Source organism: Aureisphaera galaxeae (genome assembly GCF_028561275.1).
GTDB classification, from domain to species: domain Bacteria; phylum Bacteroidota; class Bacteroidia; order Flavobacteriales; family Flavobacteriaceae; genus Aureisphaera; species Aureisphaera galaxeae.
The window spans coordinates 516720-573728 of record NZ_JAQQTF010000004.1 but is presented as its reverse complement, the minus strand read 5'-3'; the positions used below and the strand labels follow the sequence as shown (position 1 = coordinate 573728).

Below are 57009 nucleotides of genomic sequence, written 5' to 3'. Positions count from 1 at the left end.
TTAGCAAATCCTTCCATCTTGGCAATCATTTCCGCTTTTCCTGTGGTGCTTGTGTTTCCATAGTCGGAAGTACTGGCATCTTCGGCAAAGAATTGTTTTACAGCGTCTACGATAGCTCCCTGGCTAACGATGGCATCCATTTTAATTACTTGATCTTTAATATTCATCTTTTTCAGTTTTATTGATTAATACACTGCAAAGATGGAATGAAAGTGCCCCTTGGGGCCTACAAAAAAAGACCTACTTATGGTACTTTTTGGAAAGAAACTCGCTGGGGGTAATTCCTAAATAATGTTTGAAGAAGCTAGAAAAGTGATTGGGTTCTTCAAAGCTCAATCTTTCGGAAACGCTCGTAATACGCTCACCTTCCTGCAATAGCTGCATGGCACTGTAGAGCAATTCAGAACGGATTAATTGCCCCATGGTCGTATTCATTTTGGCCTTTACCTTTTTAGATAAGGTCTTTACCGATACATTCATTTTTTCTGCATAGAAGGCAAGGGCCCGTTCTTCCTGATGATGCTCTTTAAGGAGTTCCAAAACTGTTTGTGCAAAAAGGTCTCGATTTTCGAAATCAAAGTTTTCCCGAAACTCCTTAGGCGTTTGTCCCGTTGCATTTTTGAAAGTCCGATTAAAATAGGACGGATCGTTATAACCCATATCATAGGATACTTCCTGAATGCTCTTATCGGTAAAAGCGATTTCCTTTTTACTCTCCATTAACCGCTTCGCTCCCATCAGGTTTTTTACCGTAATCCCAATTTTGTCTTTAATTAGGGTCTGGGCACCATATCCCCTATCGTTAATGAGTCCTACCAGATCTAAAGAGGTCAAGTTATTGGCAAACTCCTGATCTATAATGTCTTTGGTGTCGAAAATGATCTGATATTCCTCTTTGTTGGCATTGAATGGGTTTTGCCAGTACCATTGCTTAGAGGAAATGTCAATAATATCGGCAGCACCTTCAAAAAGGACAGTTTCCGATAGAAAATTCTGGCATTCCTCGCATTCCATAAGGTCGATATATCCTAATGAAATGAGGTGTTTAAAAAGTACACGAACTTCTTTGTTGTAGAATTTTGTCTCATCGGAAAAGACAATCTTTCGCACTTCGAAATCGTCTGATAAAAACTTAATGTATTGGCCCTTTTCCAAAAAAATGGCTTTCTCTTGCCAATCTGAATAGTTTTTGAAATCTACCTGAATACTCCCTTTCCCCGATAAAATATGAATGAGTGAGTAGCTATCAATAAAGTAGACCTTATTGATTTCGGGAGTGAACTTTTCAATATTCAATTTTTGGTGCATCACTGCAAGCGTAGATAGGTACTGGCGAAGGTAGTCGTAATGGGACAAAAATCAAAAAAGAAGGAACGGAATAGGATTATCCTTTTTTGGAAGCTATAGTAAACGGAAGTCCCGGTGCTTCCCATATTTCATTACCAGCATTATCATTCAAAATAATTTGGGTAGGATAGGTTTCTCTTTTTCTCCCTTGGTTAAATGCCGCCCGTGTATTCGAGTTCATCAACAGTATGAGGCCATATTCATCGCCAACAGCGGTAAATCGTTCCGAACCTCCCTTATATGTATACAATCCGAATTGTTTCGAAATGGCATTATATAGTTTATTTACGTCATCGGTAACCAATCCTATCTCACTTACATACAGGATATCTTTACTTTCAAAACGCTGAGATTTACTTGGATTTTTCAGGTCGTGACGGGCTATGAACTCCACCACATTTCCAGCAGGATCATAGAAAAAGACAGAATGGGCATTCCAATGTCCAAAATGAACAATATTATTGCTGTAATCGGAATCCCTTAGATGGGAAGGAGCTTCTATGATTGGAGTTTTGGGAGCCAACCACTTTTCAACCAACCCAATCATGTTTTCCGGTATATTGAATGCAAAATGGTAAAAAGGAGCGCCAGTAGCATCATTATCTGTTTTTAAGAAGGTAACAAGTGAAAGCCCGGCAATGAAAGAGCAATGGGTTTCGGATTGGGATTTAATGGAGAAGCCCAATAGTGAATGGTAGAACGATCTAATTTCATCCAAGGATGTGGATGTTCGTAATTTTATTTCATGGATACGATGCTCTTTGTTGGTACTAGACGGATCTGTAGCACCACTTAATAGATGTGCCAGTAACAGGGTGCCTATGGCTCCTGCAGAGCCTGTAGCCACAAATTCCCTTCTTGTCCATTTACTCTTCATCCTAATTCACAGTGAGGTACAAAGATATGTCTAGGAATGTAAAGAAAAGTAACAGTAGGGTAAATCGTTAAAAAAAGGGCATAAAAAAACCCTCCTAAGCGGTTAGCGAAGGAGGGCCAAAGTTTAGTTTAGAAGTGCTTCAAACTTCATTTTATTATAATCTATAACACTTAAAGCCTTCGAGTAATCCAGAAGAAATCTTATGGTTTCTTCTTTCGGAGCCAAGTTTTCATTCACGCGCTCCCTGCGTGAAGTTTCAGAGTACAATTTTGCCATAGAACGTTATTTTGAGGTTGCTGTTTCCTAAATAACGCCGGCCATTTTACTTTATTGTATCAATTGGTTAAGATAATATTATGTTTATCAATAACCTTACGTAAATTGATGAGCGCATAACGCATTCTTCCCAATGCGGTATTAATGCTCACTCCTGTTTGTTCGCTAATTTCCTTAAAGCTCATCTCTTTGTACATGCGCATGATGAGCACCTCTTTTTGATCTGCCGGCAATTCCTGAATAAGGCGACGAACGTCGCTCTCCACCTGCTCTTTCACCAATTGTTTTTCGGCATTCAAGGCGCCATCGGACAGTACCGAGAAGATGTTAAAATCATCATTGTTCTCGAACTTGGGCATGCGGTTGTTCTTTCGGAAATGGTCGATTACTAGATTGTGGGCAATACGCATTACCCAGGGTAAAAATTTTCCTTCTTCATTGTAGGCCCCGCGTTTCAGGGTCTTAATAACTTTAATAAATGTGTCTTGAAAAATATCTTCAGCAACATCGCGATCAAATACCTTCGAGTAGATGAAACTGTAAATGCGTTGTTTGTGTCGGGTAATTAATTCACAAAGTGCAGATTCGTTACCTTTCATGTACTGGGTTACAAGTAACCCATCAGGGGTTGTACTATTTTTCATACTATTCTTTTTAAAATAAACAACTATTTGGTTGTTCAGTCTTAATGTTTATTTAAAAAAGTAATAATATGCTATAGGCAACGTTTTTGTGTTCTTAGGGGTAAATATAATAACATTCATTTCAGAAATGCAAAAAAAAGACAGATTTTTCCCAAAAAAATTATAATTCCCTCAACGATACGATCTTAAAAAGTAAGTGGTATCTTTGCAAAATTCTAATAAAACCTCTTTTGTAAAATTGCAAGAAGTAGCCGTAGATACCAAGCAGGAAATCCTTATTCAAGGAGCAAAATTACACAACCTTAAAAATGTTACCGTTTCCATACCAAGGAATAAATTGGTAGTGATCACTGGACTCTCAGGGAGCGGAAAATCATCCTTGGCCTTCGACACTTTGTATGCTGAAGGGCAACGCCGATATGTGGAAAGTCTTTCTTCGTATGCACGTCAGTTTTTGGGACGGCTTAATAAACCCAAGGTAGATGCTATTAAAGGAATTGCCCCTGCCATTGCGATAGAACAAAAGGTAAATGCTACCAATCCGCGTTCTACCGTAGGAACCTCAACCGAAATCTACGACTACCTTAAATTATTATATACCCGAATTGGAAAGACTTACTCCCCGATTTCTGGTGAGGAAGTGAAAAAGGATCGGGTAACCGATGTCATTGACCATATAAAAACCTATCCAGAGGGTGAAAAACTGTTGTTGATCTCCCCTATCCTTTTGGAAGAAGGGCGCACTATGGAACATAAGATCCAAGCATTAGCCCAACAGGGATATGCCCGAGTGAAGATGGACGATTCGGTGCTCCGTATTGACGAACTGAAAGGATCACTTCCCAAAAACTTACAGCTGGTGGTAGATCGGGTCATCACCAAAAACGATGAGGACTTCTTCAACCGATTGGCAGATGCCGTTGAAATGGCCTTTTTTGAAGGAAAGGGTACCTTATATATAGAACAATTGTCCGATGGGACCATAAAAGAGTTCAATAACCGCTTCGAAAAGGACGGAATGGTCTTTATGGAGCCCAATGTGCATCTTTTCAGTTTCAACAATCCTTATGGGGCCTGTCCTACTTGCGAAGGCTATGGCGATGTTATTGGTATCGATGAAGACTTGGTCATCCCCAATACTGCCCTTTCCATTTACGAGAATGCCATTTTCCCGTGGAGAGGTGAAAGTATGGGATGGTATCGGGACCAATTAGTAAACAGTGCCTATAAATTCGATTTCCCCATTCATAAACCTTGGTTCGAACTTACCGAAGCGCAAAGACAACTGGTTTGGGAAGGAAATGAACACTTCGAAGGACTGAATGACTTCTTTGCTTTTCTCGAATCCAAAAGCTATAAAATCCAAAATAGAGTAATGCTTTCGCGTTATCGTGGAAAGACTCGTTGCGGAACCTGTTTTGGAAAGCGACTTCGACCTGAAGCCCATTATGTAAAGATTAGTGGTAAGTCACTCCAAGAATTGGTGGAGCGTCCTTTGACCGAAGTAGCGGAGTTCTTCAAAAACATCGAATTGAACGAATACGAGCAACAAGTATCCAAGAGATTGCTCATAGAAATCAATAACCGTCTGCGTTTCCTTATGGACGTAGGATTGGGATACCTTACCCTGAACCGAAAAAGCAATACTCTATCCGGAGGGGAATCACAACGTATCAATTTGGCCACTTCGTTAGGAAGTAGCTTGGTAGGTTCCATGTACATTTTGGATGAACCGAGCATTGGGCTACACCCAAAAGACACCGAACGTTTGGTGGGAGTATTACAATCCCTACGGGACTTGGGGAATACGGTAATCGTGGTAGAACACGATGAAGAAATCATGAAAGCGGCCGATGAGATCATCGATATTGGCCCAGAAGCAGGAACCTTTGGAGGGGAAATTGTGGCGACAGGAACGTTTGATGATATTCTGAAAAGCGATTCCCTAACGGCGCGTTACCTAAATGGCAGCCTAGAGATTGAAGTCCCAGAAAAACGGAGAACCTCTAAAAATGTCATTGAACTTATTGGTGCCCGACATAACAATCTTAAAAATATCGACGTAACCTTTCCGTTAGGAACATTTACCGCCGTAACAGGAGTTTCCGGTAGCGGGAAAAGTACCTTGGTAAAGAAGATCCTCTACCCTGCCCTATTACGCCAGATTGGTGGATATGGAGAAAAGCCGGGACAGTTTACGGAACTGAAAGGAAACTTCGATAGCATTAAAAGCGTGGAATTTATCGATCAGAATCCTATTGGACGTTCCAGTAGATCTAATCCCGTTACGTATATAAAGGCCTACGATGATATCCGAAATCTCTTTGCTTCGCAAAAAGTGAGCGATATCCGCGGATACAAGGCAAAACACTTCAGTTTTAATGTAGATGGAGGGCGCTGTGAAACCTGTAAAGGCGAAGGGGAAGTGACTATAGAAATGCAGTTCATGGCCGATGTGCATTTGGAATGCGACACCTGTAAAGGAAGACGTTTTAAAAAGGAGATTCTCGAGGTTCAGTTTCACGAAAAGAGCATACACGATATTCTTTCCATGACGGTAGACGATGCCATTGCCTTCTTCCAATTGCATGGTGAAAAGAAAATCACCAACAAACTGCAGCCGTTGCAAGACGTGGGATTAGGATATGTACAATTGGGACAGAGCTCTTCTACCCTTTCGGGCGGGGAAGCCCAACGTATTAAACTAGCCTCTTTCCTAGTAAAGGGAAGTTCTCGAGAGAAAGCATTGTTCATTTTCGATGAACCCACTACTGGATTGCATTTCCACGATATTAAAAAGTTACTTACTTCTTTTTATGCCCTTATGGACAATGGCCACACGGTGATCGTCGTGGAACATAATCTGGACTTGGTAAAATGCGCGGACCATATCATTGATCTTGGAAAAGAAGGGGGTGAAAAAGGAGGTGAAGTAGTGGCACAAGGAACTCCGGAAGAGGTTTCCGAAAACAAGGATTCCTTCACGGCAGAGTACCTTCGGGAGAAGCTCTAATTTCACGAAATAAGACCTTGAGTTCATAGCCTTTGCTCATTTCCTTGGGATTTTTTCTTAAATTTAAGTTCATCATCTAACCAACGGCTATGAAAAAGAAACTACTAATGGTGACGTTTTTGGCGTTATCCACTTCCCTATGGTCCCAGGACTACATTCCTATGCTGGATGAAGAGAATACCTGGAGCGTAGACATTTACTATTCCATTTTCGAGCCCCTACCTCCTAATCCGTGTTGCTTTACCATCACGGACCAGCTTACCGTAGGCGGAACGGTAACCCATAATGGAATGGATTATACACAGCTTTATATTGATGGAGCGGTGCGATGCGATCTTCGGGAAGAGAACGGAATTGTGTATAAATATGATGAGAATGAAGAGGCCGACAAGGTATTGATCGATATGAATTTGGAAGTGGGAGAAGTTTTCAATCTACTGGGAAGTGCTTACGATGTATCCTTCCCTATATGCCACACAGCGGGTAATGGGATGACATATACCTCTATGACAGTAGAAACTGTAGAATATCTGGATATAGCAGGAGAAACAAGAAAGGTCATCACTTTCAGCAACTATTCTCAGCCAAGCTTTACTCAAATTAAATGGATTGAAGGAATTGGTAATATTCATGGTTTTGATGGTTTCTGGGAACTGCTGGATATTACGGCAGGACAGGCGTTAGTGTGCTTTACCAACAGCTCCGGAACCTATTACTTCAACGAGGCCACCTCTTGCGACAATACCACTTTGGGTATAGATGATTTTTCTGAAGAAGCAATCGTCCTCTACCCCAATCCGGTCACTTCAAAATCCATTCTTCAGTTTCCCGAAGGAGCCGTAGATCGAATTCAAATCTATAATGTTTCAGGTAAGCTCGTTACCGAAATAAGGCCCTCTTCAAATCACTTTGTACTGGACATGATGCAGTACTCGGCTGGACTGTATTTCTATCAGGTGTTTTCAGAAAAAAAGTTGCTAAAAACCGCTCAATTTATCATTCGCTAGTGTAATCAGCCACTTCACAACTCTCCTTAAATACCTGCTAAACAATACCTTGTGAGTTTGGCACGGCTCTTGGTTTGTCACTAATCAAATAGCGTATGTCACACCGCTTATTGTGTGACTAACCCTAAAAATTAGTGATATGAAAAAAGTACTATTACTTGTAGCCCTATTCCTAGGAGGAATGACTACGCAGCTCACAGCTCAACATCATGGAAATCATGGCGGGCACACTACGATCAAAAAAGGGAAGAAGCATCGCTATTACAATTCGCAATCCGTACGTTTTGTAGAAGATGGTGTTCTCTTCACAGTATACACCGACGGCACCTTCGATTTCGAAGAAGCCGCCATCTGTGGAACACCTTACCAGTACCAGAGACAAAGGCAAAGACAAAACCGCAATGTGGTATACCATGGTAACTCCAATAACAGACGTGGACGAAGAGGTCATATTAACTACAATAGACTTCGAGTAAAAACCGATCTGTATGGAAACATCATCGCCGTTAACAACATCTGTATTGGTTACAAAAGAAATGGAAAAGTAAAACAGATTGGAAGTGTACCAATTTACCACCAAAGAGGGTTTATGGTACAGGTAGGTGGAATGACCATAGAATACAATCGTTTTGGCGAAATTAGAAGAACCTACGGAACCATAAATCGATTCAATAGAAATGTTTGGCACGATGATTGGTATACCTATAATGACTACGACAATGATTGGGATGATGACTGGAATGATTGGGACGATGATGTATGGGAAGGTCGTAGAATCGTAACAAAGTAAGTTAAGTTAATACATAGTTTTTTGGTTGGTTAGTTTTTTTGAATTACCCTCTGGAGGCCCCCCGCGCCGAAGGAGGGTAACTTCTTTTAGAAAAGCCCATAAAATATGGGCTTTTAATTTTTGGCACGGTGGTTGTTATTAGAAAAAGTGTACACGCCCAACCAAAATTAATTGGCAAGTACAACCTATAAAATCTAAGATTATGAAAAAAGTAACAGCACTCATTTTGGGATTGTTTTTAACAAGCTTCGGTTTGAAAGCTTCGGAAAATGCCCCAGTAGAAACTTTCGGAAACTTTTATGATGGAAGTTCGTACATCTTCGTAGAAGGTGGTGTAGAATTCTCTGTCTTTCCCGATGGACAATTCGACTTCGTATACCTAGGAAACCGAGGAAGCAACGTGAACGTTAATGTAAACACCCCAGGGGTAAGCATTTCCTTCAATTCCGGATACGACTACGACGCCTACGTACAGTATGACGACTACGGTGCTGTGATCCAAGTAGAGGATGTTCCTATCTATTATGACCACTTTGGACGTATCGTTCAGGCTGGAGATGTAGAAATTCGGTATACAAACCGCCGTATTGTTCGCGTAGGTGGACTGCGGGTTTTCTACAACAGGTTTGGAGCCTTCGATTATTGTACTGGATTCATAAGTCCATTCTATAGAACCTATGTTTACAGACCATGGCACGTATATTACGCTCGCCCATTGTACACAAGTTGTATAGTATACGACTATCCTTACAGACAATACTATGCTCCTGTACGATACAGTTTTGCGTATCACACAAGATACTATCGTAGCGGACGTAGATCCTATATAAACGGAAGACGTGACTTCTATCGCCCAGGAAGCCGTATTCACTACAGAAATGGTAGAAGCGCTGTTAACAGGGATTACAACCCGAACCGAAGAAATACAGCTGTCGCTAGAAACGGACGAGGAAACACCTCAAGAGGTGATATAAACCGAAGAGGAGATGGTGCTAGACGTGGTGAAGTGGCGCAAAGAAGAGATGGCGCCAGACGAGGAGATGTTACGCGTGGTGGAACACAAAGTCGTTCTGGACGAGATGTTAAAAAGGAAAGATCGACCACACGTCCAACATCCAGAGGAAACCGAGGTACGGTAACCCGTGGTGACAACAGCAAGAAAAGGACAACAACGACTCGCCCCAGCAATCGAAGAGGCGAAGTAGCCAAGAACCGTACACAGACTAGAACCCAACGTTCTGGAAACCGTTCGGGAAGTAATGTGAAAAGATCGGCTACGAAAAGAAAGAACACATCGGTACAGAGAGGGACACCTTCTAACAAAAGAAAGTCTTCTGTACAGAGAGGAGCTCCCTCCAACAAAAGAAAGGCGAATACGTCCCGTGGAGGAAGTTATAAGAAAAGTACACCCAATCGCTCTAGAAGTAATGCAAAGCAAAAAAGCTCATCATCTAGATCGAGAGGTTCCGCTCCAAGAAGAGGACGCGGATTGTAACAATTTTTTGGTTGGTTAGTGAGAAACCCTCGAGACGCTTCGGCAGACCGGGGGTTTCGATTTTTATAAGCTTTTTATAAGATCGGCCATAGTACGGGTAAGTTCCCTCCTGCTATATTGAGAAATATTCTGAGAAGCTACACGTAGCGTACTGTGTTGATAATTATCGAATAATTGTAGTATCTCCTGCTTCAATTCCTGTTCTTCTTCGTACCCAAAATATTGACCCGCTTGCGTATCATCCAGTATGCGTTTTATATCACTCCCTTCAGGCCCTAAGGCAACAATGGGACGTTCCGCTCGTAAGTACTCGAATAATTTTCCTGGAATGATGGCCTTGGTTTCTTCCTTGTCCATTTCAACCAACAGCAATACCTGCGCTTTGTGCTGAAGCTGAAGCGCTTCCGAATGGGACACATAACCTGGAATTTCGGTAAATAATCGTAATCCATGATTTTGAATGGATTCACGGATTTCGTCCCCCACAGCACCTATCAATTTTATTTGCAATGCCTTTTTAAAGTCTTCATTCTCCTGTACCAAATCGGCCAATACCTTCCAAAGTACTTCCGGGTTTCTATTGCTTAACAACGAACCTACATGAACAATACTGAATTTTTTGTCCAAATCTCCCTGTATGGTTTCTTGTGCATCGAAACCATTGGTAACGACAGCTATGGGTTGGTTGGTAATTTCAGAAAACTCCTTTTGGGTATTCCAGCTGGTCACCACTACCCGATCGGCTGTGTTTAAAACCTCGCTTTCCAAACGTTTGTGTTTATTCGCAGACGCCTTCGATAATTGCAGGGATTGATGGTAGTGAATGGTGGTCCAAGGATCCCTAAAATCGGCGATCCATTTTACCTTCATCAGTTGCGAAAGCTTTAACCCTATGAGATGTAAACTGTGAGGTGGTCCCGTGGTTATAATGGTATCGATCTTATTTTCGGGCAGGTGTTTTTTCAGAAATCGAACCGAAGGTTTTACCCATCCCACCCGTGCGTCGGGAATAAAAAGATTGCCTCGAACATAAAGTAAAAACTTTTCCAGTCGAGAAGGATTCCGTTCGGTAATAATTCCACTACTTATCTGTTGGGTCTTCTTCCGAGAAAACCATTTGGCAAAGCGATAGGGCTCTTTAATGGGGAATTTAATGATTTCGATATCCGAGGGAACTTCAGACTCAAAACTCTCGTCTTGCAAGGGATAATGGGCATTTTCGGGTACAAAAACCACAGGATCGATCCCGAATTCTTTAAAATACTTTACGAATTTTAACCAACGTTGTACTCCTGGACCGCCTGCCGGTGGCCAATAATAGCAGATAATGAGTACCCGTTTCATTAGTCTTCCTCCTTAACCTCTTTTTCTTTTCGTTGTTCCCAATACAGGCCTCCCAGAATAATAAGCAAGAATAAAATACTGCTTACCAACGCCATAGTACTTCCCTTTTTTACCACTTTGGGTTCAAATCTAAATTCAATCTGGTGGATACCACTTGGCACCACCATAGCTCGCAAGGTATAGTTAGCCCTAAAGTATTCGGCAGGATTACCATCTATATAAGCATTCCATCCGTGTGGATAGTACATTTCAGAAAAGACAGCCAACTGATCGGTCTTGGTGGCTGTTTCATATACTAATTTGTTGGGAGCAAAGCTCGATAGATCGATGGTAGCCGTACTATCCCTTTGTATGTCTTTTGTTGGAATCTTTGGTAAAAATTCGGTATGAATTACAGCCGTTTTTTTGGTATCCAAACTATCCAATAATTGGATTTCTTCGTTCGCATTATTCGCAGGCAAAACATTTTCTACAAACCAAGCAGGACCATTGGCAAAGGGATTTTGCTGGGCTTTTGCCCCTCCTTCTTCTGTGGGTACAATGATGTACTTTACATTGAGCATGTTCAAGATATCGGGACTGATTTCAGTTAAATAGAAATCTGCAATATCACTCATGCGCCCTGGTTTGGCAGCGTGATATCCCCCTAAGGCATTGTGATAGTAACTCGCCTGACCACTATTGAAAGCATCGTTATAGGCATCATACACTCGATAATGCCCTTCATCCTTTAAAATTTGGGTATCTGCCTCTGTAGGTGCGAAAGGACGCTCCATCACTTTGGCATTTACGAAATTGTCACTGTTGATGTATCGTTGATCTACCCCAACCAGATCGAAAATGATCAATGCGGCCAAAATACCGATGGCATACAGTTCTTTCAACTTTTTGGAATATACCGACCAAAGCACACCAAGGGTGAGTAATATGAGAATGAGTGAACGTAAGGCATCGGTTACCATTACCGACGCACGATCTTCACGAACGGCATCCATAAACGGCACTCCCATCTGCTCGATGATCAGGCTATCATAAGGTCCTACATAACCTATAGCAGAACTGAATACAATTAATAATAAAATAAGTCCCCCTACAATAGATCCAGAATAGATGAGGGCTTTCTTCTTGGTTTTTGCATCCTGAAAATCATTGAAAAACTGATGCAGCCCTACGACGGCCAAGATGGGTAATATCAATTCAATAATCACCTGTATAGAGGAAACCGCTCGGAATTTATCGTAGAGGGGAACATAGTCGATAAAGAATTCTGTGAGGAATGTAAAATTACGCCCCCATGAGAGTAACAAGCTCAATACAAATCCAGCCACAATCCACCATTTTAATCGGCCGCGCACTAAGAACAAGGCCAATACGGCTAAGAAAATAATGATCGCTCCTACATAAGCTGGAGCCGCTACAAACCGTTGATCTCCCCAATAAAAGGGGATTTGTTGGTTCAAAAATTGTTGTGCCTGCGCCCGTGTAGCACCTGTCTCCTTCATTAATTGCTCAGCAGCTTCTGAATCTTCAGGAAAACCATCGCTAGAACCACCGCCCATAAAATTTGGGATAAGCAGGTTGAGGCTTTCCAGTTTCCCATAACTATACTCTGTAATGTACTCATAACTAAGTCCACTAGTACCTTCCTTAGGCGAACCATCGGAGTTAATGGTAATATTACTTTTTCCACGGGTAGATTCTCCGGCATACTCCTGAGTGGCTAGAATATTGGTAGCGTTCAAGCCCAAAGCCAATCCCACAGCAAGTACCATGACACCCACAGCTTTGAAATAGTGCGGAATCATATTCTTTCGATAGGCATCTATGAGGTAAGCAATACCCAAACAAACCACCAGTAATAATAGGTAATAGGTCATTTGGAAGTGATTGGCAACCAATTCCAATCCCATAGCAACTGTAGTAAGCAAGAATCCGTAGAAGTACTTCCCCCTAAAGGTGAGAATGATTCCACTCAGCACCAGTGGCATATAGGCAATGGCGTGTGCTTTTGCATTGTGCCCAACGCCCAAAATGATCATGAGATAGGTGGAGAACCCGAAGGCAATAGCTCCGAGAAATGCCAGTTTGTAATCTACCTTCAGTACCAGAAATAAAATATACATTCCTATGAAATAAAGGAATAGGTAATCTGCAGGTCTGGGTAAGAACCGTAGGGTGAGGTCTAGTTTCTTTATGTAGTTATGTGCATATTTAGCTCCTAATTGATAGGTAGGCATTCCACCAAATGCACTGTTGGTCCAATAGGTCTCTTCCCCTGTTCTCTTTCGGAAATCGTTTTGTTGCTTCGCCATTCCGTTGTACTGCACGATATCGCTCTGATAAATGGCTTTGCCTTGAAGTACCGGATTAAAATAGGCCAAGGAGGCAATGATAAAAAGTACCAATACGATCACATGGGGAATGAGTCGCTTAAAATTGAACTGCATATGTGTGGAATTAAGATCGAGGGAAATTATAAAAAATATGCAAGATAGCTGCTATAGTATCACGGTAATTGAAAGCATCCATCCACTTAGGAAGGGATATTAGTCAATCTCTTCAAAATCAATATACTCTCCTACCACTTTGCCGTTAGATTTTGGGATATCATCCGCCGATTTGGACGGATTGGGTTGTGTATAGGTCGCACCAGCATCATTAAAGGGTGCCTGTCCAAAAGCATTTTCAAATCGCTGGGCAGCCTTCTTTGCAATATAGCGCATGGCATAGGGAGCCAATAAGCGAAATAAAAACTTAAGGCCAAAATATACCAAGAGGATGATTAAGATCGTTTTCAAAAAGGAAATCATAGTATTCGTTATGATTTTCAAAGGTACAGAAAGCCTTCTAAAAAGAAGAAAACTAGCTATTAAATAAATGATAAAATCTTATATCTTTGGCCTAAACCAATCTGCGATGCGCATCCTACGAAACTTATTATTTATCGCGCTTTTATGCCCTATAAGTGCGGTGGCCCAATACACGGAAATGATCAATACCAATCGGCCCGGAGTCTCTCAAGGAGCCTTCTCGGTAGGAAAGAATGTGCTTCAGTTTGAGACGGGTTTTTCTTTGGGCAAGGAAAAACACAACTTACTGGAAACCGAAACTAATGCCTTTGCTTGGGATTACAGCGTTCGTTATGGGTTTTTTAAGGAAGAGCTGGAAATAAGTCTTATTGGACTTTTTCAGAGCAATAAGGTAACCGATAGTAGGGGCGTAAATCCGTTTGAGTTTACGGAAAGTAATTTCAGGAGCAACACTATTGGAGCCAAGTACCTTGTGTACGACCCGTACCGAAAGAAAGTATTGGAAGGCCCTAATTTGCTGAGCTGGAAGAAGAACAATAAGTTTCAGTGGTCCGATCTTATTCCAGCGGTATCGGTCTATGCGGGAGCCAATTTCGATTTTGCCGATAATCCCTTCACACCAGAGCAAGAAAGTAGTATAAGCCCTAAGGTTGTGGTTTCTACCCAGAATAATCTAATTGGCGGATTTGTGATTGTTACCAATATCATTGCCGATCGCATCACCACCGATTTTCCGTCGTATGGATATATCGTTACAGTAACACATGCTACCAACGATTACTTTTCGGTGTTTGTGGAGAATCAAGGCTTTAAAAGCGATTTCTATGCCGATAATATCCTGAGAGGAGGTGCTGCGGCCCTTATTAATGAAGATTTTCATGTAGATCTCTCACTTTCCATTAACTTTAAGGATACTCCTTCCCTATTCTATGGACGCGTCGGGCTTGCTTACCGCTTCGATATGCACAAAGAAGACGAGTTTATTGAAGAAAAAGGAAAGGCTGCAAGAGAAGCAAAACGAGCCGAAAAAGAGAAAAACAGAGCCCTGAAAAAGAAAAAGAAGGAAACGAAGAAGAATAAAAAGCGAAAGGACAGTTTCGAGTTGGAAGATGACGGCGGCGCTGGAGGACTGAACTAGAGAAGAATGCCTATGATTGAAATTAAACAAGTAACCACACCAAAACAACTAAAGCAATTTGTTACTTTCCCCTTTGCCCTGTACAAAGATTGCGAGTATTGGGTTCCTCCCCTAATTAAGGAAGAACTGGAAACCATGGATGCTTCCAAGAATCCAGTGTTTAAGAATGCCGAAGCTACCTATTATATCGCCTACAAAGATGGTAAGGCGGCTGGAAGAATTGCTGCCATTGTAAACCATTTGGAAATCGAAGAGCAACAAAAGAAAAAGATGCGCTTCGGATGGTTCGATGTTATCGACGATATAGAAGTGACCAAAGCCTTATTGGAAAAGGTCTATGAGAAAGGACGCGAGCACAATTTGGAATACGTAGAAGGTCCTGTAGGCTTCTCCAATATGGAAAAAGCCGGTATTCTCACCCGTGGATATGATGAAATGAATACTATGATCACTTGGTATCACTATCCTTACTATGCGCAACATTTTGAGCAATTGGGTTTTGAAAAGCAAGCTACTTGGGTAGAGTTTAAGATGAGTATTCCTCCGTCTATTAAAGAAAAAGTTGCCAAGTTTTCTGGACTTGTGAAGAAGAGGTACAACCTGTCCGTGATTCGATTTAAAAACAAAAAGGAAATCCTGCCCTACGTAGATAGTATGTTCGATTTGTTGAACAAAACCTACAATACGTTACAAACTTTCGTTCCTATTCAGCAGTACCAGATAGACTATTATAAGGAAAAATATTTCGGGTTCATCCATCCCGATTATATCACCTGTATTAAGGATGAAAATGGGAAGCTCATTGCCTTCTCGGTAGTGATGCCTTCCTTTAGCAAAGCTTTGAAGAAAGCCAACGGAAAGTTATTCCCCATAGGATGGTACCACATACTGCAAGCACAGAAGAAAAATGATTTAGCAGCCTTTTATCTTATTGGGATCGATCCCGAATACCAAGGTAAAGGCGTCACTGCTATCATTTTCGAGGAAATGCAACATCTATTTAATGCCAAAGGCATAGAAACGGTAGAAACCAATCCGGAATTGATCGAGAATACGGCTGTACAATTGCTATGGAAGGATTATGATCCACAACAGCATAAGGAACGGAGTACGTTTAGAAAGGGATTGTAAAAATCCTCTGGTCATTTATCGCAGCAAACCATTTCTTTACTATTAGATTCTTTGATAAAAGAAGCATAAAAAGTTTGGTGTTGTATCTATGGGGCCATCCTTCTCGTAAATATTCACAAAAATTTGGAAAGCAAAAACTGATGAGAATCATTGGCAATCACTACAAGGAGTGCCATAAGCCAAATTACAGCCTTCAGGGTTTGTACGAGACCCATCATGACAACATTGCAAATCACCTACATCTGGATTATCTGGGTAACGGTTGTAAAGTGCTCCACAGCAGGTATACCCTTCTACCCTATCGTATTCTCGGGAATGCCCTTGAGATGAGGTACATATTACTTTACCGTCGTCTCTCCCAATGGACCCAAACCAATCTTCAAAGAAATATCCTCCTATAAAACCAACAGTGACAAAAATCAATGGAGGCCCAATATATCTAATTATTCGCAGCATGATACCTAAGATTTATGATTACTAATGCTTCAAAAGTAGCTAAGCACTTCCCCTAAAAGAATAGTGAATCGATGACGTAGCCAATAGAAAGGATCAAAAGACGACTGGAATCTATAAACGGTTGGCTACTTTAAATTCGATGGTAGCCAAGATCGTTACGATCGCAACTTCAACCAAAATGTAGAGCCAACCTAAAAGAGTGATTTCTGAAAGATGGTAAAACGCAAACCCAATAGATAAGCAGCAATACAGAAGGTTCATAAGAGCGATCCCTTTCAAGAATGTCTTTGCGTTTTCCTTTTTTGTGAAATAAGCATACAAATCGTATACGGCAAAGAAACACGGTATGGCAGCCAATATGTACAATGTAGATGCCGGGATTCCGAAGATGTTTTGAAACCGAACCAGTACCACTCCCAATAGAAAAGCGGAAAGCAAAGCCCCTGCACCATCTATAATGAAAAGCTTCTTTGGGTTCGAAATCAACGTATTCATTATTCTTGTGAAACTAATTAAGCGGTGAAGATAATAATTACTGCTTTGTCAAAATTTCCTGCAGTTAGGGTACCTCTTGATTCAGCAGCGACCATTTGGCTTCTATGGGTTGATGTGTTTCTGCAAATTTGGCCGGATCCATTAAGAAAAAAGAATCGTCATATTTAAACTTGAAGGAATAGGTAGCCATGTCTATGACTCCGCTGGACCAGGTAGCATCGCACAAATACCACTTCCCATTCAGCTTTACGGCATTCCATGTATGGTTTGGGGCATCTAGATCGTCTAGTTTTGTCTTATTGGTTTGACCAAAACCATAGATCATTTCGCATTCCAAACCGACTCTATTGGCCAGCTCTTTGATTAAATAAGCATACCCCGTGCAAAGGGTCTTTTTCTCCATGAGTAGTTTTGCGAAGACTTCTTTTTTAAATTGGTTATTCCACCGTTGCAAGGCTTCTGGGTCATCTCGTAACCTTCTTCTTTCATCGTCGTTTTCTGTAGTTAAATAATAATCGCCCCGAATGTTATGGCATACCCAGTAGTAAACCGCCCTAAAACGTTCTACCTCGGTGGTGAGCTGAGACTTGATTCCATGGGTAATCTCATACATTTGCTGTAGTTCTTCACCTTTATAACCTTGCGCGATATACTCCGCCCTCCAAAAGTCGACTTCATTAAAATCGTCTCGCTGAGCATGGGATACCCCTATAAAGGTGAAGATGTATACTACAACAATTAAAAATCTCATTCCACGAAGACTAATTCCTAGTTTCACTGGAAGTCGTCTCGGGATGTTCCATCCGTAGGGCAGCCACTACAATTACAGGATCGTCTTCCAAAAAAGGTTCTACATAAGTGGTCGCATTTGTAATGGTAATCTCTTTCTTTTTGTACCCTAGGTAGCTCACTACCAATACGTCGTTTTGCTTTAGTTCTTGCGGAAAGGTGAATTCTCCATTTTCATTGGAGACCACACCAACGTTCGTTCCTTTTAGCACTATAGTCGCTCCTAACAGAGGACCATCATTGCTTTTTACAACGCCCGTCACGGTTTGTCCATCGCTTTGTGCGAATGATGGATTGCCCATAAGGCATAGGCTCATGAATAAGGCTAAAAACCCAAAATATCTAAGGGTTTCCTTCGTTGTGGTAAGTCGTGTGTTCATACTGTGTTATTTAATATTCACCCCTAACTTAGGCCTTCATTTAAGTAGTATAAAACACGAGTGAGTTAAAGCATCCGGTCTATGAGTCAAAACGGCATTTGAATGAGCATTTAAGAACCACGACTTGGTCTTAATGTATGGTATTGGGGTAAAACTTCTTCGGATAGATGTTTAATGGATTTACTTGGGATCAGTTTTGAAATCCCTTTGCAATAATTGACTCCGCGGGTTTCCCTTGGGGTGTAAAATCCTTGTTTTGCTTTTCCGGATCCAGCTGAAAGTCGCTTCGCAATTGCCAAATATGAACCCCGGCAAACCATTCTTTATTCCAGATCGTATTGAAGAACGCTAGATAGCTATTAGCCTGTGTTTCGAGCGAATAATGGTATTCGGGATGATAGGGATTATCCATCCATTCCCAAGGTTTCATAGCTCCATCTGAGGTACTTTTATAGCCCATTTCAGTAAAAAGTATAGGACGGTCAAATTTCTTATGAAGAGAATCCAAGGTCGGCAAATAGGTGTTCCAACCTTCAGAGATGGCAATAGCACTAGGATATTCATGATCCGTTAGCGGGAAGTAGGCCTGAATGCCTATATAATCCAAAGCATCCCAAAATGGGATTGTTTCGTATTCTTCATACCAATTGGCTCCATAGGTAAGCTTTCCTGAATACACTTCTCGAATTTCTGCAATGAGTTCGCGCCAGAAATCGGGTTTTTCTAACGCCAACCGCGTAAACTCAACCCCAACACAAAACATCTCAGCTTGGGCTTGTTCTGCGACCTGAGCGTATCGGAGTATGAAATTACGATAGGTTTCTTGCCACTGTTCCCAGTCGGCGTCATTCTTCGGAAAAATATCCGATCGCCATTTACCATCTGCAGGTCTGTCAATCCAAACATGGGGTTTAAAAAAGACTTTGAAACCCGCTTCCCGGGCCTCGGTTATTTTTCGAACCCAATGTTCGTTATGCTGTTTTATGTAGGTACTGTCTCCATTGTGATGGGTCACTTCGGGGCTATCGATTTGATCCTGAAATCCCCAAGGCACAAAAGCCACCCATTCCAAATTCATCTTGCGAAACATATGGGCATTCGTCGTATCTACCGTGCTAAACACATGCGCTCCTCGTTGTTTTTCCTGGATGTTCGTAATACCACCAATAGACTTAGGGTCCGCAACATCCACAGGGTCTTGTGAATACACCAAAAGGACAATCAGTAGCCCAATGAATAGAAAAATGGAGAGTAAGCCTTTCTTCATTTTTTGTTTTTTTCATAGACGGTTAGGCACTCGTCCAAATTTCCGGCATGGGTGTGAATGCATTCACAGAAGGTCGATCCTACGGCTTCATTTTCCGTCCCGACAAACTGCTTCTTACATTCTGAGAGGGAATTTCTGGGCATTACCTCATGGCCATAGATAAAGAAAAGAATGATCATTCCCATAGACGCCATAGCACCCGTAAAGAAAAGGAAGGGAAATTTGTTACTGTATTTATCAGGTTTCGGAACGAGGGTGTACTCTGTGCTTACTTTAAGAGGCAGGATAAAACGTATGCGATCGTAATTCCAAAATAATATGTACAAATTGGCCAACAACATAAGCGGAGCCGAAACGAAGGAGCCATCGAAACGAACGGTATAGGATAGAATACAGATATTGAGAATAATGGGTAAGTACAATAAAGCCCCTAGGGTTACGGTACGAGGGATCAACAAAAGAATCGCAGCCAGCACCTGTGCAATTCCGATGGAGGTATAATAGTAACCTGTGTGATGCAAGGCTTCTAAATATTGCCCCATGGGATGGCTAACGGACAAACCACTGGCAAAACGTTCGCCCATGATTTTGGTAAGTCCAGCAGGAATGAATCCGGCAGCCAATGCCAATCGACAAAAGATGGAAAAGTACCAAAGCCATCGATTCTGTCTCGTTTTAAAGTGGATTTGATCTAGTTTTGAAGGTGTCTTCAAAATTTTCAGGTCGTTTTTAGTTTAGTTTATTGAGTTCGGCTTCCAATTGATCGAGGGTAAATTCCTTAAAACCGGTGAGTTCAAAATCTTTAGCATCCGTAGTGGTTTCAACGATGGTCATGGTTGGTTTGCCATTGGCATGACTTATACCTATTACCTGTATGGATTTACCCTTAGGGACACTACCAAAAAGTATATTTCCATTCTCCAATCTTCCATTCATGATACTTTTTATATCCTTAAAGACTATTTGGACTTTCGTATCCTTGGGATGGGCTGTATTAACTATAAAATCGGTTTTTTCGGTATCATCCAGATCCAAAAATCTATCGCAGTTTATCCAACCCAGTTCTGTCGCCGAAAACACAAAATATTGTAGCGTATTGGCATCCATTTTTTCAACGGCCTTATCTGTATAATCGGAATACTTATTTCTAAATTTTTGTTTAAATCGAGACCAATTTATAGAGCGCCCTCCCATAATCCCCAACGCATAATCCCATCCTTCCGTTAAATCCCTTTCATAGGCATCCACATCGAATGCAGGAACAGACTCAAATAGTTCCTTTGCTATTTTTATAGCCTCTTCGTCATATTCCAAACCAATGTCCTTGTTAGGCCTAAAATTGAACATATTGCCTTTTTCATCGATGTGAAGGTCAAAATCGGCCCTCCAATTATTTGTGTAAAAGGAATAGGCTGTGGCGCTATCGATATTTTCTGGATTCCGCAAATAATCTATAATGGTTTCATCCCTTCCCAATAGCTTTATTTCATCAAAAGTTGCCGTTCTTAAGGAAACCCAAAAATGGTAATCGTAGAGATCATCGGTCATTTCGATGGGGTATGTTACCTGAAATGCTTCATCTCCCCCTTCCGATAGCGTATCGGTCTCACGAATTGATTCTGCTAGGGCATTTGCCTCGAACAATTGATAATCGGGAATCCAAGTTTGTGTGCTATCATTTATTTGAAAATCATAGAATAGGTCCATCTCTTCTTCTGAACCATTTTTAGGAAACCCAATCACTATCGCACTACCCTCCCTTACAGAAAGTTGTTGCCCGTCCGCCTCTGCTGTAACGTATATCATCCCATTGGTTTCGAGAATCCTATCTCCGGAAAGTGTATGTAGGTTTTCGAAAATCATTTCACTCAGGCTATAGCTTTCTTTAAGCGTTATCTTTATCGGAGTTACGGGCGCTGTTCCATCAACAAATTGAAAAGTGTTTTCTGGGATATAAATTGTGGTCCCTTTTGCACCCTTTACAATAGCTTCTTTGTCTGCCTTAATTTCAAAAAATTGCCTTGACGGAGATAGAACAGAATCAATTTCCTTGATTGAATTAACCGTGATGTTCCTGTTGTCTGATGAACAATTAGCGAATAATACAAGGGTGAAGGAAATTCCGAAAATGAAGGTGATAATTCTTATCATGGATCTAAGGATACATAGGTTCTTATGATACCAAATATAAGCAATATGCATTTTGCAACTGGGTTTGCAAAAAGGCTGTAACCCTAACTTTCTTTTCATTGAGATTGTGATAAAATTCTATATTTGCACTTCCCCCTATTGGCTGTAGAATGCCTCACATGGTTATGCCACTCCACCGCGGAGAACCAGTGAACCCTTTCATTTATTAACATCAAAAAAACGAATACACATGGGAAAAGTATTTGAACGTGTCGTTGTGGTCTTTTTAGAAAACACCATGCGAAGTTCTGCGCTAGCCAATCCGTACTTGAATGGATTGCGAAAAAAAGGGGTATTTATGACCAATGCACAAGGGGTAACCCATCCTTCACAACCCAATTACATTGCTACCATTGCAGGGGATACTATGGGAATTGCCGATGACAATGCGCATTATATGGATTGGTATTGGGTGCAACCAAATTCCGAACAAGGCCGTGAAACGGGGAGCTATCGCTATCATGAAGAAGGCTATAGCCCCGCTACTATTGTGGACCTATTAGAAGCCAACAACCTAAGTTGGAAGTGCTATGCGGAAAATTTGCCGCCAGATGCCGATTACAAGGACAAACTGCAGTACGACCTGAGCAAATCGCCAACGGAGAATCTAGCCAATGTTCCCCCAGATAGTGAACTGTTTCCCTATGCCAGAAAACACGTTCCATTTCTCTCGTTTCCAAGCATTGTTTCCAACCCAAATCGACTAGCTCGTATTGTAAATGCCACAGAATTTGAAAAAGATCTGAAATGCGAAACCCTACCCCATCGTTTGCCTCATTTTAGCTTTTACGTGCCCAATTTGCTTAATGATGGCCATAACGTAAGTGAAGAAGAATTTCGTCCCGCTGCCAACAATATCGACCTTGGGCCGGATACAGCGAATCTTGATAATATGGAGAAATTCCTAAAGTCCTTTTTAGGGGATGATCCTTTAAGCAAATTCCCGCCAGAAACACTGATTGTACTCACCTTCGATGAGGCTTACCCATACCCGTTCGATTATGGGATTTACACCTTACTTTTAGGCGATTTCTTGGAGGCAGGTACCATCAATACCGATCCAGTGAATCACTACAGTTTACTACGTACGATTGAAGACAATTTCGGAATAGGCTCCCTTAAACGTCATGATGCCATGGCTCGGCCCTATTGGTTTTTGAGTGATTAAAGGTACTGCTTCAGATCTGATTTGAAATAAGCCGCACTGGAGGCAGCACTTTTCATCGAGCTTTCGGTGAAATTGCCTCCTTGTTCGATGTAGTAATATTCCAATCCCGAAACTTTTGGATCGGGAAGGATTTTGTGGTAATCGATAGAACCATTGCCTAATTCGGTATAGTCTCTGGTGACTTTATCCATGTCCTTGATATGCCACATGACATAGCGACCCGGATATTTGGCAATTAACTCTGCAGGTGTGTTTTTGGAAGAATGCATCACCCAATACAGATCGAGCTGAATTTTCACCAAAGCTGGATCGGTTTCATTAATAATTATATCGAAGCCAGACTTACCGTCAAATTCTTGAAACTCGTATCCATGATTATGGTAGGCAAATCCCAAACCTGCTTGGGCAATACGTTCGCCTATAAGGTTCATTTGCTTTGCTATGGACTTATAGCCATCTAAGGTTCGCTGCACTTCGTTTATCCATGGCCAGGTAATGTATCGGCTTCCAATGGCTTCGGCGCCTTCTATGCATTGATCTACAAATTCATTTAGTTTATCATCGGGTTGGGTGGCGAGTTCTGAAAATCCGTAATGGCCACTGCTTACACTGAGGTCCAAATCGTCCAAGATGGTTTTGAATTCATTCGCCTTAAAGCCGTAAAAGGTTCTCTTTTCTGCATCGTAGCCATAGGTTTCGAAATCTTCGTAACCCATATCTTTTAGGGCTTTTAAGGTCGCAACAGGGTCTTTTTCCATTTCATCCCGAATGGAATAAAGTTGATATCCCATTTTATACTTGGGCGATGATGCGGATAGACATGAGATGGGTAAGAGTGACATAACCCCAAGTGCACTACTTATTTCTAGGAATTTTCTTCGGTCCATATAGTTAACCCAATAAAGATTATTACCCTTCAGCCTTACGAAGAATCTTCTCCATCTTTCTTCCCTTAGCCAATTCGTCGATCAACTTATCCAGGTACCGTGCCTTTTGAGTTAATGGGTTTTCGATTTCTTCTACTCTATAGCCACAAATAACGCCTTTAATAAGGTGGGCATTGGGATGTAAGGAGGCTTGATCAAAGAAAGCTCTAAAATCGGCTTTCTCATCAATCAAAGTCTGTAGTTTGCCGTCGTCAAAACCTGTGAGCCATTCGATCACTTGATGCAATTCTTCTTTGGTTCGGCCTTTCTTTTCGACTTTGCTTACGTAATGCGGATATACGGAGGCAAAAGTCATTTGTGCTATGCGTTCGTCGTGATGGGCAGTACTTTTCATTGTTGTTGTATTATACCTCTAAAGTTATTGAAATTATTGCATTCTTTTCACGATTGGGTGATCGGCATTTAATTGTAACAAGTCCCATAAATTGCCATATAGATCTTTAAATACGGCCACGGTTCCGTAATCTGCTTCCTTGGGTTCCCTTACAAATTCAATTCCTTTTGAGCGCATTTCATTGTAATCCCTCCAGAAATCATCGGTATTCAAAAACAAAAATACCCTTCCACCCGATTGATTGCCAATAAATGCTTCCTGCTCAGGTTTGGAGGCCCTTGCCAACAATATGGTAGTCCCATTCGAATTGGGTGGTGCCACAACTACCCATCGTTTGTCCTGTTCTGGCTGATAGGTATCTTCCAACAATTCGAAATTTAATTTTTGGGTGTAAAATTGGATGGCCTCATCGTAATCTCTTACGACCAAGGCAATATGGACAATGGATTGTTTCATAGGTATTTTTTTCTTCCTTAAGCCTACTTCAAAATATACGTCAGATTCTAGGACGGTCTTCGTCTGATGAAGATATCCCGATGCAGGAATACGATCACTAAAAGGTAAGCAATCATGGCAAAGATTCCGTATTGGGAATCAATATCATAGAAAAATGGTACGAACCAAATCAAACCTGGGCAACCGATCCAATATAAATAATCATCATTCCTATCGCTCAAAATAACATAAACAGCGTTGGAAATTACACTCACAATTCCGAAGATCCAAGCCGCATTAAACAATTGGGTAAAATATGAATCCAATCCATGTAGAGAATAATTATATATGAAAATGGAATATGCTAATACCAAAGAAGCAATTGCGATTACTCTTATTGTTTTTCTTAGCATTTAAATCAATTTAGAATTGGGGTGTCGGAAAATTGATAATCCACATCATTGCCATGCCTATTATTCCTCCTAAAAGCATTAAAGGGTAGAACAACTTAATCTGTTTTGCTGTCATGTACTTATTTCCACTTAGGTTCGATTTTCGAAAAAGACCTGGATGCGTTTCCAAGAAGTTGGCGCCATTTTTAAAATAAATCCATCGCACCCCCAAAAACCAAAGTACCACAATGGAAAAATGAAAAATGAGTACCATAGGGTTCATGGAACGAGGATTAAAATAATCGAATATACCCTGAGTGAGTCCACTAACACTCCCTACCATCATAACTATCCAAGGAATGTTCCCATAAAACAAATATCCCTGGAAAAGTTTGTCGTATCCTTCTTCCAGTTCTGGTCGTTCGGTTATATACTTTTTCGCTCGACTTTTTAGTACAAATGCATTTGCCGTAGTGACTCCAATAAATAATATCCATGCATATTTAAATAGTATTTCCATTCGGCTATATGTGATAGTTTAGATAAGCGTGCTTTGTATTCCCGTTTATTAGAATTTTGATGTTTGGGAGTTACGCTTTGTTTAATTGATCCCGCCAAAGCAATTGAATGGATGTGTGATAGTCGGATTCGAAAGTGATCACTCGAATTTCATCTAGGTTAAATTCGTAATCATAATCGACCTCAACCGATCCATCGGAATGAATCATATCGATAATGAGTGCATTATTTTCGATGCGATTCTTCTTTCCATAAAACAGTTCGGATTCATCATCATCTTGAAATTCGAAAATTCCGTAGTTGGATTCTACCCAATCCAAAAGACCTAGGGTATCGGCAAAGCTGAAATTTGCAGGAGGCGCGTCTTCCACATTCTTCAGTCTTAAAACCTTCTCAATTTGTGCATCCTGAACTGTACTTGATCGCTCTTCCACAAACCCTTTATGGTACAAACGATATCCATCTATTACATAATCCACAGGGATGTGTTTTACAAGAATCCATTGTTCGTTTTCTGCTAGTAAGAGCCCTTGTTCGGAATCTTCCCAGTCCTTTATTTTATAGGTTTCTACTTTCATTGACAATTAAATGCGTTGATTATTAATGTAATCTGTATGTTTCGATCTGAGAGTTTCTGTTGCACCAATGGACCCCCTAAAAAGAAACATATTCTTTAAAATTCAATTTTCAAACTCTGTCGCTCTTATTTGTGTTGTTGCTTAAACTGGCATTGGCATTAGGAAATTTAGTCCATAAAAATAGACAACTCCTACCACCAAAATGAGAAGAATACTCCACTTCCACTCTTTATTCTTTAATTCTACCCAAATTGTTTTAAGTTTTTGCTTTTCTGATCGAACCACTTTAGTATTTGCGATAAAGTCTCCTATTCTACGTGTAGGGTTCATAAATCCGACAATCGCCTCTATGGGCCAAGCGATAGCGACTAAATTCCTAATGAAACATTGTAATTCTGTAGCTGGCTTTTCCGTTTTACGGTCTATTACCCGGTATCCCATGAGTCGCTTGGTCGGACTTTTGCCATTCACAAAATCCTTATTGAAGTATATGAACATAACAACAAAAAAGGGGATTTCTATTACACGGTCACTCAATTGCACAACTCCAGTGGCTCCAAGAATCATTACCAATGCTATGGGCAAAACAATAACATAGGTCATAATAATATGATCCAGCAACATGCTTGAAATGCGGTGAAATCTATGGTTTTTGTTGGCTATCCTACTTATTTCCTCGTAGAAAAACCCCCTATGTTTAGGTTCACTCATTGGGTTGGGTTATTAATGAAAGACGAAGAGGCCTTTATTCTACCACCTCACTAATTTGAACGACAGGCTGAATGTTGGTGTAATTCGGGATATCACCCAGGATTTGTTCAGCATGGGGTCCAAAGGCATTTTCGTATTCCGAAAGTGTATCGAAATACATATAACCGATGGCCAAATATGGAATGGGCTCATCTGGAGTCCTACCTGCGACACCCTTATCGATAGCCAGATGTTTTAAGGCATCACCAAACAAGCTGTCTAGCATTGGCATATGTTTGCTGGCATAATAATCCATATCGAAGGTTTTGCCATCTCCATTGGGATACATGATGGTTATTTTGACCATACCTTCTTTAATTTTGGAAGTCTTGGATGCCCCATCTTGACAACTGGCGAAGCATACCAGGGTGCCTAGGAGTGCTAAGAATATTTTGACTTTCATTCTGTAGAAATATTGATTCGCTACAAGGTACTATTTTTCTAATTGCCCTTTTTCTCCAAAAGGCTTTTCGCCTTTTCATAAAACTCTACGGCCTTTTCATCCTGTTTCATTCCTTTATATGCATCTCCCAAGCCCTGTAGTGTACGTACGGCATTGGGGGATTTTTTCAAAATGTCTGAAAAGAAGTCCCTTGCCTTTTCGAACCGTTCATTTTTTAGATAAAACTCAGCGATAAGACTTGCACGACTCACGCGGAGTCGATCGATAAATCCTGTGGATTGAAATTCGTTAACGAACCTTTCAAATTGTTGAAAATCATCGGCCCGAATGGCATTTCTGGTGATACTGAACATGGTCCAATCGGACAACTCTTCCGGAAATCCATACCTCGAAGCTCTCTTTTCATAGTAATCGTAGACGTATTGCAATCCGCCAGCTTCTAAAAAAGCTTCCAGGTTACTGAACTGCAATTCGGGATAATATTGGAAGTAGTTTCGAAGTCCATGATACAGCGTTGCATAGGGAGTAGATCGGTGTTCCTCTCCTTCGAACTCCCTAAACTTCCAAGGCATGGTTTCTGGAGCCTTTTGCAACAAAAGTTCGTGTAAAAGAGCGGTTCCCTCCTTTACGCTTCCCTCGTTGATGTCTGAAGAAAAATAGAGTAGTTTGTCGAAGCTAGTGTCTTTAGACAAAAGACTATCTACCGCTGCTACCTTCTTTGTTACCGGAAAAGGGCTGGCAGCAATATAGGCATCGAACAACTGAGGTTTATCGACCATACTTTGTATTGTAAATCCACCAGCGAATCCCCAACCAAACAGCAATCGCTCTTGAGAACTTCTGTATCGGGTATCGATATAGGAAATAAGTTCCTTGTCTATAAAACTCAGGAAGTTTTGGGCATTGGAACTGAAGTTCCTGTTGCGCTCCGACGGACTTTTCGAAATCCCTACCACAATAAACTCTGGGGTTTGCCGAAATCCAGTCATGGATTGTTGAAGACTCACCGCATGCAGGAAATAACGTTGTCCGTCCAACACATACAGTACAGGGTATTCACTTTCATTTTCGGAATAACCATTAGGCAAATACACCTGTATTTCCCGTTCTTCGGCTAATACCTCCGATGGTAAGGTGATGGTTCGTCCTACAATATTGTCCCTTTCTTTGGGTTGACATACAGCGGTAAGGGAAAGTAGACTGATAAAAGCTACCATTAGGATTCTTAGCTTCATGTGAGGTTGTTTATGAGCCCAAGGGGTTGGTTACACTCAAAGATAAATCACAACCTTCTTTATAAATTGTTAAAGGCGACCGCCCAAATCACAATTTTTTATTCCACATGAGATAAATCCTCTCCCAGATGTCGGTCTTGATTTAATGAATGGATGATTTCCATCTGATCTGGAGTTAATACAAAATCATATACTTTAGCATTTGCTAAGATTCTTTCAGGATTTACGGATTTAGGGATCACAGACACCCCTCGCTGTATCAACCAACGTAGGGCCACTTGTACGGCCGATTTCCCATGCAACTTTCCAATGTCCACTAACTCTGTAATATCCAGTACTTCCCCCATCATAATGGGGCGCCAAGCTTCGAGTTGAATGTTATTTCGATCCGTGAATTCCTTTAACTTATATTGACTTAGGTGTGGGTGCATTTCCACTTGGTTGAGTGCCGGAACAATATCCGAATGTGCCATTAAATCCTCTAATTGTTCTATACTAAAATTGCAAACACCTATGGCTCTAGCCCTACCTTCGGCATACAATTGTTGCATGGCCTTATAGGTTTCCTTGTATTTGTCTTTTACCGGCCAATGTATTAAGTATAGATCTATATAATCTGTCTGAAGACGCTCCAAACTTTGGTCAAAAGCCCTTAAAGTATTGTCATAGCCTTGTTCACTGTTCCAAACTTTGGTGGTAAGAAAGATATCTTTTCTGTCGATACCACTTTTTGTTATGCCTCTTCCCACTCCTTCTTCGTTCTGATACGCCGAGGCAGTATCAATCTTACGATACCCAGCTTCTAAAGCTGAAATCACTGCATTTTCAACTTCTCCGTCGTTTTGGGCAAAAAGAACTCCAAGGCCCAAAGAAGGCATAATTATACCGTTATTTAAAGTAAAGAGTTGATCTATTGAGTGGTGCATAGTATTATTCTGTTGTGGCTTTTTTTGCGCGTTCAACAATGGGTTCATACTCAAAAGTGGAGCAATTGCCCTCACTCATTACTCTTTCTCCTTCTTTTTCAACTTTACTTTCGTCGTTATCCCAATCGACCACATAAATAACAGCCTTAAAAACCTCGTCCAATACTTTGTAATTAAGGCCATTACTTGTCCTTTCAAAATTCTCTTCTGTTTCGATGATCTTGATAGGTATTCCGTTATCCAAATATATGGTGGTGGCGATTCGGCCGTAAGAAAGACCTATTTCCTCGTATATTTTATACATCTGATCTTCTTCCTTCCAAACCTTCAGAATTCCTCCTCCATCCGTTGCTATGCCCGTAAGCTCAACCCAATCAAATTTCGATTCGGTTAAAGCAACATTGGACTCAATAGATCGAACCTTATGGTCGATGGAGTCAGTTTTATTTTCCTGTCCAAATATTACACATCCAATAAAGAATGATATAATTACAAGTAGTTGTTTCAAATTTACTCCCTTACGATCCTATGAACTTCTTTGCCCATATCGAATGTAATCTCCACAAAATACATTCCACTCTTAAAATGACTTAGATCGATCACATAGGTTAGGTCGTTAATAGTTCCTTCATTAACTAATTTACCGGAAAGGTCATACATACGATAACTGGATAGCTGGGTCATGGCCTCTATAGCCACTCGATCACTGGCTGGGTTTGGTGATAGGGTTGCCGTTTGAAGCATGTTATCTTCCGTCCCCAAAAGAAGTATGGGATATATGGCCTCAATTTGAAGCGTACCCTCTAAAATTTCACCGTCGTATGAAGTGGCATCCAAAGAATGGAATACCTTCACTTCGGTGATTTGAGTGAAATCGAAAGTCCCATCCACATAATAAGGAGGTGCAAAACCGAAAGAATAATACCAAAAATCTGAAAGTGCCGGAACCACAATAGTGTTATCTGGATAGGTTACCCTATTTCCATTGACATCTTTAAATCCTACCACAAGGTGGATGTCGAAACTGTTGATATTGTTTAGATGGAACTCAAAGCCCGCAAAACAATCTATCCCTCCACAGATATTGACACTACCGGGTTCGTCCTGTATCTTAACCACGGCCATTTCGCCAACGGCAGAGGTAGATCCATCGCATATTTTTTGCATCATATATCCGGTCGGATCGGGTGGAAAGGTCTCTGAGGTAAGCAATTCAGTACCTCCATCGGTGTTCGTCCAGCCCTGTAAGTCACCAAAGTAAAATTCGCCCCAGGCATCGATCGTGGTCTGGGCGTTTGCTAGGCTTACCGATAACAATAAGCATAGCAGTAGCATAAAATTTTTCATAGCATTGTGTTTTTTAGTTGGGTAATTAAGGTAAGAAAAAAACAAATACCTAGAAAAAAGACAGCTCTAGAAATCTGAAAAACAAAGTACTAAAATCAAATTAAGACTTGTGCCGCCCGATCAATCGCATACCATTTTGTGCTTTTTTACCGCAATGAGAAGGACTCCATTTCTTCCCGCTTCGCCATAAATATGCAGTGCTCCTTCGTCTTCTTTTTGAAATATTCCCTGAACGGAATCAATGTCCTTTCGAAACAATACAAGGTCGCATTTTTTTAGAGCATCGTAGGTGATCATTTCACCATTCAATACTAATAAAGGCTTACTTCCAATTTTTCCTTCCTTTTTAACTTGATCAATGTAGTTGGCCAAATACTTTTTATCATCGTTGTCATCGCTCAGATAATATGCATCTTGCCATCAGCCCATGAATAAAAGAGGGATGAGGAATAGCGGTAATCTCTTCATTGCTGATTTCAGCTTATTGGGTAGCCTGCTTGTAAGGTTCATGGCTTTCGATCTAGTTTTCATTCTTTACAGGATTTTCCAAGCGATATCGAATAAACAGTTCCTTCCCTACCATTATTTCCTTGTCCTCTTTGAATCCGAGGCGTAGAAAGCCTTTAATCCGTGTTCTGGATGGAGGAAACAACACGGTAACCGAAGGTAGTCCCATTTCTTCGAAGGCCCTCCGAATGATCTCCCTATACAGCATCTTGCCAGTACCCCAATGATCGGGATGCAATACCAAGGCCAAGTCTACTTCCCCATCTTCGGGCTGCAGTCCTCCCCAACCCGCAAATTGATCTTTTATCATAAAAGCCCACGGCCCATAACCATGTTCCGCCCAAAGTTGTTCTTTCGCAGCCACAAACGCCTCGCAATTGTCTTTTGTGAAATCGCCTTGTAGCAACGGCATTTGCCGTCGAACCAAGGGATCGTTCATCAACTCCATGATGTCTGATTTTTCAACTTCCGTAAGTCTTATGAATTCAATGTTCATTTATCTCTTCAATAATTCAAAGGTTCCTTTTCTTAGTCTCTTGTTAAGGTTAAAACTCAAAGAAACCCTGTGATTGCTGACATTGTTTAGGTTTCCGTCGTTAAAAGCGATTCCATATCCATAGGTTAAAAGTCCCCATCCTCCCAAACTAAGACCTATTTCGGGTAGTATTCGGAATTCTGAATTCCCATTTTGAAAGTAATTCAATGCCGACAATCGCAAAGTATAAAGCATGGGAGATATTTCATACCCTATTTTAGGGGCTATGGTAAAGTTTTCATTGTCCCTAAAATTGGACTCCATTCCAATTCTAAACCCTTTAATACCTACTATCGGTATCTTGGAATCCAAATCTACGGTTACCTCTCCAATCAAAATATTTAAATCGGCAAAGAAGTTTCCTTGATAAATAAGACCGGGAGCGAAGGCAACATCCAATTGGGTTTCCGTCTGCTCTTCTGCTTCTTGGGAATAACAAAAAGTTGAAATTAATATCAGAAGAAATAGAATGGACTTTTTGATCATATTTGAGCAACTAAGTGCAGGTGATTAAGTATCGGAATTGTTGTTTAGGTATTTTCCCAGGTTGATTTAAATTCCCAAAGGGATTTCTGAACGGCATCTGGGAATTTTCCATCGTTTCGCACATTATAGGCATTCAAGCCTACATTCCATTGTAAGGTCTGAAGCTCGCAGTACTCGGTTTGGAAGTGTACTTTCGATTCTATCCAAAGCAACCTTGAAAGTAATACTTCAAATTTTTCAACCCACTCATCTAATTCATGCTCGACCGATTTCAAATTTGCACCAAAATGAATAATTCTGCCGGAATACTCCAGATTAGGCCTATACACTTCATCCTTGGAGTTTCTCGTTATGGAAAACATCTCCCTAGATAACGGAGGCCATTCGTCATCTACGTTCAAAGATTCTATCACCCGAGCATTGTGATTCTGTACCTCCGTCTTGATTGGATCTTTCCAAAAATCCATTTCCTCAATGTACCCATAAAGGGTGGTTCTCATTCCCATTTCTATCTATGACATTGCCATTGTTAATTCAATCAAATATAGCTAAAACACATTTCAAGAGCGGCTGGTAAAGACATGGTTACTTGCAATTCTTGAAAAATTGATGATCCTAGGGAAAAACCCTAGGAACAATCCATTGAAAGCCTCTTGCTTTCAGAAGGATAAAGCAACTATCTTGCAAACAACTTAAAAACAAACCATCATGGAAAGAGCTCGATTCTATAAGATTATTTTCCCAATCATTATTATAATTCCCATCGTTATATGGTGGTTGTGCTGCTATATTACTACCGATCCGACCACCGTGTTTCTAGTGCGTCATGCCGATAGAGCAGGAAGTTCTGATGCGATTAACGCAACGGGCGAGATACGAGCCGACGAGCTTAGCCGTATATTGGATGAAGCCGATATCGATATCATCTACGCCTCGCAATTCAATAGAACACAGCAAACTGCCAATCCATTGGCTACGGAACTAGGGCTTACGGTGCTGGAGTATGATGCTTTCGATATTCCGCAACTCGCCGAAGACATCACAACCACCCATAAAGGTAAACGCATTTTGGTCGTGGGACACAGCAATACGGTTCCTCAAACCATTGGTGCGCTCGGGTTCTCCCCACAACCCGCCGATATTCCCGAAGATGAATACGATCATTTGTACATAGCCATTCTTAATGCCAAAATCAATGATCAGCTTATAAAAATGGAATACGGGGCAGATACGCCATGATTCAAAACCTCAAGTAAGCTGATTATCAGTTGAACAATTCGGCTTTCATCGCTTTGTGAAACGCTCCATCCCGAGCGTTTCGAAAGTCATCAAAAGGCATGTCGTATTTAATATCTATGGGTAAGTAGTCCTGATCGCCCAGATCGGGATCGCGTTCTACAAATTGTGTAGAAACGGTTAGCCATATTTTGGTCGATTTTAGGTCGATGTCCCTCCCTTCACTTGGGTTATTTGGTTTGCCCCGAGGAGCTTCCCCAACCGTTCGGGCACCCACTTTGCGTAAATGAACCGCATTGGTCAAAGCCGCAGAAAAAGTGCGTCGGCTTACTAATACGAATACCCTGCCTTCATCCACATAAGCCTTCCGTTCTTTAAGTGCATCAATAAGCGGTTGAGCGATCATAGGTTCCCCACCGGTGTTTTGCCTTAGATCGATAATGAGCCTTTCTGTATTTGTCTCCTCCAGTTCTCTGAACATATTATCCATCATGGTAGCAAATGATGGGCGATCTTTCTGATCCCAGCAAACATTGTATTGAAAAAATATGGCGTTTTCTTCCTCTAGATGTTTATACCAATAATAGCGTGGGCGTTTTTTAAACTTGAGGGAATCTACTATAAGAGGTGTAGCGAACAATGCTTCCACCCTTTGGCTTGGAGATTTCCCATTGGGATACATTGTATTGGCAGTAATATATTCTGCGTTCCTCCATTTCTTGAACGTCAAGGGAAGTAGTGTAGTACTGCCGTTTTCGAAATGGAATTCTGCCTTTTCATGAGAATCTGCGATACCCAGCACATACAGTAATTCTGCCCACGGAATGCCAAAAGGGACACTGTAAACATACTCCATATCATTATCGGCACCTACAATGGTACTAATCTTATCGAATACTTCGTCAATCGGTGTGCGGTCTATTCCCATCAATTTCTTACCCAGAAACTCTTTGTAATCTTCGGTAGTAGAGGTAACGTATATTCCATCGGAAAAGGACCAAAACTTTATGGGATAGACATGAAATTCCTTCTTTTTCTGCCAAGATGGATAGAAAGAAGTATGTCCATCCCCTATCATGGCTACTATTTGCGCTATCCTTACAAGGATTTGACTGGTACTTAATTGAGGAATGTCCTCATATAGTAGATTCACGGCACTGTCTAAAGATTCTTCGGAAACCGTATGATAAATGTCCACATGACGTTCCTTTAACTCGTTATGCATTTTAACAAGGTCACTTCTCCATTTCTTTGCCTGCCCCTCGCTTACTTGGGTGGTTACGTTTACCTGCGCACAGGACATTAAATGAAAGAGTATCACTACAGAAATTAGGATTTTTTTCATGTCTTTGGTTTTTTGATTGTACTAATAAGACAACAAAGGCATCGAAAAACTGACAGCTAAAAGAATTTTTAGTCGAGAGGATGTATGGCTTTGACCTTATGATCAATTTTATTGGGGCCCAAAGACACAGCATTACCGTTTTCATCGACCGTCCAGCTTAGAACTTCTGAAAAGCTGCCCTTTTTGGGAACAGTTATCCAAAGTTGCGAACGCTCTCCGGTACTTTTAATGATCATTACAATATTCAATTCATGGATTTTCCTCCTGTGCCTATCAACCACATAGATATACTCTATGCCCGCCTGCCTTGCCGAATGCGAAATCATGGTTAATTGTCCAGAGGTTGATTTTTCCGAAAGATTAAAGGTAACCGGTCCATATTCGCTGGAGACCACTAGGCCCTTCTGTTTTGTTATACCTTTACCTTCGGTTGTTATGGGATCTTTGGAGACCAAAGTATCCTCGGGTCGTGTTGAATCCTTTGCGACCCCAGTATCTATGGATTGCGAATGAATCTCTGTAGAATCCTTTTCCTGAGACGCAGCTACAACATTATCTATTTCATTAACGACCAAATCATTTGAGGGCTGGACCGTTATTTTCTTGGGAGCAGTTTTGGTTTCTGAAATTTGGAAGGTGTCTTTAGGTTGCGGTACTATTTTTTGTTGTGTTGTTGAATCGGTTTTTATAATTGAAATAGGAACGTTTGTTTTATCCTCTTCTTGATGAACGTTGGGAACTTCCTCCACTGTGCGATTCAGATACGTGAAAAGGATTACGGAACTCGGAAGAAGTATTAAAGCAGATAACACGTACCATTTTGAAAAGAACTGTCCTATTTTTTTGAAAAAGGAACTCCCTTCAGTTCCCAGATTTTCCGGTAAGGATCCTGTGAACTGTATGTTTTTGAAAGCTGAATAGTAATTGAATTCCGCTTGGTAACTGAGCAATTCAGAGGGAATCTCCTCAGATTCGAAATATTCGATCAAGACACGTTCCTCTTCCAAGGAAGTTTTTCCTAAATCGTACTTGCCCAGCAAGTCTTTAATGCTATTTAGATCTCCTGTTTTCATATTCCGTTCTAATTCTTTTTCTCGCTCTGGAGATGTTTACTTCTACTGTATTCACTTTTTCTTCCATGATTTCGGCAATTTGCTTCATGGAATAACCTTCGATCATTCGAAGGTGGATCATAATACGTTGCTTTTCTGAAAGTTCATTGATGATCGTTTGAACCAATGCCAATCTTTTATCGTCAGAAAAAATAGGATTGGTAGCATCGGTTATTTCTGAAGGTATCTCTTCTAGTGGTAGAAGGCGTTTCTTCGATTTAAGAAGGTTAATACAGTGATTTTTCATGCTTCTAATAAGAGCACCCTTCAAATTATCGTACTTGGAAAATTGGTCTTTCTTCTCTAAAACCTTGATGTAAAAATCGGAAACAGCATCTTCTGCATCATGTTGGTTATGAAGCATTTGTAGAGCTAGCCGATACAATAATTCCTTACATTCTAAAATCGTCCGCTTAAGTGGCATACATTGCTAATGTATATATATAACAGCAACTTCCACAAAACCTGACACTTTTAAAAAAGAATTAAAATCTACTTTTTAAGGACTATCCTTTCTGGTGACCAATTAAGGATTTGAAATTTTACCTTAGAAGAAACTCATTCATGGTCTCACCATACTCTGGGATTTATTTCATCCCAAGGTTTTGTCTACCCATTTGTCGTAGGCTTTTACAATTCGATTAAAACTAGGGATTAACAGAGCCAGTACAATCGCAATGAGCAAAAGATAGTCTTTGGTAAGTATCGATTTCAGCACAAATAAGGCGAAAAGGAGGTAGATCACCGATTTGAGTACAATAGAAAAAGTCTTACTTGCTTTTGTATTTGAAGGGTCTGGAAGTTTTGAAATCAAGAATTTGATAATAGCCACAAGGATCAATAGGATCACGAGACCTATTAAAACTTCACCACCGGAAATACCGAGCGTATCGAGATCGAAATCGCGTATGTAATTGAATATCTTACTCAGTTCCAAATTCTTCCTGTATCTGTTTTGAAAACAGTTTTTCGATATCTTCTTTGCTTAGACTTCGGATAAACTCGATGGTTTCTTCATCGTATCTCACCCTAAATAAAGATCCTTTACTCGCTACCGAGAACCCCAAAATACTATCAAGGACAATCCTTGTATTTCTTTCATCGATCGAATCTACTTGTATCAATGTTGAAATGTGAGCCATCTTTTCTGGAAATTCTATTCTATAATAAATTCTGTTATAAATAGCATCATTATATATATGCAACTTTCTTTTTGCAGATTGATAATCAGAAGATACGATCTTTATAAATTCAGAATTCATTGCCAATTCCTCGTAGTGCTTAGGGTAGGAAGTCGCTACAAAAGCCACACAACAAACCATGATAATGATAGGTTTTAAAACCCTATGGGGTTTCAGTATTTGTTTTACCTCTGTTTTCCAATAGTTAAAGGACAAGGGAAGCATAACCAAGGAAGCCAGGTCTGAATAGTCGACCGTTCGGTTAATTCCGATTCCATACGAATGTGCAAGGTTGAAAAAGGGCTGTGAAAATTCCGATTTCCAAATCACGAACAAAACTCCAGTAACAATATAAATCGGCTTTGCCCTTTTCGGAAATAGACAACTGAAGAAGTAGGGAAAGGCGAATAGTCCTGCAAAGTCTGATAACTTTCCAGTTAAAAAATTATGAAACTCATATTTAAGATACAGATCATTGAGGATCAATATAAAAACGGATCCAAGAAATAAAATTCGATATAAATGTTTCTCTTTGGTCACTATGCTTTCATAATTGTTGCCTGCTTCTTATTGCTATATATAGCCAACCTTTAGGAACTTCTCTTAATACAGTATCCCAAGCGTTCTACACAAATAAAGACTATTTATTTTCATTCAACCAGTTTTCAGCTTCTTGGGTGTACCAATTTCTTGAAAAATTATGGGCATTAACAATGCTTTCGAAATGGTATCTGGCCTTTTCTACATTCCCTTTCCGATCATAATAAGTACCCATGTAGGAATGTACATAGGGATTGTTAGGTGTTTCGTGAAGGAGCTTCTCTCCTATGGCTTCTATATGTGTATCGAATTCATTGAATTCGCCAAGATCCCGGTAGAAAGCCACACTTTTTAAAAAGGTAAGAGTATGGAGTAGATTTAAATCGGCGTATTGTAAATAATCTGGGGACGCGGTAAATACAGTATTCAGCAGTTTTGCACTGGACTGCATTTTGGTTGCATCAAATCTGGCCATGAACGATTCGGCCAATGCTTGGGCCAATAGTTTCTTCCTGCAAAATTCTTTATTGGAAACTTCAGTAATATCCACCGCATCCGTAGCTTCGAACAACTTCATTTCCGTGTAGCCCAACACATAGTTTTTCAGAAAACTCATGGCAAACATTGAGGAAGTAACATCTCCATAAATCAACCGAGCAGGATCGCTCATAAGGTTATTATTGGCAAGTGCAATTACGGTAATGTTCTTTTCAGGTATTTTTAAAAGCAAACTCGAATGACAATCATATTGCCCATACGCCCACACGATCTGCAAACCTTGAAATTCCTGACTAAAAATCCCGTAACCATAAGGCAATCCAGCTCCAAAGGAGGAGAACATAGCGTCTTTGGATGGCTGAGAAAGAAGTGTGTTATTATCCAAGGCCCGATTGAAGAGACTCAAATCGCTAAGATTGGAAACAACCCCAGCGGAAGCAGAATAACCATAGTCGATAAAACCATTTTCAACCCCATTGTCTAAGAAATACGGTTTTGCAATCACCTTGTTTTTCTCGGCAAGCTGTGTAGAATCCTTCAACAAAAAGGTGTTTTTAAGTGCTAAGGGTGCTAAGATTTCATCGTTCATGGCATCTGCAAATGACTTTCCGGATGCCATTTCAATCACTTGGGTTAAAAGCCCAAATCTGGAACTATAATAAAACTCCTCTCCTACCTTACCTTGCGAAGTATGCGATAGCACGTGTTTTACAAGAACGGAATCTTCAAGCAAAGGTTTTGGTAGGTATGTATTAACAGGTTCGTCAAGCGAAAGTTTTCCTTCCTCAACAAGCTTCATGATAAGAACCCCAGAAAATACCTTGGTAATGGAAGCTATGGGGAATACAGTGGTAGCTTCTAACTGGGTTTGTTTCTCTAGATCTGAAACACCAAAGTATTCTTCATACACAAAGCTTCCCTCCTGTTCTACAGCCACTGCAAGACCTGGGATTTGAAAATATTCTTTTAACTCCTGAAGTTCTTTGGTGAATTGCTTCGAGGGATCGACCGTATCCTTACTCTTTTCTGAACAACTGGAAACTAAGAAAAGAAGAATACTTAAGGTTAGGATGGATTTCATTAATTAGGTTGGTTGGTGGGGTTACGAATACAGCGAACAGAATGTTATGATGAATACGATGCCAAAGGCAATATAAAATCCGTGCAAGGAGAAATTCTTGAACGGAACCTCAAACTCATCTACCTGTTTCTTGGGTTGCATAAGCACATCCCTGCTCTCATATTCGAAGCTGTTATCGATACTTGAAGGGGAAACCTGATTCGCTTGGGATCTTCCCTTTGTTTTCATTTTGAAAAAAACAAGAATCAAAAGGATGGCTATGAACACGAAGAAATAGGCTTCGTAGTCGGCCAATCGATTCAATTCGAAGTAAGATGGATCGGGAATAGATTTTAATGCGATCATTTATGCAACGTTTTGTGAATACGAACAGTAGCTAAGTTATAAAATAAATGCATCGATATTATTGGGTTTAGAAAGTTATTAGGGAGATTCATCAATTTAATCCAGCGAACTAAAGAATTCCCATATCTCATCACAGGCATTGATTTCCCTGCTGGTATTGCCTATAATCCTTTTGCCCAAGTATTGTTTACCTCCTGGCCAGGTATGGCCTCCACCCACTATTTTATAGAATTTCAAAGCCCCGCCTGAGACACAGTTACTATAGGTCCTAACATGCACTGTCGTACCGTCCCTCCTTTTCTTATCCGGTAATACAACATCGGACTCAATTCCAGTACAGGCATTCTTTTGTTGCCAGAATTCCAAGTAATCGTCATTGGAAATGATCTTCCCTCGGCTTTTTCCTCTTTTGAATAGACGGATATCACCTCCTTCGTAAGGCACTAAGGGATCATCGGTTCCATTCATTACCAAAACGGCTACAGGTGTTGCCGGATCACACTTGGGCAAGTAAGCTTCAGAAATGGAAGCGGTAAGGATGGCTCCCCCTCGAAAAAGATCGGAACGATCGCATAACAATCGTGAGGTCATGAATCCGCCATTGGACATTCCCGTCGAAAAGATCTTCGTAGCATCGATACTATACTCGCTTTTGAGCTGATTGATGATTTCTACAATAAAGCCGACATCGTCCACGTCCCTATTCTCTGGCTTTAGATTTTCGGTACGGCCATCGTTCCAATTTTTGGCGATAGCATCGGGATAGACCACAATAAAACCTTCACGGTCGGCAATTTTATTGAATCTTCTATACGTAAGCCCGGGAGTACCCTTTCCAGTTCCACCACCTCCATGAAGATGGAAAAGTACAGGTAGAGCGCCTGTCATTTTATCTTCCGGTGGAAGATGTAACCAATAGGTACGCTCACGATCCTGCCAAGTCAATTTTTTTAGTATTAAATCCTTTGGATTGTTTTCTTCGGCCAAGGTTGGGGTCATGGAAAGCAATCCCAACCCTAACAAAGCAGTAAAGCAGACGAACAGTGTTTTTTTCATCATTATTGCTAGTTTGTGCTATTATCAAATATAATCAAATCGGTATTGGGGGCTTGAATTCTAAGATTTCCTGTCCAACATCTATGAATAATCAGGAATACTGTTTGTTCTTTCATTTTGTTACTTGGGATCTCTTGATAAGGATGATATGATCGGGTGTCCATCTGAAGATTCGAAATTTCACTTTAGAAAAAACCCATTCATGGTCTCGCCATGGCCATCGTTTTGATTGAAAATCTACGATGACGTGGTTATCAACTAATTCGATGGAATTCACCTTTTTATAGCGCTCCCCTACAGGGCAATACATCGTATATGAATATTTCAGTTTTCCCTCGGGAAAGCTAATACGCTCACCAAGGAAATTCCTTCGTTTTTTTCGCATCATTTCCTTTCGGGTAAGACCCGTATAGACCGTATCGATTTTCGGAATTGATTTTAAAACAACCGTATCGCTATCGAACCAACGGAAATACGTGCTCCAATCATTATCCATAAACATTTTCAAGGAATCAATCTTTTGGGAATACACGTATGATTGAGCGAAAAAAGCAACGAATAGCAGCAAGTAAGTCTTCATAATTGATAGTTCTAGCCATACTACTATCAAATACCTTACCCTAATTCACATCTTACATTAAATTCCACCAAAGTGCTGTAGTAACAAGCCAAACAATAACCACAAAAAGTCCTGCAGGTCCTTTATTTATTGAAAAGATGGCTAAGGTTTTTGGGCGATTCAAAAAAATCACGATCCCAAATAAAACGACAAACCGGAGGATAATACTTGCAATACTGGGTTTTGGGAATATATCGAATATTCCCCCTTCACCCCCAAAGGAGTGTCGGTAACTACTTATTCCTGCATAGACCGCCGCAAAGGCATAATAGGTAAGAAAGGCTACAATGACGTACCAACCGTATTTTTGGTTCTTGTAAAGTCCAAAAATGCCAATGGGAAACAAAAGGTAGGGTAGCAATACCTCAACAATGCTTATATCCCAACTCCCGATATCCGAAAACAAATAAGTGATCATCCAAAAATCGGAAAACACATAGTACAGGAAGGAAATCGTCAAGAAAATACAGAGGGACAGCATTGTTCTGGAAAGTGTGTCTTTCTTTGTGGGTAGTAGCAACTTTCCCACATCCATCCCCTTCTCTATAAATTCAGATTTCTGATGTTTCTTTTGTTGTTTTAATTCTTCCGCCTGCTTAATTTTTCTTTCAAATTGGGCGATTGTTTCAGAATTGATACTTCGGGATTCAAATTCCCTTTGTGCAGACAACAAAGCCTCAGGTTTGTAGCTATCCTTTTTGTGTGTAATGATCTCATACAGTTCGAAATCTGATCTTTGGGACATTACTTCATCAAATTCACTCATTGGCCGGCTCTCAATTTTTGATTGAATTTATTTATTTTTTCTATCGCAATAGACAAAGATCAAATCATCTACCGAACTGTCTCCAAACTCTTTTGCTTTTTTTAAATCCCTGCAAGCATCTTTTGTTTCTTTTTTAGTGGGTTGAAGATTTCCACTTCCCGTTAAAAGATTAATTTTTGCTGTTCCACGATTTGCTATGGCCTGAACATAATTTGGTTTGATTTCAATCGCCTTGTCATAGTCAGAAATTGATTGTTGGAAGTTTCTAAGCATGTCATTTGCGGTTCCACGAATGAAATACAATTCGGGGTCATTCGGGTTGATCCTAAAGTATTGGTCGCAATTTTGAATGACTTTCTCAAATGCTCCCTCCGCATAATGAATTCGCGCCAACCAATACAATGCCGCTTCGAGCATTCTCTTATCATTGTTTTTATAAACTACATAATTATAATCCTGCTTGGCCTTATCTAAATAACCTGCATGCATTCTTGAGAGTCCCCGGTCTATAAATGAGGCCATATCGGTGCTATCTAACTTAATCGCCTCAGTAAAATCTGTAATTGCTAAATCATACAATTTCATTCGGTCGTAGGAAAGCCCACGATTAATGTAGCAAGTCTTTTGGACCGACTTTTCATCGACCATATTCATTAGTTCTGTATAATTTTCAATGGCCTTTTCAAAATTTCCAGACTTGAAATTCAAATTTCCCGCTTCGTACAATTCCTGAGGATTTGTTTGACTCATGGCCGCAACGGACAAGAGAAGATACATGAGAGTAATGTTTATTTTCATTCTTTATTTTTTCGAAGCTAATGCTTTTTGTATACGCCATTCTTCTGTTCTTGGATCTCTCCCACAGGGAGAGCCAAATCCAAAATCAACTTGGAGCACTTTTGCTCCGGGATTTTGCAAAATCCATAACCTATCACAGTTACCCGAGGCAAAAATATTCCAAAATCGACCCGCATAAATACTTTCTCCGTTCAATTTTAGCACGAAGGGCAGACTCTGAATAGGAACTTTTTGTTCTCTCATTTTCTGAATACCACTTTCCGTTAGCGTGATTTTACTGTGTGTCCAATCGAAATTCTCAATATCGCTCTTGGCGAGGAAGGCCTCAGACCTCACCGCACACTCGTCAAGATCTAGATAGGAATGGCATTTATTATCGGGTAGGGTCGCTAGCGACTTCTTTTCTTTATACATTTTTAACAAATCCTCAAGATCAAGTTTTGTTATGTAGGAGTGGTCATTGCGGCATTCAGATTCGAATAAGAAAATTTCTACTCCTTTAATCTGAGACAAATCCGTTTCACTTTGACTATAAGCATGGCCTCCACTTAGCATTATCAGCATACAAATGAAGTGCTTTCTTATGACAATTAATAGGTTGTATTCTCGTCTCATTTACAGAGCGTTACAGATTATTTTTGGCGTTTCAATATTTTCACAATCCGACTACTATTTACCAGAATTTCCACCAAGCCTTGGACTCCTTTGGTTTATTAATTGATACCAATTCACCCATTTCATTGGGAAACATAATATCCCCATCCCCGCTAGCATCAAAAAATCCAACTTTATGCTTTTTCGCCAATTCCAGCATTTTTGGGTAGGCCTTTTCGACCATGGACCAGCTGAATGCAGCATATACTACATCCTTTCCTACACTGTAATCTGTTATGTTCTCATCATCTATCCTATCGTCGATATCAGCCGGAGCATGAGGCCCGTTCATAGCTGGAAAATCAGAGATCATTTCCAAAAACCAATTCCGTAGTTCTTCAGCGCTTACCTTCGGATCGTCATATGCATGGTTTTCTTCCCATTCGGTTTGTTGATCATACCATTTCAAAAATTCCTGCTCAGATTTTGGTGCTGATTTCGGATTAAAAACCATTAAATCATAACTCATACACTCCCGATTTCAAATAATTTGCACTGAATTATTCCAAAGACTGCCAGAGGACTTTACTAATCATCCACTTGTCGTCATACTTTACCATCAATAAATAGTCGATCCCCCAATAGAGGGTTAACTTTACGCAGGCAATCTTGTCTTGGGCATCCAGGATTTCGATCTTCTTCACGGCATCTTTGGGTGCGGCCCATTCTGGATTGCCAGCCACATCGCGTGCAAAACCAATGGCCCTTTCGTAGGTCATGATATGTTCTTTAGATCCGCCGCTACTACTGCCATACCCTAATTTGGACAAGTCTGGATGAATGCTTCTCTTAATCTTGGTGGTGTCCCCTTCATAAAACCCCTCGATATAATCTAGGGCTGCTCTTTCTATTTTTTCCTTATCCTGTCCATAGGAATCCAAGCTGAAGCAACACAGGAGCAGGATTATGAGTATTGTTTTCTTCATGATACATGTTTTACTATTATAGAATTCTAATGCTGAAAAATTGGTCCACCATTATCAACGTCGAACTGGCCGACAAGACCCAAAGGGTTGTCCAAAGATGAAACTTCCAATTGAGTGCGTATTTTCTTGATATTTTATATACGAGAAAAAACAAGAATCCGGAAACTACAATGGATATTGTAAAGAGACCAATTCCCAGAAATTCGCCAATTCTTCCTTCATCGTTCGGCATCATAAAATTCATTATCCCAGCCAGTAATCTCATATAAAAGGGAACGAACAAAAGCGGATAGACCCATTTATTCCACCCTTTAGCCTTAAGATACAAAAAAACAACGGTGGCCTGAAGAATCGTAATTAACGGACCCGAAGCCGAGGTATACACTCCATCCCATCCAGCATGTTCTCCTCCGTCTATGGTCGATACGGAATTCAATCGCATGATAGAATCATAGCCCAGCAACTCTGCGGTTACCCAATGCATGAACTCATGCAGCACCCATGTAAACAGAACGGCCCCTGCTATGGCAATAATATATTTTAGGGTTATTTTTTGATCCATCATTTTTGTCTTGTACTCAACTCAAACAGGGTATTGACATTTTTACTTATTAGGATTTACATCAAGTTGCGAACAACCTTTATTTGCTTAGATTTTTTGTCAACCAATCCCGTATGGGAACACACGGTAGCGGTTAGTTCTTCTTTGGCTCCCTCGCTATAAACATCACTGAGCGAGGCAAAAATCAAATACCGATTTCCTTGTTCGAAATGAAATCCGCAATCGCCATACCCATTCCCTGTAATTATTTTTATAGTGCCGGATTTCCCGCCTTTAAAGCTCTCCGTTACCTTTAGTTCTACCTGTATTCTATAAACATCATCCCTGTAAAAGACTTTTGACAGACCAATGACCTCGGCCGTGATAACCACTTGATGTGCTTTAAAATTTTGTGCTACGCTTCCATTTTTGCAATCACAACCATACCCTATCGTTGTGATGCATACAAAGATCAAGAACAGTAGTCCCTTTTTCATAAATGCTCTGCGATAATTACTATCTCAAATATAAGGAATAGCGATCGGGTGAAGGGAATTATTGTTATACGGTGGCCTACGAACGATTCTAACAATCACATTGATTTTTTATCTAATATCGCCTAAAATAGCATTCATAGTTCTCAATAATTGCCCATACGTTTGTGGTCCGCTTTGATTCGTAATTATAGAAATACCCAAATTATGTTTCGGGATCACAGCAAACCAATTCTGAGTGCCATATGCACCTCCATGAATGCCATAGTTCTTACCATCTATTTCATCATTGTAAATGGGGATTAAATACCCGATTTCCAAATGTTCGTTTCGATATATGGACCTATGTGATTCTACCACCAAACTATTGTATTCATCCAGTTGAAACTCCATATAATTTATTAAATCGGACATCGTAGATTTCAGTCCTCCACTAGATCCCCATAAGGTATTCGCAAAGTGCGGTGTTCTTTTACCTGTCTCGCCGTAACCGTTTGCCAATCTTTCTGATTGATTCTCGGTTAAATTTACTTTCGTGTCCCGCATAGTTGCCACATTGGTGATATACTTTTCAATAAGACTTTCATAGGAAGTACCGTAAATATTTTCCAATATGCCAGCCATCAATTCTACATCGGCATTGGAATATTCGTACGTTATTCCGGGTATGGTATCAATCTGCACTGCAAGTAAGTCTGTTAAGAACTTCTTCTTGCTATACTGCTGATTGATTTCATAAATTCGAAACGGGAGTGTTTCATCAATATTTTCGAATAAAGAGTTTATACTAGTTGGTAAAAATCTTGGTAATCGGCTTGTGTGACTCATAAGATGTTTAATTCTTATAGGATTACCGTTGTACTCCAAATTAGGATAATCCTCATTTAAATAATCCCTTATGTCGTCTTCTAAACTCAACTTTTTATCTAGAACGGCCTGTGCAACAAGTAATCCCGTAAAGCTTTTGCTCACCGACGCAATCTCATATATGGTGCTATCTGTTGGTGTATTACCTTTTCCCCTGTCCAATTCACCAAAGTGTTTGGTATAGGCTTTACCATCTTTGTAAACCCCAATTGACACAGCAGTGATCTCAGGTATAACCAGCAATGAATCCGCATGTTTCTTTATTGAAATTTCTATCGGGTCGGTTTCATCGGTATGTTCATCCTGACTATTCGTTTTACAACCGATTAGTATACATAGTAATACGATGTATCTGAATTTCATTCTCTTACATTTTAAAGACATAAAGCTTAGGTCTATGTCCTGTTAAAAACATGATTGTCCGACCTCAAGATAACAAAACGGGATTAGTATTCTTCGTTACAGAAGCAATCCTAGCACATTTGCCGCTCCTAAAACTACCTCGAACGCGATCCCCTGGGTGATTTGCTTGTTCGGTTTGCCATCTGCCGTCATGCTAATAATCCTCCCCAATGCAAAGCCCAAGAAGATGAGTGCCGCAATTACATGCGAGGTGAAAGAAAAAATCGAGAACATTGCTCCCAATGCTGTTAGAATTCCGCCACAGAGCATCACAACACTTACTCCTCTCATTTCGTTTAATAGGTTGACATCATTTTCTAACCGAATCCCAGAACTCTTCAAATAGGTTTTTATAGGATTGCTTAGTCGTGAGATTCCCACAAAGACCAACAAAAGACTTGACAATGAAAGGATAATGATTTTGAAAATTTCCATTTTTATTTGCTTTTATACGTTTATAGCGCAAACATACATGGCGAATGTGACAGCCCTGTGTCAGGGGTAAATTTAGGCCTTCACATATTTTTCAAAATACTCTTGCAGTGTCATCTTATGTGGGGTGAAGGCTTCGTTTAGGGTAATCAATTTTTCTATGAAATCGATTCGGAATGCCCTAAAGTCTTCCCGTAATCGGCAAAAAGCTATGAGGAGGAAGTTTCCATTGATACTGTAGATGGCAAACGGCTCGATGTCCCGTGTGGTTTGTTTTTGCTCTAAAGACACATAATCGATCCGTACGACCTGAAAATGAATGATCGCAGACTGAATCTTCATAAGATTATTACTTGTCTTCTCCTGCTTGTTATTGCCTCCAAAGTAGATTCGGTCTGCCAGTAAATCGGCATTACCTTTTTGGGAATACCTTAGAATGGACTTTATTTTTTCCAAAGCACTGGATACATTTTCCACAAGGGACTCATCTTTATTCTTAAGTACCAATTGCTCTACTGTGATTAAAGCATTGGCTTCATCTTCGGTAAACAGGACAGGAGGAAGATGATACCCTTCCATAATGGAATAGCCTCTACCCTCTTCCGTTACAATTGGAATTCCGGATTTTTCTAGGGTTCGAATGTCCCGATAAATGGTCCGAACGCTTACATTGTGCTTTTCGGCCAAGTAATTGGCGGTCACCAATCTTTTCGATTGTAACTGTGTAATGATGGCTGTTAATCGCGCCAGTCGTGGTTTTTCCTTTTCTTCCATTTTTCAGCTGATAGCTAAGGACATTTATTCTGTAATGGAATCGTTACTTTCAAACAATGGATACTAATCTCATAAATATAGGGTCAGGAAGCATTATTCCACGGTGTTTTCACCCACATCCAAACGCATCTCGATCATGTGCTTCCTAAAGCCTGCTTTTTCATAGGCTCTAATGGCGGGTGCATTGTCGTTATATACTTCCAGTCGAACTTCGGTTAAGTTCTTCTCTTTCGCCCAAAGCAACATCTTATCCATAAGCAATTGGTTCACGCCTTTACCCCGATGCTCTGGCCTTACGAACATAAATCCGATATACGCATGGTAATCGAACTTTTGAAAGGATTTCGATTTTTCGATTTTCACATACCCAGAACCAATGATTTCATCTGCGATGCACGCCACGACCACCTCAACATCATCTGCTGGAATAAAGCTCTTAATGTTGTAATAACTGATTCGTTCGGACTTTAATGTAGGTTCGAAAGGTCGCTCTGCAGTAATAATGCCCTGCTCAAATTCCAGTAGTACGTCTAGGTCTTCTAAGGTGGCAGATCTTAATACGATTTCATTCATAACAATAGGAATAAACGATCTTACTAAGATAGCAAACTCCTTTTTTAATTGAGCAGCGCCGGAAGTAGAAACCCATTTAAAATATCCCTGGGCTGATTGCCTTTACGGTTCCTGAAATTACCCGAAGTGATGACCACAACCGAATCCAACTCGGGAATGATAAAGATAAACTGTCCTCCCGCGCCCCGAGCTTCGATGGTTGCTATAGCCTTACCATTGATTTCATACGTATCATGCCACCATTGATATCCATAATGGTTTTTATCCCTTACATCCTGTAATTGCACATGCTTTTGAAACGATTCCTCCACCCAAGCTTCAGGGATGATCTGTGTTCCATTCCATTGGCCCTTGTTAAGATAAAGTTGCCCAAATTTCAGCAAGTCACGGGATGTTAAAAGCATCCCTCCCCCGAAATAGGGCGTAACCCCAGTATCATCTGTCTGATTGATATAGTTCGTAATCCCCAAAGGAGCGAAGAGCTTTTCATCCATGTATACTTCAAGGGGTTTATTCAAACGTTCATTCAAGCACACTCCAAGCAAGAAAGGATTGGCAGACCCATAATCGGCATAAGTCCCCGGTTCATGTATCACAGGTGCCTCAAGAACGGATGTGAGCCAATTATTAGGGTTCTCTGGGTTTTGATAGTAATCTTCAGAGGCTAGGTTATTTACATCGAATCCCGAGCTCATTGTGAGTAAATCCTTCAGTTTTATCTTGGATTTCAATGAGTCCAGAGTATATTCATAATCCTTGGGAATGAAGTCGTACAAATTCTCATCGACACTTTTTAGCACATTATCCTGAATCGCAATACCAATCATCGCGGAAGAGATACTCTTGGAAGCAGAGCGCAAGTCATGTGGAATATGGGCATTAAAACCATCAAAATACGTTTCGAATACCAATTTGTGATCCTTGGCTATTAAAACGCTATGTGTGTTTACCAATGCGTTGGCATGAATGCTATCGATCATTCGTTGCAATTCTCCCGTATCGATTCCATATTCACTACAATTGGCCGTGACCCACCCATCGTTTAATAGTGCTGGGGTATGGGTATTCGGAGATTGATCCACAGGATTTGAACTATATTCCCATCCATCGTTGGTATGGGTTAAACTAGTTTGCGCGACCAAGGCATTAACCAATAAAATCTCAAGTTCAATGGTGTTCTCTAACAGGGTAGCGCGAAAATTAAACCCGGTATTCGTGTCCCTAAATGAGAGTAAATTCCCTTGGCGATTAAAGCCCGCGGTCCATGTTCCTCTAAACCGTTGGTCTCCTAAAAAAGGATAGGCTATCATATTGTCTCCCTCGGTATGTTCAACATAAAGCATAATATCGTCGGACTGCAAGCCATTGTTCAGCATAAATGGATTCCAAGCACCCTCAAATTTGTTCTCGCCTACCTTGGGTATATTCATGCGATACAAAAGTTTCCCGGTTTTAATGAACCCTGTGAGTCCTTCTCCATCTGGATCATTTTCTAGATCGAAAGACAGCTGCTCATCCATATTGAACAGTACGCCGTTAGCGTTAGAGGACTTTATCTTTTCATCTATAAGAACACCGTCATTGGCAATGGTAAGATGATAAGCTTGGTTTTCTAATTTCTCTAAGGTAACCGTAAAATTGAAGCTGTTCTTATTGGGTAAAAAGCCAATCCACTCTCCTTGATAGTCTTGCCTTTCGCTTTGTGCACAACTCATTACTACGGATAGGGACATAAATACTAAAATTGCTAGGTATGTACGCATGGTATATAGGATTTGAGTCGCAAAGTTAGAAAGGCAGAATTATTAAAAATTGTATCAGATTAACATCAACCGCTTTTCTTGACCATTTTTCGGAAAGTACTTGGATTCGTATGAAAATGGGATTTAAAGACACGGTTAAAGTGACTCTGATCCGAAAAACCAGCTTGATAGGCTATTTCCGTTAATTTGATTGATGAATCTAATAAAAGGGGAATTGTCCTTTTCAGTTTCTGTTGTCTCATGTATTCTCCAAGACTCATGGAAAGGTACTTGGGCGCAGCTCTCGAAAGGTGTACGGGATGTACATTCAGTTCGTTGGATAGATAATCGAGGCTTAATGCAGCCGTATCATAGTGCAGTAGCTCTTTTAACTGATCCACCCAAATGGGATTCTGGAGCGAATCTATATGTTTTATCTCACTTAAGGCATCGCATATTTGAACCAACAGAACTTCTACCGATACCTCACTAAATGTATCCGATATAAGAAATTCGCGATATAGTTGTGCAAATAGAAAGTGTATTTGCGGATTATGAATAAGTTGACTTCCCTCCCACACTTGTAAAGGGATTCCCTTTTCCTTGAGCCAATTCTTCTCAAATTCGAGATGAAACCCACTGGCCCTCTCCGAATGTTTGGAACCGAAATGCGCTTCCTGCCAGTTGTTGAACATAAGGCTCCCCGAAGGACAAAGGGTTTTCGTCTTTGTATTGCAGTCCTTCATATTGCCTTGCAATACATACATGAAATACGGATTTTCATGGTAATGCCAATCCGTTCTATCTGCCGTGTAAGTGTATTGAGATAACAACACCCCATTAAATGAGCTCTCTGAATTTTGGTTTCCGTAATATTCTCCTCGGGTTAAGATTCTCATTTTCTACTGTAGGGCTATCGCGATGTTTTTTAAAGGTCTTTCACAATGAGTCTTCAAGATAGCAAAAGCGTAACAATAATTTCTGACTTGAATTAAAATAGCCAGGCTTTATTATACTATTCTGTTACTTAATTTTCTTCCTGAAATAGGACTTCACCATGTTCCTGAAAATGATGTAACCAATTAATACTGTAGAAACTTTAATCAATCCACTTTTACTCGTTTCTACATCTGTCATTCCGCCCAAGATATAGAGCAAAGCCCTAATTCCAACAATAATGGCACAGATTATAGCCATCGCATAAAAGAAGTTGATTGCTTTCCACAACAATTCTAATACTATTGCTTTATCGTGCTGGTCCAATGTGTTTTTAAGAATTACAATTAGTGATTGGTTTTAGTTGCTTCTCTTATACCGATTAATAATTAGCGCACCATTTCTGTTCGGTAACTCTATCAAATAACCATTCAACCGCAATACTTCAATCACTTTTTGCATATTATTTGATTCATCATTAAGGATTGAACCCATTTCTTTTAAGGAATCTGTTGTTTGAATAAACTTCATAAGGTAATAAGTGTCTAATTGCCCAAATTCCTTTCCATTTATGGTTTGGACATCCAAAAACTGCCCAGTAACAGAATTTGTAAAAGAACATCCCATTCCATGAAAGCGAAACTTCCATGCATTGCCTATTTCCCCACTTTGTTTAGCAAGTCTATGCGTTTTTAAGTGATGTAATTCATTTGAATTATTTAAATCGATATCAAATGTTTCTGCTAAAAGGTTCATTAGAGAATGAGCTGTCCTATCGAATAGTTCGATGCATTCGTAGAACCCCGTCAAATTTTCCATAACCATCTTAGTAGGAATGCTTGGAACAATCAATATCCTATTTATCCACTCGAATTCTGTAACTACATGATTGGAAAATTCATTCTGCAAGCTTATAACATAATCTCGACTAAATTCACCCTCCTTTAAAGCAAATATCAACTTCTCATTTTTATCTAAAAGAGACCTAATCTTTTCGATTTCTATAGGGGAATTAATCTCTATAATCATTTCATGATATTATTACTGCATTCCCTTACCTACTCCCCAATACCCGCATCGTCTTATGAAAGGCATTCCTAATCTCATTTTGGCCTATGTGCTTTCCGTTTTCCATCATTCGTTTTCCATGGGAAATGGTTCCTTCTTGCATGGTACTATCGGTGGCATATACTATCGTAGAGGCCAAGTTTTTATCGCTACAGTTAGCAAGTAAAGGATGGGTGCCATCGATAATACAGGCATTGAAAGGTTCCCCCACTTTAAAATAGTCACTTTCAAAATTATTCATGGCTTTTCTTCCTGCCACAGTAGCCATTTCTATGGCATAGGTACCTCCATCGCCTTGCTGGGGTGAGAAATAGGTATTTCGTTTATGGGAGATAAGACGTTGCCCATAATCCAGTATTCGTAATTCTTCCAAAGGATTCAAACCTACGTGACTATCGGTCCCGATACTCCATTTTCCACCTTCTTCTTGATATTTTCTCAGAGGAAAGAGACCATCGCCCAAATTTCCTTCTGTACTTGGGCAAATCACCACATTCGCGCCACTTTGGGCCAATCCAATCGTTTCTTGCTTGGTTAGATGCGTGGCGTGTACCAAGTGATAGCGTTCATTCATGGTAACATTTTCCAGCATCCATTCTACCGGTCTTTTTCCCAAATAGGCAATGGAGTCTTCGATCTCTTTTAGTTGTTCCGAAACGTGAATATGAAAAGGAATGTCCTGCGGACCCGATTTTGCAATTTCAGCAATGTCCTTGGGTTCTACCCCTCTCATGGAGTGAATTCCAATTGCAATATTGGCATGCTCGTAGTTTTTACAAGCTTCCCGACTCGATTCCAGCAATTTCAAATACGCATCGATCGTAGGAGAGATAAAACGTTTCTGTCGATCATTGGGAGGTTGTCCGAAGCCTCCTTTCTGATAAAATATAGGGCACAGCGTAATCCCAATTCCAGCAGTTTTAGCAGCGGCAATCAATCGGCTGCCCATCTCAGCAAGGTTGGTATAGGGCTTTCCATCCTTATCGTGATGTACATAGTGGAATTCGGCCACGTTGGTATATCCATGACGTGCCATTTCCGAATACAGCATGGTAGCAATGGCTTCCATCTCATCCGGATTCATACTCAGTGCCAATTGATACATGGCTTCGCGCCAACCCCAGAAATCATCGGGATTTGCCGAGCCTTCATGTCGTTCTGCCAATCCCGCCATGGCATACTGAAACGCATGGGAATGCGCGTTCTGAAAACCAGGAATCGCAATGGAATGTTCTTTATCGAACGCCCCATCTTGACTATCTGAAGTGGTAATCTCGGTGATGATGCCTTTATTGTCGACCGTAACCCTGACATTGGTGAGCCAGCCTGAGTTTTGTAGTAGTTTTTTGAAATGGTATGTCGTCATGTTAAATTGAGTTCATTGTATCTATTAAACCCTTGATTGTTTTTTGCAATACTGCCTTTACTTGAGCGGCCCTTTCTTTGTTATAGGTAATTTCATTATCGTCCATGTACAGGATTTTGTTCATTTCCAATTGCAGGGCGTGCACGTTGTTTTCGGGCTTGCCGAAATAACGGGTAATATGTCCTCCTTTAAAGGGAGCGTTGTGGTTGACTCCGAATGTTCCGGATCTGAGATTTTCTAAGGCTGTACTTATAAGCTCTGGATGGGCGGTTTTCTCGTCATTATTCCCCAAAATCATATCGGGAAACACGGCTTCTTGAATGGTACTCACCCGATGCCGAATAGAATGCGCATCCCACAACAATACCTTTCCAAATTGCTCTTTCCTCGCTGCTAATAGCGCTTCAATCTTTCTATAATACGGCCAATAATAGGTTTCCAGTCTTCGTTCCTTTTCAGCGGTATCTGGTTCCAGCGCTTTCGATTTGTAGATATCATTCCCGAAAAAATCGGTAGTGGGCGTACAGGTAGTGATAAGCCTTCCGTCGTTGTACAGTGGAACGCTTTCAGGATCTCTATTTAGATCGATCACCCATCGGCTTAGATTCGCCTTAATAAGGGTAATGCCCAATTTGGGTGCAAAATTGTAGAGTCGGTGCACATACCAGTCGGTATCGTCCACAAAATTTCGCATCCTCTTTTTGTAATGCTTTTTAATTTCCGAAGGGAATTGGGTTCCCGAATGCGGAACGCTAATAACAATGGGAACCACGGGTGCTGTGGGCTCTTTTATTGTGAACAAATCCATGGAGCTAATTTATGATATTAATTAGGAAAACTTTTGGCTCCATTTCCTATTTTATTTCAATATTCAAGCTGATTCTAACTAGAAGTTTGCCAAAACATAAAGGAAGTAAAACAGATGATATCGAATTACGGTTGCACATGGCTATACTATCTATTTTCTATAGTGTTCCCCCATCCGGCCAATTTATCCAATGGTTATTTGGTTTTTTTGTCGGTCTATAGAATTCCGTTTGTCCAGTTTCCAAAACTTTAGCTAAGTGTTTAAATGTTTCATTCATGCTTGGAAGTTCAGAATTGACACAATCAGGATGATGCCATTCGCTCAATTCCATAATCCTTGGCAAATCCCTTGGAATTCTCGCTCGGATTTCTTCTTCTGTAGCCTCAAAATCACTATTGAATTCAGGAACTAATCCTCTCAAAAATTCCCAAACTAAAATTTTGCTTTCTTCTTCAAGTTCTATCCCTTTGTTTAGATAAAATTCCCGATTGTGATTAATTGTGATCTCTTTATCCCGCAAAATCATTGTTTTCGCTTTTGGATTTAAGCTTTCAAGATATTCCTGATCAAAAGTTGGAACGACTGAACTATCATCCGTTATATATAAAAAATTATCATTGTCTGTTCCCGGTGCCGTTTCAATACAGTTACCGTAAATGTGTAAACAATTGGTTATTCCATTATGTCCACCTCCTCGATAGTTAAAACCAATTGCTTCAATGATCAAAACCCATCGTCTTTCATCGCGATAAGCGCTCAATTTAGAATGAACGGGATAAATATATCCATTGTCCAACATCGGAAATGTAAAACCCATAGCGCAGTCATCCAGTTGCCTTAAAATTTCCTTTGCCGAATATTCTTTCTTTTTCCTAAATCCGAAAATGCCCATTGATATGAATTATTACAGCCTCTATAATTTATTAATGATTTAGTCCTAAGATAGTCAAACTGTTTGATCTTCCCTCACCGATAATTTTAGAAGTTAAGAGTATCTGGAAAGGCAGATTAGACAAGTTCTTATTTTTCTCCAATTTGCGGAAACTTATCGCCTACAAGATTCAGTTCAATACCGTGCTCGAGATAGGCCTTTAAGCCATCTAGTACCGTAGTGAATCCACCCGTATTGTCTTTAATGGCTTGGATAAGTTCCGCTCCTGTTTGATGAAACCCATAATTCTTAATGACCGCATAGGTAGTGGTTTCGGTTAACTCTGTAAATTCGAAATCAACCGTGGTTGCAGGGTCGCCCCATTCAATCTTTATCAATTTGTCGGGTTCAATCTCCACTATCGTTACATCTGCGGCAACTCCATACATTTCCCATTGCCAAGTGATTGTCTTGCCCTTTTCAAGCTTCCCACTGGATTTGGTAAACCAGAATTTGGTGGTGATATTGGGATCTATAAATGCCCGAAATACTTCCGAAACAGACTTCCGAATCATCATTTGGCATTCTACCGTGGGTGGGTTTAAAGTGCTCATAGGATTAGAAAATTAAGTTGAGATCCAAGATAACAAAACGAGCAATTATTTTTTCGTCCAATTAGAATCGGGCATGGAAAAAGGTTCCGCTAAAAAACGATCCACTATTTCATTAAATCGCTTAGGTTGTAGGTAGGGTGCAGAATGTGTGGCACCTGGCATTATACAGAGTTGTGCCCTAGGTATATGATCATACATCTCTACAGAGTGTACATTCTTGATTACATCCCGATCTCCAGCCATAATGAGAACAGGCGAAGTAATATTTTTTAATTCTTCATGTCCAATATTGGGTTGAAACAATAACAAACCAGAACGTTGGTATCTGCCATTCCAAAAATCGGTGGTGTTGCCTCCATCTACTATCTTCTTGGCAGCGATCCAGCGTTTCTTTACATAATTAGGGGCCCATGCATGTACGGCTGTGGTGTCTGGACGCAAATTACCCGCCCATGCAACTATTCGTTTTATTTTCACTTCATTATTTATCCCCATAAGAAGTCCTAAAATAGCCCCATCACTGGTTCCAACAATATGTAGCGAGTCCTTCGTGATCTGCTTAACCAATACCTCTAAATCGTTTGCTATTTGTCTGTAGGTTAAGGAATCTGTTTTAAGTCCCGATTTACCATGGCCACGATTATCCGCTATGATCACTCGATATTTCTTCTTGAAATATTCAATCTGATTATCTAGATTCTTTATACTACCGCCGTTTCCGTGAACCAGAAGCAATGGTTCTCCCTGACCATATTCTTCATAATACATATCTACCCCATTTATTTCGACAGTTTTACCGACGGCTTCATTGCTACCATAGGGTACGTCCGACTTATTTTGGGCATGATTTATTCCGAAAATGAGCAAAGCCCAAAGGAATACCGATTTTTGAATCAAGTTTTTCATGTGGTTAGTTGTTACAGGCTATTAAACGAAGAATTCCTGAGACACCTAAGGTAATGAAAACGAGTCTATTATTCAGTTCAACGGAATTGAGAATAAAATTTTACTCCAAATTCAACTGCCAAGAAACCCCAAATCGGTCCTCAATAAAACCGAACTTTGTGCTCCAGCCATAGTTGTTCAAGGGCATAAGAACTTTTCCGTTTTCCGATAGTTTTGTAAAGAGGTTCTGAATTTCCGCATCCGACTTACATTCCACAAAAATGGAAACTCCGGGTGTGAATGTCCATTCGTGTTTCATCGGGCTATCGCTGCAGGCGAATTGACTTCCATTTATTTCGAAGGTGGCAAAAAAGACGGTTCCCTCTTTCCCTGGGCCGTCCTTTCCATATTTCTCAACGTGAGTAATTTTTGAATTTTCAAAAAGCGAAATATAGAAGTTCATCGCTT

69 protein-coding genes (2 of these 69 running past the window's edge) are annotated in these 57009 nt (G+C 40.4%); 8 read left to right on the top strand and 61 right to left on the bottom strand.

From position 1 onward, the window contains the following. The 5 genes from POV27_RS07800 to POV27_RS07780 form a co-directional block, all read right to left on the bottom strand. Positions 1-167 carry the start of a nuclear transport factor 2 family protein gene (locus tag POV27_RS07800; RefSeq protein WP_272862189.1) on the bottom strand. The gene continues 187 nt to the left of window position 1, outside the view, so 167 of the gene's 354 nt are visible here — the first part of the coding sequence; the start codon lies at positions 165-167; the stop codon falls past the left edge of the window. A gap of 73 nt (positions 168-240) precedes the next feature. After that, positions 241-1296 carry a helix-turn-helix domain-containing protein gene (locus POV27_RS07795; RefSeq protein WP_272862188.1) on the bottom strand — a complete coding sequence of 352 codons (1056 nt, stop codon included), beginning with the start codon at positions 1294-1296 and terminating at the stop codon, positions 241-243. An 88-nt stretch (positions 1297-1384) separates the two neighbouring features. After that, positions 1385-2224: a VOC family protein gene (locus tag POV27_RS07790; RefSeq protein WP_272862187.1), complete on the bottom strand. Its 840-nt coding sequence runs from the start codon at positions 2222-2224 to the stop codon at positions 1385-1387. A 123-nt stretch (positions 2225-2347) separates the two neighbouring features. Further along, positions 2348-2500: a hypothetical protein gene (locus POV27_RS07785; protein ID WP_272862186.1), complete on the bottom strand. Its 153-nt coding sequence runs from the start codon at positions 2498-2500 to the stop codon at positions 2348-2350. Between the two features lie 59 nt (positions 2501-2559). Beyond that, a complete protein-coding gene (locus POV27_RS07780; RefSeq protein ID WP_272862185.1) occupies positions 2560-3144 on the bottom strand; it encodes an RNA polymerase sigma factor in 585 nt (194 codons plus the stop codon). 238 nt (positions 3145-3382) lie between these two features. On the opposite strand from POV27_RS07780, the gene uvrA reads away from it, so the two are divergent. The 4 genes from uvrA to POV27_RS07760 all read left to right on the top strand — a co-directional run bounded on the left by uvrA (position 3383) and on the right by POV27_RS07760 (position 9449). Then, positions 3383-6157 carry an excinuclease ABC subunit UvrA gene (uvrA, locus tag POV27_RS07775; RefSeq protein WP_419179942.1) on the top strand — a complete coding sequence of 925 codons (2775 nt, stop codon included), beginning with the start codon at positions 3383-3385 and terminating at the stop codon, positions 6155-6157. An 89-nt stretch (positions 6158-6246) separates the two neighbouring features. Continuing rightward, positions 6247-7164 carry a T9SS type A sorting domain-containing protein gene (locus tag POV27_RS07770; protein WP_272862183.1) on the top strand — a complete coding sequence of 306 codons (918 nt, stop codon included), beginning with the start codon at positions 6247-6249 and terminating at the stop codon, positions 7162-7164. A 139-nt stretch (positions 7165-7303) separates the two neighbouring features. After that, positions 7304-7954, top strand: a complete 651-nt coding sequence (locus POV27_RS07765; RefSeq protein WP_272862182.1) for a hypothetical protein — start codon at positions 7304-7306, stop codon at positions 7952-7954. A 202-nt stretch (positions 7955-8156) separates the two neighbouring features. Further along, entirely contained in the window at positions 8157-9449 is a 1293-nt protein-coding gene (locus tag POV27_RS07760) for a hypothetical protein (RefSeq protein WP_272862181.1), read from the top strand. Positions 9450-9512: 63 nt separating this feature from the next. On the opposite strand, the gene POV27_RS07755 is transcribed toward POV27_RS07760, so the two are convergent. The 3 genes from POV27_RS07755 to POV27_RS07745 form a co-directional block, all read right to left on the bottom strand. Further along, entirely contained in the window at positions 9513-10793 is a 1281-nt protein-coding gene (locus POV27_RS07755) for a glycosyltransferase family 4 protein (protein ID WP_272862180.1), read from the bottom strand. Next, positions 10793-13240, bottom strand: a complete 2448-nt coding sequence (locus tag POV27_RS07750; protein ID WP_272862179.1) for a glycosyltransferase family protein — start codon at positions 13238-13240, stop codon at positions 10793-10795. The genes POV27_RS07755 and POV27_RS07750 overlap by 1 nt, the downstream gene beginning before the upstream one ends. 99 nt (positions 13241-13339) lie before the next feature. Beyond that, positions 13340-13591, bottom strand: a complete 252-nt coding sequence (locus POV27_RS07745) for a DUF4834 domain-containing protein (protein ID WP_336375832.1) — start codon at positions 13589-13591, stop codon at positions 13340-13342. Between the two features lie 118 nt (positions 13592-13709). Here POV27_RS07745 and POV27_RS07740 point away from each other — a divergent pair, with 118 nt between their 5' ends. Further along, positions 13710-14741: a transporter gene (locus tag POV27_RS07740; protein ID WP_272862178.1), complete on the top strand. Its 1032-nt coding sequence runs from the start codon at positions 13710-13712 to the stop codon at positions 14739-14741. Between the two features lie 12 nt (positions 14742-14753). Beyond that, entirely contained in the window at positions 14754-15872 is a 1119-nt protein-coding gene (locus POV27_RS07735) for a GNAT family N-acetyltransferase (protein WP_272862177.1), read from the top strand. A 147-nt stretch (positions 15873-16019) separates the two neighbouring features. On the opposite strand, the gene POV27_RS07730 is transcribed toward POV27_RS07735, so the two are convergent. The 7 genes from POV27_RS07730 to POV27_RS07700 all read right to left on the bottom strand — a co-directional run bounded on the left by POV27_RS07730 (position 16020) and on the right by POV27_RS07700 (position 21410). Further along, positions 16020-16328, bottom strand: coding sequence for a hypothetical protein (locus POV27_RS07730; RefSeq protein ID WP_272862176.1), 309 nt, complete (start codon positions 16326-16328; stop codon positions 16020-16022). A gap of 111 nt (positions 16329-16439) precedes the next feature. Further along, complete coding sequence (locus POV27_RS07725; protein ID WP_272862175.1) at positions 16440-16823, bottom strand: hypothetical protein; 384 nt, start codon at positions 16821-16823, stop codon at positions 16440-16442. 64 nt (positions 16824-16887) lie between these two features. After that, positions 16888-17574 carry a transglutaminase domain-containing protein gene (locus POV27_RS07720; RefSeq protein ID WP_272862174.1) on the bottom strand — a complete coding sequence of 229 codons (687 nt, stop codon included), beginning with the start codon at positions 17572-17574 and terminating at the stop codon, positions 16888-16890. Positions 17575-17584: 10 nt separating this feature from the next. Continuing rightward, a complete protein-coding gene (locus POV27_RS07715) occupies positions 17585-17992 on the bottom strand; it encodes a carboxypeptidase-like regulatory domain-containing protein (RefSeq protein WP_272862173.1) in 408 nt (135 codons plus the stop codon). Positions 17993-18182: 190 nt separating this feature from the next. Next, complete coding sequence (locus POV27_RS07710; RefSeq protein ID WP_272862172.1) at positions 18183-19259, bottom strand: glycoside hydrolase family 113; 1077 nt, start codon at positions 19257-19259, stop codon at positions 18183-18185. Further along, a complete protein-coding gene (locus POV27_RS07705; RefSeq protein ID WP_272862171.1) occupies positions 19256-19972 on the bottom strand; it encodes a DoxX family protein in 717 nt (238 codons plus the stop codon). The genes POV27_RS07710 and POV27_RS07705 overlap by 4 nt, the downstream gene beginning before the upstream one ends. Before the next feature lie 16 nt (positions 19973-19988). Continuing rightward, a complete protein-coding gene (locus POV27_RS07700; protein ID WP_272862170.1) occupies positions 19989-21410 on the bottom strand; it encodes a hypothetical protein in 1422 nt (473 codons plus the stop codon). Between the two features lie 229 nt (positions 21411-21639). Here POV27_RS07700 and POV27_RS07695 point away from each other — a divergent pair, with 229 nt between their 5' ends. After that, positions 21640-22617, top strand: coding sequence for an alkaline phosphatase family protein (locus tag POV27_RS07695; RefSeq protein ID WP_272862169.1), 978 nt, complete (start codon positions 21640-21642; stop codon positions 22615-22617). Here the strand turns inward: POV27_RS07695 and POV27_RS07690 are convergent. The 16 genes from POV27_RS07690 to POV27_RS07615 form a co-directional block, all read right to left on the bottom strand. Continuing rightward, positions 22614-23408 (bottom strand): sugar phosphate isomerase/epimerase family protein, encoded by a 795-nt coding sequence (locus POV27_RS07690; RefSeq protein WP_272862168.1) that lies wholly within the window; start codon positions 23406-23408, stop codon positions 22614-22616. The two genes, POV27_RS07695 and POV27_RS07690, sit on opposite strands and share 4 nt — an antisense overlap. 118 nt (positions 23409-23526) lie before the next feature. After that, positions 23527-23898 (bottom strand): DUF2200 domain-containing protein, encoded by a 372-nt coding sequence (locus tag POV27_RS07685; protein ID WP_272862167.1) that lies wholly within the window; start codon positions 23896-23898, stop codon positions 23527-23529. A 33-nt stretch (positions 23899-23931) separates the two neighbouring features. Beyond that, entirely contained in the window at positions 23932-24354 is a 423-nt protein-coding gene (locus POV27_RS07680; protein ID WP_272862166.1) for a VOC family protein, read from the bottom strand. Between the two features lie 47 nt (positions 24355-24401). Further along, on the bottom strand, positions 24402-24746 hold the full coding sequence (locus POV27_RS07675) for a hypothetical protein (RefSeq protein ID WP_272862165.1): 345 nt from the start codon (positions 24744-24746) through the stop codon (positions 24402-24404). A gap of 10 nt (positions 24747-24756) precedes the next feature. Further along, positions 24757-25245 carry a hypothetical protein gene (locus POV27_RS07670; protein WP_272862164.1) on the bottom strand — a complete coding sequence of 163 codons (489 nt, stop codon included), beginning with the start codon at positions 25243-25245 and terminating at the stop codon, positions 24757-24759. A gap of 70 nt (positions 25246-25315) precedes the next feature. Beyond that, positions 25316-25822: a hypothetical protein gene (locus tag POV27_RS07665; protein ID WP_272862163.1), complete on the bottom strand. Its 507-nt coding sequence runs from the start codon at positions 25820-25822 to the stop codon at positions 25316-25318. A 141-nt stretch (positions 25823-25963) separates the two neighbouring features. Further along, complete coding sequence (locus tag POV27_RS07660) at positions 25964-26533, bottom strand: RDD family protein (protein WP_272862162.1); 570 nt, start codon at positions 26531-26533, stop codon at positions 25964-25966. Positions 26534-26567: 34 nt separating this feature from the next. After that, positions 26568-26975: an EthD family reductase gene (locus tag POV27_RS07655; protein WP_272862161.1), complete on the bottom strand. Its 408-nt coding sequence runs from the start codon at positions 26973-26975 to the stop codon at positions 26568-26570. 38 nt (positions 26976-27013) lie between these two features. Next, complete coding sequence (locus POV27_RS07650) at positions 27014-28210, bottom strand: alpha/beta hydrolase-fold protein (RefSeq protein ID WP_272862160.1); 1197 nt, start codon at positions 28208-28210, stop codon at positions 27014-27016. 98 nt (positions 28211-28308) lie between these two features. Beyond that, positions 28309-29136, bottom strand: coding sequence for an aldo/keto reductase (locus POV27_RS07645; protein ID WP_272862159.1), 828 nt, complete (start codon positions 29134-29136; stop codon positions 28309-28311). A gap of 4 nt (positions 29137-29140) precedes the next feature. Next, positions 29141-29644, bottom strand: a complete 504-nt coding sequence (locus tag POV27_RS07640) for a hypothetical protein (RefSeq protein ID WP_272862158.1) — start codon at positions 29642-29644, stop codon at positions 29141-29143. A 2-nt stretch (positions 29645-29646) separates the two neighbouring features. Beyond that, positions 29647-30483, bottom strand: coding sequence for a T9SS type A sorting domain-containing protein (locus POV27_RS07635; protein ID WP_272862157.1), 837 nt, complete (start codon positions 30481-30483; stop codon positions 29647-29649). Between the two features lie 120 nt (positions 30484-30603). Then, complete coding sequence (locus POV27_RS07630; RefSeq protein WP_272862156.1) at positions 30604-30855, bottom strand: hypothetical protein; 252 nt, start codon at positions 30853-30855, stop codon at positions 30604-30606. Positions 30856-31003: 148 nt separating this feature from the next. Beyond that, a complete protein-coding gene (locus POV27_RS07625; RefSeq protein ID WP_272862155.1) occupies positions 31004-31486 on the bottom strand; it encodes a GNAT family N-acetyltransferase in 483 nt (160 codons plus the stop codon). Further along, complete coding sequence (locus POV27_RS07620) at positions 31487-32011, bottom strand: hypothetical protein (RefSeq protein WP_272862154.1); 525 nt, start codon at positions 32009-32011, stop codon at positions 31487-31489. A 44-nt stretch (positions 32012-32055) separates the two neighbouring features. Then, positions 32056-32511, bottom strand: a complete 456-nt coding sequence (locus tag POV27_RS07615; protein ID WP_272862153.1) for a hypothetical protein — start codon at positions 32509-32511, stop codon at positions 32056-32058. A 208-nt stretch (positions 32512-32719) separates the two neighbouring features. Here POV27_RS07615 and POV27_RS07610 point away from each other — a divergent pair, with 208 nt between their 5' ends. Next, a complete protein-coding gene (locus POV27_RS07610) occupies positions 32720-33250 on the top strand; it encodes a SixA phosphatase family protein (RefSeq protein WP_272862152.1) in 531 nt (176 codons plus the stop codon). Positions 33251-33275: 25 nt separating this feature from the next. Here POV27_RS07610 and POV27_RS07605 read toward each other — a convergent pair whose 3' ends face one another. The 30 genes from POV27_RS07605 to POV27_RS07460 all read right to left on the bottom strand — a co-directional run. Beyond that, on the bottom strand, positions 33276-34592 hold the full coding sequence (locus POV27_RS07605) for a S41 family peptidase (protein WP_272862151.1): 1317 nt from the start codon (positions 34590-34592) through the stop codon (positions 33276-33278). 68 nt (positions 34593-34660) lie between these two features. Continuing rightward, positions 34661-35665, bottom strand: a complete 1005-nt coding sequence (locus tag POV27_RS07600) for a hypothetical protein (RefSeq protein WP_272862150.1) — start codon at positions 35663-35665, stop codon at positions 34661-34663. After that, on the bottom strand, positions 35643-36128 hold the full coding sequence (locus tag POV27_RS07595) for an RNA polymerase sigma factor (RefSeq protein ID WP_272862149.1): 486 nt from the start codon (positions 36126-36128) through the stop codon (positions 35643-35645). The genes POV27_RS07600 and POV27_RS07595 overlap by 23 nt, the downstream gene beginning before the upstream one ends. Before the next feature lie 168 nt (positions 36129-36296). Beyond that, on the bottom strand, positions 36297-36641 hold the full coding sequence (locus tag POV27_RS07590) for a hypothetical protein (RefSeq protein WP_272862148.1): 345 nt from the start codon (positions 36639-36641) through the stop codon (positions 36297-36299). Beyond that, complete coding sequence (locus tag POV27_RS07585; protein ID WP_272862147.1) at positions 36628-37215, bottom strand: hypothetical protein; 588 nt, start codon at positions 37213-37215, stop codon at positions 36628-36630. Before POV27_RS07585 ends, POV27_RS07590 begins: the two co-directional genes overlap by 14 nt. 310 nt (positions 37216-37525) lie before the next feature. Beyond that, positions 37526-39004, bottom strand: a complete 1479-nt coding sequence (locus POV27_RS07580; RefSeq protein ID WP_272862146.1) for a serine hydrolase domain-containing protein — start codon at positions 39002-39004, stop codon at positions 37526-37528. A gap of 21 nt (positions 39005-39025) precedes the next feature. After that, the gene (locus tag POV27_RS07575) at positions 39026-39349 is read right to left on the bottom strand and encodes a hypothetical protein (protein ID WP_272862145.1); all 324 of its coding nucleotides are present in this window, start codon (positions 39347-39349) and stop codon (positions 39026-39028) included. Positions 39350-39445: 96 nt separating this feature from the next. Further along, positions 39446-40408 (bottom strand): CE1 family esterase, encoded by a 963-nt coding sequence (locus POV27_RS07570; protein ID WP_272862144.1) that lies wholly within the window; start codon positions 40406-40408, stop codon positions 39446-39448. 109 nt (positions 40409-40517) lie between these two features. Further along, positions 40518-40985: a hypothetical protein gene (locus POV27_RS07565; protein ID WP_272862143.1), complete on the bottom strand. Its 468-nt coding sequence runs from the start codon at positions 40983-40985 to the stop codon at positions 40518-40520. Positions 40986-41037: 52 nt separating this feature from the next. Beyond that, entirely contained in the window at positions 41038-41790 is a 753-nt protein-coding gene (locus tag POV27_RS07560; protein WP_272862142.1) for a hypothetical protein, read from the bottom strand. Between the two features lie 27 nt (positions 41791-41817). Beyond that, positions 41818-42588 (bottom strand): tetratricopeptide repeat protein, encoded by a 771-nt coding sequence (locus tag POV27_RS07555; protein WP_272862141.1) that lies wholly within the window; start codon positions 42586-42588, stop codon positions 41818-41820. 3 nt (positions 42589-42591) lie between these two features. After that, complete coding sequence (locus POV27_RS07550) at positions 42592-43203, bottom strand: hypothetical protein (protein ID WP_272862140.1); 612 nt, start codon at positions 43201-43203, stop codon at positions 42592-42594. A gap of 58 nt (positions 43204-43261) precedes the next feature. After that, the gene (locus POV27_RS07545; protein ID WP_272862139.1) at positions 43262-43711 is read right to left on the bottom strand and encodes a hypothetical protein; all 450 of its coding nucleotides are present in this window, start codon (positions 43709-43711) and stop codon (positions 43262-43264) included. 31 nt (positions 43712-43742) lie between these two features. After that, positions 43743-44168 carry a nuclear transport factor 2 family protein gene (locus POV27_RS07540; RefSeq protein ID WP_272862138.1) on the bottom strand — a complete coding sequence of 142 codons (426 nt, stop codon included), beginning with the start codon at positions 44166-44168 and terminating at the stop codon, positions 43743-43745. A 16-nt stretch (positions 44169-44184) separates the two neighbouring features. Beyond that, positions 44185-44730, bottom strand: coding sequence for a hypothetical protein (locus POV27_RS07535; RefSeq protein ID WP_272862137.1), 546 nt, complete (start codon positions 44728-44730; stop codon positions 44185-44187). Positions 44731-44786: 56 nt separating this feature from the next. After that, positions 44787-45206: a hypothetical protein gene (locus POV27_RS07530; RefSeq protein WP_272862136.1), complete on the bottom strand. Its 420-nt coding sequence runs from the start codon at positions 45204-45206 to the stop codon at positions 44787-44789. Between the two features lie 108 nt (positions 45207-45314). Then, a complete protein-coding gene (locus POV27_RS07525) occupies positions 45315-46433 on the bottom strand; it encodes a serine hydrolase domain-containing protein (protein ID WP_272862135.1) in 1119 nt (372 codons plus the stop codon). Positions 46434-46529: 96 nt separating this feature from the next. Continuing rightward, positions 46530-46907: a DUF4345 family protein gene (locus tag POV27_RS07520; protein WP_272862134.1), complete on the bottom strand. Its 378-nt coding sequence runs from the start codon at positions 46905-46907 to the stop codon at positions 46530-46532. 72 nt (positions 46908-46979) lie between these two features. Beyond that, complete coding sequence (locus POV27_RS07515; protein ID WP_272862133.1) at positions 46980-47678, bottom strand: helix-turn-helix transcriptional regulator; 699 nt, start codon at positions 47676-47678, stop codon at positions 46980-46982. A 93-nt stretch (positions 47679-47771) separates the two neighbouring features. Then, on the bottom strand, positions 47772-48251 hold the full coding sequence (locus POV27_RS07510; protein WP_272862132.1) for a GNAT family N-acetyltransferase: 480 nt from the start codon (positions 48249-48251) through the stop codon (positions 47772-47774). A 44-nt stretch (positions 48252-48295) separates the two neighbouring features. Further along, positions 48296-50014: a serine hydrolase domain-containing protein gene (locus POV27_RS07505; protein ID WP_272862131.1), complete on the bottom strand. Its 1719-nt coding sequence runs from the start codon at positions 50012-50014 to the stop codon at positions 48296-48298. A gap of 65 nt (positions 50015-50079) precedes the next feature. Beyond that, positions 50080-50892, bottom strand: a complete 813-nt coding sequence (locus tag POV27_RS07500) for a helix-turn-helix domain-containing protein (RefSeq protein ID WP_272862130.1) — start codon at positions 50890-50892, stop codon at positions 50080-50082. A 124-nt stretch (positions 50893-51016) separates the two neighbouring features. Next, positions 51017-51190, bottom strand: a complete 174-nt coding sequence (locus POV27_RS07495; protein WP_272862129.1) for a hypothetical protein — start codon at positions 51188-51190, stop codon at positions 51017-51019. 99 nt (positions 51191-51289) lie between these two features. Then, the gene (locus tag POV27_RS07490) at positions 51290-51958 is read right to left on the bottom strand and encodes a DUF6896 domain-containing protein (protein ID WP_272862128.1); all 669 of its coding nucleotides are present in this window, start codon (positions 51956-51958) and stop codon (positions 51290-51292) included. A 25-nt stretch (positions 51959-51983) separates the two neighbouring features. Continuing rightward, on the bottom strand, positions 51984-53363 hold the full coding sequence (hutF, locus tag POV27_RS07485; protein WP_272862127.1) for a formimidoylglutamate deiminase: 1380 nt from the start codon (positions 53361-53363) through the stop codon (positions 51984-51986). A gap of 1 nt (position 53364) precedes the next feature. Continuing rightward, positions 53365-54171 (bottom strand): N-formylglutamate amidohydrolase, encoded by an 807-nt coding sequence (locus tag POV27_RS07480; protein ID WP_272862126.1) that lies wholly within the window; start codon positions 54169-54171, stop codon positions 53365-53367. A gap of 157 nt (positions 54172-54328) precedes the next feature. Next, the gene (locus POV27_RS07475) at positions 54329-55063 is read right to left on the bottom strand and encodes a DUF7003 family protein (RefSeq protein WP_272862125.1); all 735 of its coding nucleotides are present in this window, start codon (positions 55061-55063) and stop codon (positions 54329-54331) included. Positions 55064-55191: 128 nt separating this feature from the next. Continuing rightward, entirely contained in the window at positions 55192-55656 is a 465-nt protein-coding gene (locus POV27_RS07470; protein ID WP_272862124.1) for an SRPBCC family protein, read from the bottom strand. A gap of 45 nt (positions 55657-55701) precedes the next feature. Beyond that, the gene (locus POV27_RS07465; RefSeq protein WP_272862123.1) at positions 55702-56562 is read right to left on the bottom strand and encodes an alpha/beta fold hydrolase; all 861 of its coding nucleotides are present in this window, start codon (positions 56560-56562) and stop codon (positions 55702-55704) included. Positions 56563-56662: 100 nt separating this feature from the next. Continuing rightward, a protein-coding gene (locus POV27_RS07460; protein WP_272862122.1) for a VOC family protein crosses the window boundary here: on the bottom strand, positions 56663-57009 show its 3' portion. It continues 202 nt past the right edge of the window; the window shows 347 of its 549 coding nt (coding positions 203-549); its start codon lies off the right edge, out of view; it ends in the stop codon at positions 56663-56665.

Bases quoted from the DNA above. Each gene is read 5' to 3' on its own strand.
- POV27_RS07540 (WP_272862138.1), bottom strand. From the start codon at position 44,168: ATGAAGAAAACAATACTCATAATCCTGCTCCTGTGTTGCTTCAGCTTG.
- POV27_RS07650 (WP_272862160.1), bottom strand. From the start codon at position 28,210: ATGAAGCTAAGAATCCTAATGGTAGCTTTTATCAGTCTACTTTCCCTT.
- POV27_RS07580 (WP_272862146.1), bottom strand. From the start codon at position 39,004: ATGAAATCCATCCTAACCTTAAGTATTCTTCTTTTCTTAGTTTCCAGT.
- POV27_RS07715 (WP_272862173.1), bottom strand. From the start codon at position 17,992: ATGAACACACGACTTACCACAACGAAGGAAACCCTTAGATATTTTGGG.
- POV27_RS07515 (WP_272862133.1), bottom strand. From the start codon at position 47,678: ATGGAAGAAAAGGAAAAACCACGACTGGCGCGATTAACAGCCATCATT.
- POV27_RS07690 (WP_272862168.1), bottom strand. From the start codon at position 23,408: ATGGGATATCAACTTTATTCCATTCGGGATGAAATGGAAAAAGACCCT.
- POV27_RS07780 (WP_272862185.1), bottom strand. From the start codon at position 3,144: ATGAAAAATAGTACAACCCCTGATGGGTTACTTGTAACCCAGTACATG.
- POV27_RS07615 (WP_272862153.1), bottom strand. From the start codon at position 32,511: ATGAGAACCACCCTTTATGGGTACATTGAGGAAATGGATTTTTGGAAA.
- hutF (WP_272862127.1), bottom strand. From the start codon at position 53,363: ATGACGACATACCATTTCAAAAAACTACTACAAAACTCAGGCTGGCTC.
- POV27_RS07530 (WP_272862136.1), bottom strand. From the start codon at position 45,206: ATGAAAAAGGGACTACTGTTCTTGATCTTTGTATGCATCACAACGATA.
- POV27_RS07490 (WP_272862128.1), bottom strand. From the start codon at position 51,958: ATGATTATAGAGATTAATTCCCCTATAGAAATCGAAAAGATTAGGTCT.
- POV27_RS07500 (WP_272862130.1), bottom strand. From the start codon at position 50,892: ATGAGAATCTTAACCCGAGGAGAATATTACGGAAACCAAAATTCAGAG.
- POV27_RS07785 (WP_272862186.1), bottom strand. From the start codon at position 2,500: ATGGCAAAATTGTACTCTGAAACTTCACGCAGGGAGCGCGTGAATGAA.
- POV27_RS07560 (WP_272862142.1), bottom strand. From the start codon at position 41,790: ATGAGTGAATTTGATGAAGTAATGTCCCAAAGATCAGATTTCGAACTG.
- POV27_RS07525 (WP_272862135.1), bottom strand. From the start codon at position 46,433: ATGAAATTCAGATACATCGTATTACTATGTATACTAATCGGTTGTAAA.
- POV27_RS07510 (WP_272862132.1), bottom strand. From the start codon at position 48,251: ATGAATGAAATCGTATTAAGATCTGCCACCTTAGAAGACCTAGACGTA.
- POV27_RS07710 (WP_272862172.1), bottom strand. From the start codon at position 19,259: ATGAAGAAAGGCTTACTCTCCATTTTTCTATTCATTGGGCTACTGATT.
- POV27_RS07470 (WP_272862124.1), bottom strand. From the start codon at position 55,656: ATGAGCACTTTAAACCCACCCACGGTAGAATGCCAAATGATGATTCGG.
- POV27_RS07730 (WP_272862176.1), bottom strand. From the start codon at position 16,328: ATGCTGCGAATAATTAGATATATTGGGCCTCCATTGATTTTTGTCACT.
- POV27_RS07565 (WP_272862143.1), bottom strand. From the start codon at position 40,985: ATGAAGACTTACTTGCTGCTATTCGTTGCTTTTTTCGCTCAATCATAC.
- POV27_RS07550 (WP_272862140.1), bottom strand. From the start codon at position 43,203: ATGAGACGAGAATACAACCTATTAATTGTCATAAGAAAGCACTTCATT.
- POV27_RS07625 (WP_272862155.1), bottom strand. From the start codon at position 31,486: ATGAACATTGAATTCATAAGACTTACGGAAGTTGAAAAATCAGACATC.
- POV27_RS07595 (WP_272862149.1), bottom strand. From the start codon at position 36,128: ATGCCACTTAAGCGGACGATTTTAGAATGTAAGGAATTATTGTATCGG.
- POV27_RS07660 (WP_272862162.1), bottom strand. From the start codon at position 26,533: ATGAGTGAACCTAAACATAGGGGGTTTTTCTACGAGGAAATAAGTAGG.
- POV27_RS07735 (WP_272862177.1), top strand. From the start codon at position 14,754: ATGATTGAAATTAAACAAGTAACCACACCAAAACAACTAAAGCAATTT.
- POV27_RS07610 (WP_272862152.1), top strand. From the start codon at position 32,720: ATGGAAAGAGCTCGATTCTATAAGATTATTTTCCCAATCATTATTATA.
- POV27_RS07665 (WP_272862163.1), bottom strand. From the start codon at position 25,822: ATGAAAGTAGAAACCTATAAAATAAAGGACTGGGAAGATTCCGAACAA.
- POV27_RS07575 (WP_272862145.1), bottom strand. From the start codon at position 39,349: ATGATCGCATTAAAATCTATTCCCGATCCATCTTACTTCGAATTGAAT.
- POV27_RS07695 (WP_272862169.1), top strand. From the start codon at position 21,640: ATGGGAAAAGTATTTGAACGTGTCGTTGTGGTCTTTTTAGAAAACACC.
- POV27_RS07740 (WP_272862178.1), top strand. From the start codon at position 13,710: ATGCGCATCCTACGAAACTTATTATTTATCGCGCTTTTATGCCCTATA.
- POV27_RS07600 (WP_272862150.1), bottom strand. From the start codon at position 35,665: ATGAAAACAGGAGATCTAAATAGCATTAAAGACTTGCTGGGCAAGTAC.
- POV27_RS07760 (WP_272862181.1), top strand. From the start codon at position 8,157: ATGAAAAAAGTAACAGCACTCATTTTGGGATTGTTTTTAACAAGCTTC.
- POV27_RS07535 (WP_272862137.1), bottom strand. From the start codon at position 44,730: ATGGATCAAAAAATAACCCTAAAATATATTATTGCCATAGCAGGGGCC.
- POV27_RS07605 (WP_272862151.1), bottom strand. From the start codon at position 34,592: ATGAAAAAAATCCTAATTTCTGTAGTGATACTCTTTCATTTAATGTCC.
- POV27_RS07750 (WP_272862179.1), bottom strand. From the start codon at position 13,240: ATGCAGTTCAATTTTAAGCGACTCATTCCCCATGTGATCGTATTGGTA.
- POV27_RS07765 (WP_272862182.1), top strand. From the start codon at position 7,304: ATGAAAAAAGTACTATTACTTGTAGCCCTATTCCTAGGAGGAATGACT.
- POV27_RS07620 (WP_272862154.1), bottom strand. From the start codon at position 32,011: ATGATCAAAAAGTCCATTCTATTTCTTCTGATATTAATTTCAACTTTT.
- POV27_RS07645 (WP_272862159.1), bottom strand. From the start codon at position 29,136: ATGCACCACTCAATAGATCAACTCTTTACTTTAAATAACGGTATAATT.
- POV27_RS07670 (WP_272862164.1), bottom strand. From the start codon at position 25,245: ATGGAAATACTATTTAAATATGCATGGATATTATTTATTGGAGTCACT.
- POV27_RS07465 (WP_272862123.1), bottom strand. From the start codon at position 56,562: ATGAAAAACTTGATTCAAAAATCGGTATTCCTTTGGGCTTTGCTCATT.
- POV27_RS07700 (WP_272862170.1), bottom strand. From the start codon at position 21,410: ATGATAAGAATTATCACCTTCATTTTCGGAATTTCCTTCACCCTTGTA.
- POV27_RS07545 (WP_272862139.1), bottom strand. From the start codon at position 43,711: ATGAGTTATGATTTAATGGTTTTTAATCCGAAATCAGCACCAAAATCT.
- POV27_RS07570 (WP_272862144.1), bottom strand. From the start codon at position 40,408: ATGATGAAAAAAACACTGTTCGTCTGCTTTACTGCTTTGTTAGGGTTG.
- POV27_RS07495 (WP_272862129.1), bottom strand. From the start codon at position 51,190: ATGGCTATAATCTGTGCCATTATTGTTGGAATTAGGGCTTTGCTCTAT.
- POV27_RS07770 (WP_272862183.1), top strand. From the start codon at position 6,247: ATGAAAAAGAAACTACTAATGGTGACGTTTTTGGCGTTATCCACTTCC.
- POV27_RS07675 (WP_272862165.1), bottom strand. From the start codon at position 24,746: ATGCTAAGAAAAACAATAAGAGTAATCGCAATTGCTTCTTTGGTATTA.
- POV27_RS07480 (WP_272862126.1), bottom strand. From the start codon at position 54,171: ATGGATTTGTTCACAATAAAAGAGCCCACAGCACCCGTGGTTCCCATT.
- POV27_RS07505 (WP_272862131.1), bottom strand. From the start codon at position 50,014: ATGCGTACATACCTAGCAATTTTAGTATTTATGTCCCTATCCGTAGTA.
- POV27_RS07475 (WP_272862125.1), bottom strand. From the start codon at position 55,063: ATGGGCATTTTCGGATTTAGGAAAAAGAAAGAATATTCGGCAAAGGAA.
- POV27_RS07685 (WP_272862167.1), bottom strand. From the start codon at position 23,898: ATGAAAAGTACTGCCCATCACGACGAACGCATAGCACAAATGACTTTT.
- POV27_RS07655 (WP_272862161.1), bottom strand. From the start codon at position 26,975: ATGAAAGTCAAAATATTCTTAGCACTCCTAGGCACCCTGGTATGCTTC.
- POV27_RS07720 (WP_272862174.1), bottom strand. From the start codon at position 17,574: ATGAGATTTTTAATTGTTGTAGTATACATCTTCACCTTTATAGGGGTA.
- POV27_RS07555 (WP_272862141.1), bottom strand. From the start codon at position 42,588: ATGAAAATAAACATTACTCTCATGTATCTTCTCTTGTCCGTTGCGGCC.
- POV27_RS07635 (WP_272862157.1), bottom strand. From the start codon at position 30,483: ATGAAAAATTTTATGCTACTGCTATGCTTATTGTTATCGGTAAGCCTA.
- POV27_RS07520 (WP_272862134.1), bottom strand. From the start codon at position 46,907: ATGGAAATTTTCAAAATCATTATCCTTTCATTGTCAAGTCTTTTGTTG.
- POV27_RS07755 (WP_272862180.1), bottom strand. From the start codon at position 10,793: ATGAAACGGGTACTCATTATCTGCTATTATTGGCCACCGGCAGGCGGT.
- POV27_RS07790 (WP_272862187.1), bottom strand. From the start codon at position 2,224: ATGAAGAGTAAATGGACAAGAAGGGAATTTGTGGCTACAGGCTCTGCA.
- POV27_RS07725 (WP_272862175.1), bottom strand. From the start codon at position 16,823: ATGAATACGTTGATTTCGAACCCAAAGAAGCTTTTCATTATAGATGGT.
- POV27_RS07680 (WP_272862166.1), bottom strand. From the start codon at position 24,354: ATGAAACAATCCATTGTCCATATTGCCTTGGTCGTAAGAGATTACGAT.